The 57671-nt window shown below is 63.6% G+C and carries 49 protein-coding genes, 1 tRNA gene and 3 pseudogenes (2 of these 53 cut by a window edge); 14 read left to right on the forward strand and 39 right to left on the reverse strand.

Annotation, left to right across the window (positions count from 1 at the left end):
- From nuoL to VUG52_RS09915, 14 genes and pseudogenes are all read right to left on the reverse strand, one after another.
- A protein-coding gene (gene nuoL, locus VUG52_RS09850; protein ID WP_050706495.1) for an NADH-quinone oxidoreductase subunit L crosses the window boundary here: on the reverse strand, positions 1-7 show its start. Its footprint begins 1847 nt before the window's first position; only the first 7 of its 1854 coding nucleotides appear in the window; it begins with the start codon at positions 5-7; its stop codon lies beyond the left edge, outside the window.
- Complete coding sequence (gene nuoK, locus VUG52_RS09855; RefSeq protein WP_008096201.1) at positions 4-312, reverse strand: NADH-quinone oxidoreductase subunit NuoK; 309 nt, start codon at positions 310-312, stop codon at positions 4-6. Before nuoK ends, nuoL begins: the two co-directional genes overlap by 4 nt.
- Positions 313-315: 3 nt before the next feature.
- The gene (gene nuoJ, locus VUG52_RS09860; protein WP_023631348.1) at positions 316-816 is read right to left on the reverse strand and encodes an NADH-quinone oxidoreductase subunit J; all 501 of its coding nucleotides are present in this window, start codon (positions 814-816) and stop codon (positions 316-318) included.
- A gap of 10 nt (positions 817-826) precedes the next feature.
- Entirely contained in the window at positions 827-1375 is a 549-nt protein-coding gene (nuoI, locus tag VUG52_RS09865) for an NADH-quinone oxidoreductase subunit NuoI (RefSeq protein WP_003251442.1), read from the reverse strand.
- Between the two features lie 11 nt (positions 1376-1386).
- Positions 1387-2394, reverse strand: a complete 1008-nt coding sequence (gene nuoH / locus VUG52_RS09870; RefSeq protein WP_050706494.1) for an NADH-quinone oxidoreductase subunit NuoH — start codon at positions 2392-2394, stop codon at positions 1387-1389.
- Positions 2391-5103 (reverse strand): annotated as a pseudogene (gene nuoG, locus VUG52_RS09875) (NADH-quinone oxidoreductase subunit NuoG). The gene nuoH and the pseudogene nuoG overlap by 4 nt, the downstream one beginning before the upstream one ends.
- A 136-nt stretch (positions 5104-5239) precedes the next feature.
- Entirely contained in the window at positions 5240-6604 is a 1365-nt protein-coding gene (gene nuoF, locus VUG52_RS09880; protein WP_050706492.1) for an NADH-quinone oxidoreductase subunit NuoF, read from the reverse strand.
- Positions 6601-7098: an NADH-quinone oxidoreductase subunit NuoE gene (nuoE, locus tag VUG52_RS09885; RefSeq protein WP_012313767.1), complete on the reverse strand. Its 498-nt coding sequence runs from the start codon at positions 7096-7098 to the stop codon at positions 6601-6603. Before nuoE ends, nuoF begins: the two co-directional genes overlap by 4 nt.
- 2 nt (positions 7099-7100) lie before the next feature.
- Positions 7101-8882 carry an NADH-quinone oxidoreductase subunit C/D gene (nuoC, locus tag VUG52_RS09890; protein ID WP_050706490.1) on the reverse strand — a complete coding sequence of 594 codons (1782 nt, stop codon included), beginning with the start codon at positions 8880-8882 and terminating at the stop codon, positions 7101-7103.
- 79 nt (positions 8883-8961) lie between these two features.
- Positions 8962-9639, reverse strand: coding sequence for a NuoB/complex I 20 kDa subunit family protein (locus tag VUG52_RS09895; RefSeq protein ID WP_008096180.1), 678 nt, complete (start codon positions 9637-9639; stop codon positions 8962-8964).
- Between the two features lie 9 nt (positions 9640-9648).
- Positions 9649-10062 (reverse strand): NADH-quinone oxidoreductase subunit A, encoded by a 414-nt coding sequence (locus tag VUG52_RS09900; protein WP_028692461.1) that lies wholly within the window; start codon positions 10060-10062, stop codon positions 9649-9651.
- 382 nt (positions 10063-10444) lie between these two features.
- The gene (locus VUG52_RS09905) at positions 10445-11107 is read right to left on the reverse strand and encodes a lysoplasmalogenase (protein WP_050706489.1); all 663 of its coding nucleotides are present in this window, start codon (positions 11105-11107) and stop codon (positions 10445-10447) included.
- A 207-nt stretch (positions 11108-11314) separates the two neighbouring features.
- Positions 11315-12640, reverse strand: coding sequence for an isocitrate lyase (gene aceA, locus VUG52_RS09910; protein WP_050706488.1), 1326 nt, complete (start codon positions 12638-12640; stop codon positions 11315-11317).
- Positions 12641-13134: 494 nt separating this feature from the next.
- Positions 13135-13899 (reverse strand): secretin N-terminal domain-containing protein, encoded by a 765-nt coding sequence (locus tag VUG52_RS09915; protein ID WP_262974551.1) that lies wholly within the window; start codon positions 13897-13899, stop codon positions 13135-13137.
- A 199-nt stretch (positions 13900-14098) separates the two neighbouring features.
- Between VUG52_RS09915 and VUG52_RS09920 the strand changes: the two genes are divergently transcribed.
- Entirely contained in the window at positions 14099-15541 is a 1443-nt protein-coding gene (locus VUG52_RS09920; protein ID WP_050706486.1) for a SulP family inorganic anion transporter, read from the forward strand.
- Between the two features lie 141 nt (positions 15542-15682).
- Here the strand turns inward: VUG52_RS09920 and fusA are convergent, their stop codons facing one another.
- On the reverse strand, positions 15683-17797 hold the full coding sequence (gene fusA / locus VUG52_RS09925) for an elongation factor G (protein ID WP_050706485.1): 2115 nt from the start codon (positions 17795-17797) through the stop codon (positions 15683-15685).
- 68 nt (positions 17798-17865) lie between these two features.
- A complete protein-coding gene (locus tag VUG52_RS09930) occupies positions 17866-18294 on the reverse strand; it encodes a hypothetical protein (protein ID WP_050706484.1) in 429 nt (142 codons plus the stop codon).
- Positions 18295-18480: 186 nt separating this feature from the next.
- Here VUG52_RS09930 and VUG52_RS09935 point away from each other — a divergent pair, with 186 nt between their 5' ends.
- On the forward strand, positions 18481-18783 hold the full coding sequence (locus tag VUG52_RS09935; protein WP_262952684.1) for a hypothetical protein: 303 nt from the start codon (positions 18481-18483) through the stop codon (positions 18781-18783).
- Positions 18784-18786: 3 nt separating this feature from the next.
- On the opposite strand, the gene VUG52_RS09940 is transcribed toward VUG52_RS09935, so the two are convergent.
- Positions 18787-20037 (reverse strand): 2-aminoadipate transaminase, encoded by a 1251-nt coding sequence (locus VUG52_RS09940; RefSeq protein WP_262974552.1) that lies wholly within the window; start codon positions 20035-20037, stop codon positions 18787-18789.
- Between the two features lie 213 nt (positions 20038-20250).
- On the opposite strand from VUG52_RS09940, the gene VUG52_RS09945 reads away from it, so the two are divergent.
- The 3 genes from VUG52_RS09945 to VUG52_RS09955 all read left to right on the forward strand — a co-directional run bounded on the left by VUG52_RS09945 (position 20251) and on the right by VUG52_RS09955 (position 22056).
- The gene (locus VUG52_RS09945; RefSeq protein WP_050704732.1) at positions 20251-20748 is read left to right on the forward strand and encodes a PaaI family thioesterase; all 498 of its coding nucleotides are present in this window, start codon (positions 20251-20253) and stop codon (positions 20746-20748) included.
- A 66-nt stretch (positions 20749-20814) separates the two neighbouring features.
- Positions 20815-21330: a GNAT family N-acetyltransferase gene (locus VUG52_RS09950; protein WP_050704733.1), complete on the forward strand. Its 516-nt coding sequence runs from the start codon at positions 20815-20817 to the stop codon at positions 21328-21330.
- Positions 21331-21360: 30 nt separating this feature from the next.
- Positions 21361-22056, forward strand: coding sequence for a glutathione S-transferase N-terminal domain-containing protein (locus VUG52_RS09955; RefSeq protein ID WP_262974553.1), 696 nt, complete (start codon positions 21361-21363; stop codon positions 22054-22056).
- 104 nt (positions 22057-22160) lie between these two features.
- Here the strand turns inward: VUG52_RS09955 and VUG52_RS09960 are convergent, their stop codons facing one another.
- Positions 22161-23777, reverse strand: a complete 1617-nt coding sequence (locus VUG52_RS09960; protein WP_262952678.1) for an inorganic phosphate transporter — start codon at positions 23775-23777, stop codon at positions 22161-22163.
- Positions 23778-23905: 128 nt separating this feature from the next.
- On the opposite strand from VUG52_RS09960, the gene VUG52_RS09965 reads away from it, so the two are divergent.
- Entirely contained in the window at positions 23906-24292 is a 387-nt protein-coding gene (locus VUG52_RS09965) for a DUF488 domain-containing protein (protein WP_262974554.1), read from the forward strand.
- Positions 24282-24713, forward strand: coding sequence for a GNAT family N-acetyltransferase (locus VUG52_RS09970; protein ID WP_050704737.1), 432 nt, complete (start codon positions 24282-24284; stop codon positions 24711-24713). The genes VUG52_RS09965 and VUG52_RS09970 overlap by 11 nt, the downstream gene beginning before the upstream one ends.
- A 141-nt stretch (positions 24714-24854) precedes the next feature.
- Here the strand turns inward: VUG52_RS09970 and VUG52_RS09975 are convergent, their stop codons facing one another.
- The 11 genes from VUG52_RS09975 to VUG52_RS10025 form a co-directional block, all read right to left on the reverse strand.
- Positions 24855-26288, reverse strand: coding sequence for a right-handed parallel beta-helix repeat-containing protein (locus VUG52_RS09975; RefSeq protein WP_262974555.1), 1434 nt, complete (start codon positions 26286-26288; stop codon positions 24855-24857).
- Between the two features lie 14 nt (positions 26289-26302).
- A complete protein-coding gene (locus VUG52_RS09980) occupies positions 26303-27388 on the reverse strand; it encodes a polysaccharide lyase (RefSeq protein ID WP_256205970.1) in 1086 nt (361 codons plus the stop codon).
- 14 nt (positions 27389-27402) lie between these two features.
- The gene (locus tag VUG52_RS09985) at positions 27403-28797 is read right to left on the reverse strand and encodes an alginate O-acetyltransferase AlgX-related protein (RefSeq protein ID WP_050704739.1); all 1395 of its coding nucleotides are present in this window, start codon (positions 28795-28797) and stop codon (positions 27403-27405) included.
- 30 nt (positions 28798-28827) lie between these two features.
- Positions 28828-29457: an alginate O-acetyltransferase AlgF gene (locus VUG52_RS09990; RefSeq protein WP_050704740.1), complete on the reverse strand. Its 630-nt coding sequence runs from the start codon at positions 29455-29457 to the stop codon at positions 28828-28830.
- Between the two features lie 18 nt (positions 29458-29475).
- Entirely contained in the window at positions 29476-30570 is a 1095-nt protein-coding gene (locus VUG52_RS09995) for an alginate O-acetyltransferase (protein WP_050704741.1), read from the reverse strand.
- Positions 30571-30579: 9 nt separating this feature from the next.
- Positions 30580-32007 carry an MBOAT family O-acyltransferase gene (locus VUG52_RS10000; protein WP_050704742.1) on the reverse strand — a complete coding sequence of 476 codons (1428 nt, stop codon included), beginning with the start codon at positions 32005-32007 and terminating at the stop codon, positions 30580-30582.
- 12 nt (positions 32008-32019) lie between these two features.
- Complete coding sequence (locus tag VUG52_RS10005; RefSeq protein ID WP_050704743.1) at positions 32020-33465, reverse strand: alginate export family protein; 1446 nt, start codon at positions 33463-33465, stop codon at positions 32020-32022.
- Positions 33462-34910 (reverse strand): SEL1-like repeat protein, encoded by a 1449-nt coding sequence (locus VUG52_RS10010; RefSeq protein WP_050704744.1) that lies wholly within the window; start codon positions 34908-34910, stop codon positions 33462-33464. Before VUG52_RS10010 ends, VUG52_RS10005 begins: the two co-directional genes overlap by 4 nt.
- A 9-nt stretch (positions 34911-34919) precedes the next feature.
- Positions 34920-36083 carry a PilZ domain-containing protein gene (locus tag VUG52_RS10015; RefSeq protein ID WP_331832800.1) on the reverse strand — a complete coding sequence of 388 codons (1164 nt, stop codon included), beginning with the start codon at positions 36081-36083 and terminating at the stop codon, positions 34920-34922.
- A gap of 16 nt (positions 36084-36099) precedes the next feature.
- On the reverse strand, positions 36100-37590 hold the full coding sequence (locus VUG52_RS10020; RefSeq protein ID WP_050704749.1) for a glycosyltransferase: 1491 nt from the start codon (positions 37588-37590) through the stop codon (positions 36100-36102).
- A gap of 96 nt (positions 37591-37686) precedes the next feature.
- On the reverse strand, positions 37687-38994 hold the full coding sequence (locus VUG52_RS10025; protein ID WP_050704746.1) for a nucleotide sugar dehydrogenase: 1308 nt from the start codon (positions 38992-38994) through the stop codon (positions 37687-37689).
- A 568-nt stretch (positions 38995-39562) separates the two neighbouring features.
- Between VUG52_RS10025 and VUG52_RS10030 the strand changes: the two genes are divergently transcribed.
- The 7 genes and pseudogenes from VUG52_RS10030 to VUG52_RS10060 form a co-directional block, all read left to right on the forward strand.
- Positions 39563-39952 carry a helix-turn-helix domain-containing protein gene (locus VUG52_RS10030; RefSeq protein ID WP_028692527.1) on the forward strand — a complete coding sequence of 130 codons (390 nt, stop codon included), beginning with the start codon at positions 39563-39565 and terminating at the stop codon, positions 39950-39952.
- 63 nt (positions 39953-40015) lie between these two features.
- Complete coding sequence (gene gacA / locus VUG52_RS10035) at positions 40016-40654, forward strand: response regulator transcription factor GacA (protein ID WP_028692526.1); 639 nt, start codon at positions 40016-40018, stop codon at positions 40652-40654.
- A 9-nt stretch (positions 40655-40663) separates the two neighbouring features.
- Complete coding sequence (gene uvrC / locus VUG52_RS10040) at positions 40664-42487, forward strand: excinuclease ABC subunit UvrC (RefSeq protein WP_050704747.1); 1824 nt, start codon at positions 40664-40666, stop codon at positions 42485-42487.
- Between the two features lie 33 nt (positions 42488-42520).
- Positions 42521-43081, forward strand: coding sequence for a CDP-diacylglycerol--glycerol-3-phosphate 3-phosphatidyltransferase (gene pgsA, locus VUG52_RS10045; protein WP_028692524.1), 561 nt, complete (start codon positions 42521-42523; stop codon positions 43079-43081).
- 64 nt (positions 43082-43145) lie between these two features.
- Positions 43146-43221 (forward strand) — tRNA-Gly (locus VUG52_RS10050).
- Between the two features lie 132 nt (positions 43222-43353).
- Positions 43354-43648, forward strand: a pseudogene (locus VUG52_RS10055) (Arm DNA-binding domain-containing protein); the annotation flags it as partial.
- Positions 43633-43813: pseudogene (locus tag VUG52_RS10060) on the forward strand (integrase core domain-containing protein); the annotation flags it as partial. The pseudogenes VUG52_RS10055 and VUG52_RS10060, both read left to right, overlap by 16 nt.
- A gap of 80 nt (positions 43814-43893) precedes the next feature.
- On the opposite strand, the gene VUG52_RS10065 reads toward VUG52_RS10060, so the two are convergent.
- The 10 genes from VUG52_RS10065 to tssK all read right to left on the reverse strand — a co-directional run.
- Positions 43894-44151 (reverse strand): PAAR domain-containing protein, encoded by a 258-nt coding sequence (locus tag VUG52_RS10065; protein ID WP_082337683.1) that lies wholly within the window; start codon positions 44149-44151, stop codon positions 43894-43896.
- Positions 44148-45041 (reverse strand): DUF6708 domain-containing protein, encoded by an 894-nt coding sequence (locus VUG52_RS10070; protein WP_082337684.1) that lies wholly within the window; start codon positions 45039-45041, stop codon positions 44148-44150. Before VUG52_RS10070 ends, VUG52_RS10065 begins: the two co-directional genes overlap by 4 nt.
- Before the next feature lie 2 nt (positions 45042-45043).
- Complete coding sequence (locus VUG52_RS10075) at positions 45044-48034, reverse strand: T6SS effector BTH_I2691 family protein (protein ID WP_220690007.1); 2991 nt, start codon at positions 48032-48034, stop codon at positions 45044-45046.
- Positions 48031-48924 (reverse strand): DUF6708 domain-containing protein, encoded by an 894-nt coding sequence (locus VUG52_RS10080; RefSeq protein WP_082337836.1) that lies wholly within the window; start codon positions 48922-48924, stop codon positions 48031-48033. Before VUG52_RS10080 ends, VUG52_RS10075 begins: the two co-directional genes overlap by 4 nt.
- A gap of 2 nt (positions 48925-48926) precedes the next feature.
- On the reverse strand, positions 48927-51917 hold the full coding sequence (locus tag VUG52_RS10085; protein WP_220690008.1) for a T6SS effector BTH_I2691 family protein: 2991 nt from the start codon (positions 51915-51917) through the stop codon (positions 48927-48929).
- Complete coding sequence (locus tag VUG52_RS10090) at positions 51910-52830, reverse strand: DUF4123 domain-containing protein (protein ID WP_050705288.1); 921 nt, start codon at positions 52828-52830, stop codon at positions 51910-51912. Before VUG52_RS10090 ends, VUG52_RS10085 begins: the two co-directional genes overlap by 8 nt.
- Positions 52827-54989, reverse strand: a complete 2163-nt coding sequence (locus VUG52_RS10095; RefSeq protein ID WP_050705289.1) for a type VI secretion system Vgr family protein — start codon at positions 54987-54989, stop codon at positions 52827-52829. The genes VUG52_RS10090 and VUG52_RS10095 overlap by 4 nt, the downstream gene beginning before the upstream one ends.
- 72 nt (positions 54990-55061) lie before the next feature.
- Positions 55062-55577: an Hcp family type VI secretion system effector gene (locus VUG52_RS10100; RefSeq protein ID WP_050705290.1), complete on the reverse strand. Its 516-nt coding sequence runs from the start codon at positions 55575-55577 to the stop codon at positions 55062-55064.
- Between the two features lie 133 nt (positions 55578-55710).
- The gene (icmH, locus tag VUG52_RS10105) at positions 55711-56502 is read right to left on the reverse strand and encodes a type IVB secretion system protein IcmH/DotU (protein ID WP_371263138.1); all 792 of its coding nucleotides are present in this window, start codon (positions 56500-56502) and stop codon (positions 55711-55713) included.
- Positions 56503-56566: 64 nt separating this feature from the next.
- A protein-coding gene (gene tssK, locus VUG52_RS10110) for a type VI secretion system baseplate subunit TssK (protein WP_050705292.1) crosses the window boundary here: on the reverse strand, positions 56567-57671 show its 3' portion. 233 nt of this gene lie beyond the right edge of the window; only the last 1105 of its 1338 coding nucleotides appear in the window; its start codon lies off the right edge, out of view — the gene reads right to left on this strand; its stop codon occupies positions 56567-56569.

The raw sequence follows: 57671 nt of genomic DNA on the forward strand, positions 1-57671 counted from the left end.
GGTTCATCCGCGCATCTCACTGGCAGCATCGATGTCGAGAGTGTGGAAGCGGCGATACAGCTGCAGCAGGATCGCCAGGCCAATGCTGGCCTCGGCGGCTGCCAGGCTGATCACCAGAATGAACATCACCTGGCCGTCGGGCTGGACCCAACGGGCGCCGGCGACGATGAACGCCAGGGCGGAGGCGTTCATCATGACTTCCAGGCTCATGAGCACGAAGAGGATGTTGCGGCGGACCATCAGGCCAACCAGACCTAAGCAGAACAGGATGCCGGCGACCGCCAGACCATGCTCGAGAGGGATAGCACCCATGATTTACTCCTTCGCCTCGTTGCGGCCCAGGTGGAAGGCGGTGACGGCTGCCGCGAGCAGCAGCATCGAGGCCAGTTCGACCACCAGCAGGTACGGCCCGAACAGGCTGATGCCGACTTCCTTGGCGCTGACGGTGGTACCGCTGATGGCGGCGCCCGATGGGGTGACGAACAGCACGTACAGCAGCTCCAGCAGCAGCAGGGCGGCGAGGATCACCGGCCCCGCCCAGATGCCGGGCTTGAGCCAGCCGCGCTCCTGGGCGACCGAGGCCGGCCCGAGGTTGAGCATCATCACCACGAACACGAACAGCACCATGATGGCGCCGGCGTAGGCGATCACTTCCAGGGCGCCGGCGAACGGCGCACCGAGGGAGAAGAAGATCATCGCCACGGAGATCAGCGAAATGATCAGGTAGAGCAGGGCGTGCACCGGGTTGGTGCCAGTCACCACGCGCAGCGTGGAGACGACGGCGACACCGGATGCGAAGTAGAAAGCGAATTCCATCTTTCTGTCCTTATGGGAGCAAGCTCTTCACGTTGATCGGCTCGGCTTCGTTCTGCGCGGAGCCTTTCGGCTTGCCAGCGATCGCCATGCCCGCAACACGGTAGAAGTTGTAGTCAGGGTTCTTGCCGGGGCCGGAGATCAGCAGATCTTCTTTCTCGTACACCAGGTCCTGACGCTTGAACTCGGCCATTTCGAAATCCGGAGTCAGCTGGATCGCGGTGGTCGGGCACGCCTCTTCGCACAGGCCGCAGAAGATGCAGCGCGAGAAGTTGATGCGGAAGAACTCGGGGTACCAACGGCCGTCCTCGGTCTCGGCCTTCTGCAGGGAGATGCAGCCGACCGGGCAGGCCACCGCGCAGAGGTTGCACGCCACGCAGCGCTCCTCGCCGTCGGGGTCGCGGGTGAGGACGATGCGGCCGCGGTAGCGCGGCGGCAGGTACACGGGTTCTTCGGGGTACTGCAGGGTGTCGCGCTTGCGGAACCCGTGGGAGAACACCATGGCCAGGCTGCGCAGCTGTGTGCCGGTGCCCTTAACGATGTCGCCGATATACTTGAACATGGGTCAAATCCTCACTGGGCCGCGACGGCTGGCGTGTTGTAGAGCACGATCGCAGCGGTCACCAGCAAATTGATCAGGGTCAGCGGCAGGCAGAACTTCCAGCTGAAGTCCATCACCTGGTCATAGCGTGGGCGCGGGATCGAGGCGCGCAGCAGGATGAACAGCATGATGAAGAACGCGGTCTTCAGGGCGAACCACAGGAACGGTACCTGCGGCAGGATGCCGAACGGACCGTGCCAGCCACCGAAGAACAGGGTTACCAGCAGCGCCGAGATCAGGATGATGCCGATGTACTCACCGACGAAGAACATGCCCCATTTCATGCCGGCATATTCGATGTGGTAGCCGTCGGCCAGTTCCTGTTCCGCTTCCGGCTGGTCGAACGGGTGACGGTGAGTCACGGCGACGCCAGCGATGAAGAAGGTGCAGAAGCCGAAGAACTGCGGAATGATGAACCACAGGTTGTTGGCCTGGTATTCAACGATGTCGCGCATGTTGAACGAGCCCACCTGCACCACCACGCCCATCAGCGCCAGGCCCAGGAACACTTCGTACGACACGGTCTGCGCCGAGGCCCGCAGGCTGCCCAGCAGGGCGTACTTGTTGTTCGACGACCAGCCGGCGAACAGCACGGCATACACCGACAGACCGGCCATGGCGAAGAAGAACAGCAGGCCGATGTTCAGGTCGGCGACGCCCCAGCCCGGGGTGATCGGGATGATCGAGAAGCCGATCAGCAGGGCGCTCATGGCCACGACCGGCGCCAGGGTGAAGATCATCTTGTCGACGAAGGGCGGGTTCCAGTCTTCCTTGAAGAACATCTTCAGCATGTCGGCGGCGATCTGGAACATGCCGAACGGGCCGACACGGTTCGGACCGTAGCGGTCCTGCCACCAGCCCAGCAGGCGACGCTCGACGAAGCTGAGCAGCGCGCCGCAGACCACCACGGCCAGCAGCACCACGATGGCCTTGACGACCTGAATGATCACATCGATCACTTCGGGGGTGAACCAGCTCATTGTGCTGCCTCCTGCAGGCCTTCGACGGCTGCACCGAAGATGGCGGGCGGAATGCCGGCCAGGCCTTTGGGCAACGCAACCAGGCCAGCGCCCAGTTCTTCATTGATACGCAGCGGCAGACGCAGCGACACGCCGGCCACGTTCAGGCTCAGCATTGCGCCGTCGTTGACGCCCAGGCGGTCGGCTTCGGACTTGGCCAGGCCGACGTAGGCGGCCGGGATGCGCTCCTGCACCGGGGCTGCGCGGGAGGAGGACTCCTCACTGCCGAACAGGTGGAAGAACGGTACAGCGGTCCAGGTGCCGCGAGCCGGGTTGAACGCGCCCGGAATGGCGGTGAACCAGTCGAGCTTGTCGCCTTGCGATTCGATCAGGCGCACGCCCGGGTCACCGGCACGCAGGTGGCCACCCACTTCGTCCTGGAACTTGTTCCAGGCCTGCGGCGAGTTCCAGCCCGGCGACCAGGCGAACGGCACTTGCTGACGCGGTTCGGCCGAGCCCGAGTAGCCTTCCATGGAGAAGGCGAACGCAGTGTCCTTGTCCTGCGGGGTACGCGGCTCGTGCACGCTGATGTTGGCGCGCATGGCGGTACGGCCCGAGTAGCGCAGCGGCTCGCGGGCCAGCTTCATGCCCTTGATGCGGAAGGCGGCGCTTGGTGCGGCATTGACGATGCCGGCCAGTTGCGGGGCGGCTTCGGCGCAGGCGCTGGTGACGTGGTCCAGCTGGGTCCAGTCCACCGGCTTGTTGAGCAGGGTGGCACGCAGGGCGTGCATCCAGCGCCAGCCTTCGTGGATCTGGATGCTGCTGTCCAGGTACTGCGGGTCGAACACCTGGAAGAAGCGCTGGGCACGGCCTTCCTGGCTGACCAGGGTGCCGTCGCCTTCGGCGAAGGAGGCGGCCGGCAGCACCAGGTGGGCGCGGTCGAGGGTGGCGGTCTTGGAGTGGTCGGCGACGATCACCACCTTGGCCGCGGCCAGGGCAGCGTCGACCTTGGCGGCCGGTACGCGGGCGTACAGGTCGTTCTCCAGCACGACGATGGCGTCGGCCTTGCCGCTGATCACGGCGTCCAGGGCCGCGTCGACGGACTCACCGCCCATCATCGCCATGCCGAGGCTGTTGGCCTCTGGCACGACCAGGCTCAGCGAACCGTTCTTCTCGCGCAGCTTGAGGGCCTTGGCGATGTTGGCGGCGGCTTCGATCAGCGCAGGGTCAGCCAGGGACGTGCCGGAGACCACCAGTGGGCGCTTGGCGGCGACCAGGGCGTCGGCGATGCGCTGGGCCAGGGCCTTGGCTTCGTCGCAGGCCGGCGACGGCAGGCGCGCTCGGGTCGATGGCGTGGGCCACGGCGAAACCGATGCGGGCCAGGTCGGCGGGAGCGGCGTGCACGCACTCTTCGGCGACATCGTCCAGCTTGGTTTCAGCCAAGGATGCGATGAACAGCGGGTACAGCGCGTGCTGGCCGATGTTCTTCACCGCGGCGTCCAGCCAAGGCTGTACGCGCATGGCGTCGGCCATGGCCTCGGCCTTGCCCTTGGTGGCCTGGCGCACGGCCAGGGCGACGCGGGCAGCGGTCTGGGTCAGGTCTTCGCCGAGCACGAACACGGCGTCGTGGTCTTCGATGTCGCGCAGGGTCGGGACCGGCAGCGGGCTGTCGTTCAGCACGTTCAGCGCCAGGCGCACGCGGGCCAGTTCGCCAGCTTCCATGCCCGAGTAGAAGTACTCGGCGCCGACCAGCTCACGCAGGCCGTAGTTGCTCTCGAGGCTGGCGCGTGGCGAGCCGATGCCGACGATGGTGCGGCCGCGCAGCAGGTCGGCGGCCTTGTCCAGGGCGGCGTCCAGGCTCAGCTTGCTGCCATCGGCGAGGAACGGCTGACGTGGACGGTCCTTGCGGTTGACGTAGCCATAGCCGAAGCGGCCACGGTCGCACAGGAAGTACTGGTTCACCGAGCCGTTGAAGCGGTTCTCGATGCGGCGCAGTTCGCCGTAGCGCTCGCCGGGGCTGATGTTGCAGCCGCTGGAGCAGCCATGGCAGATGCTCGGGGCGAACTGCATGTCCCACTTGCGGTTGTAGCGCTCGGAGTGAGTCTTGTCGGTGAACACACCGGTCGGGCAGACCTCGGTGAGGTTGCCGGAGAACTCGCTTTCCAGCACGCCGTCTTCGACGCGACCGAAGTAAACGTTGTCGTGGGCGCCGTATACGCCCAGGTCGGTGCCGCCGGCGTAGTCCTTGTAGTAGCGCACGCAGCGGTAGCAGGCGATGCAGCGGTTCATCTCATGGGCGATGAACGGGCCGAGGTCCTGGTTCTGGTGGGTACGCTTGGTGAAACGGTAGCGGCGCTCGTTGTGGCCGGTCATTACCGTCATGTCCTGCAGGTGGCAGTGACCGCCTTCCTCGCACACCGGGCAGTCGTGCGGGTGGTTGGTCATCAGCCATTCGACGACGCTGGCGCGGAACGCCTTGGACTCGTCATCGTCGATGGAGATCCAGGTGCCGTCGGAGGCGGGGGTCATGCAGGACATGACGATACGACCACGGGTGTCGTTCTCGTCGGTGTACTGCTTGACCGCGCACTGCCGGCAGGCGCCGACGCTACCGAGCGCCGGGTGCCAGCAGAAATAGGGGATGTCGAGGCCGAGCGACAGACAGGCCTGTAACAGGTTGTCCGCACCGTTGACTTCGAGCGCTTTGCCGTCTACGTGGATAGTGGCCATTGTTCAAAGTTCTTCGTTGGCCCGCGTGGGCGGGCGTGGCTAATGGAAATCGGTGAGCCCGCGGCCGGCCACGAATCGTTCGGGCCGGCCGGCCGGCGGGCTGGCGGATGGCACGGACCATCCGCTGTTCATCTTGTTATGCGCCGACCACGATCGGCTTGGCCAGGTTCGGGCGCAGGGTGTCGGCCGCGCTAGCGGGAGCGACACCGGCCTCGAACTCGGACCGGAAGTATTTGATGGCACTGCCCAATGGCTCGACGGCACCCGGTGCGTGAGCACAGAAGGTACGGCCTGGGCCGAGGAAGTTGACCAGACCCAGCAGGGTCTCGATGTCTTCGGCGCGGCCCTGGCCTTTCTCCAGGGCGCGCAGCATCTTCACGCTCCATGGCAGGCCGTCACGGCACGGGGTGCACCAGCCGCAGGATTCGCGGGCGAAGAACTCTTCCATGTTGCGCAGCAGCGAAACCATGTTGATGCTGTCGTCGACCGCCATGGCCAGGCCGGTACCCATGCGGGTGCCGACCTTGGCGATGCCACCGGCGTACATCTGCGCGTCGAGGTGCTCGGGCAGCAGGAAGCCGGTGCCGGCGCCGCCTGGCTGCCAGCACTTGAGCTTGAAGCCGTCGCGCATGCCGCCGGCGTAGTCTTCGAACAGCTCGCGGGCGGTGACGCCGAACGGCAGTTCCCACAGGCCGGGGTTCTTCACCTTGCCGGAGAAGCCCATCAGCTTGGTGCCGTGGTCCTCGCTGCCTTCGCGGGCCAGCGATTTGTACCAGTCGTTGCCGTTGGCGACGATGGCCGGCACGTTGCACAGGGTCTCGACGTTGTTCACGCAAGTCGGCTTGCCCCACACGCCGACGGCGGCAGGGAAGGGCGGCTTGGAGCGCGGGTTGGCGCGGCGGCCTTCCAGCGAGTTGATCAGCGCGGTCTCTTCACCGCAGATGTATCGGCCGGCGCCGGTGTGGACGAACAGCTCGAAGTCGAAGCCCGAACCGAGGATGTTCTTGCCCAGCAGGCCTGCGGCCTTGGCTTCGTCGATGGCGCGGTTGAGGTTCTTCGCCGCGGTGGTGTATTCGCCGCGCAGGAAGATGTAGCCGCGGTAGGCCTTCAGGGCGCGGGCGCTGATCAGCATGCCCTCGACCAGCAGATGGGGCTGTTGCTCCATCAGCATGCGGTCCTTCCAGGTGTTCGGCTCCATTTCGTCCGCGTTGCACAGCAGGTAGCGGATGTTCATGGATTCGTCTTTGGGCATCAGGCCCCACTTCACACCAGTGGGGAAGCCTGCGCCACCACGGCCCTTGAGGCCGGAGTCCTTGACGCTCTGGACGATGTCGTCGGCGGACATCTCGGCCAGTGCCTTGCGGGCAGCGGCGTAGCCGTTCTTCGACTCGTACTCGGTCAGCCAGACCGGCTCGCCGTCGTCGCGCAGGCGCCAGGTCAGCGGGTGGGTTTCGGCCGAGCGCGCGATGCGGTTGGCCGGGCCGAAGGAAGTGATGGTCATACGTAACCCTCCAGCAGCTTGGAGACGCCGGCAGGCTGCACGTCGCCAAAGGTGTCGTCGTCGATCATCAGCGCCGGGGCCTTGTCGCAGTTGCCCAGGCAGCACACTGGCAGCAGGGTGAAACGCCCGTCCGCGGTGGTCTGGCCGAGGCCGATGCCCAGCTCGCTCTGGATCTGGCTGACTACCGACTCATGGCCGCCGATGTAGCAGACCATGCTGTCGCACACGCGGATGATGTGGCGGCCGACCGGCTGGCGGAAGATCTGGCTGTAGAAGGTGGCCACGCCCTCGACGTCGCTGGCGGGAATGCCCAGCACTTCGCCGATGGCGTAGATGGCGCCGTCCGGCACCCAGCCGCGCTCTTTCTGGACGATCTTCAGGGCTTCGATGGACGCCGCGCGCGGGTCCTCGTAGTGGTGCATCTCGTGCTCGATGGCCGAGCGCTCGGTTTCGCTCAGGGCGAAACGGTCGGTTTGGATAAGCGTGCTGTTCATGCTTAGCGGTCCACGTCAGCCATAACGAAGTCGATACTGCCCAGGTACGCGATCAAGTCCGCGACCATGCTGCCTTTGATCACCGAAGGGATCTGCTGCAGGTGCGGGTAGCTCGGGGTACGGATCCGGGTGCGGTAGCTCATGGTGCCGCCGTCGCTCGTCAGGTAGTAACTGTTGATGCCCTTGGTCGCCTCGATCATCTGGAACGACTCGTTGGCCGGCATGACCGGGCCCCACGAGACTTGCAGGAAGTGGGTGATCAGGGTCTCGATGTGCTGCAGGGTGCGCTCTTTCGGCGGCGGCGTGGTCAGCGGGTGATCCGCCTTGTACGGGCCTTCCGGCATGTTGCGCAGGCACTGGTCGATGATGCGGATACTCTGGCGCATCTCCTCGACGCGGACCATGCAGCGATCGTAGGCATCGCCGTTGTGGGCCAGCGGTACTTCGAACTCGAAGTTCTCGTAGCCGGAGTAGGGGCGCGCCTTACGCAGGTCGAAGTCGCAGCCGGTGGCACGCAGGCCGGCACCGGTGGTACCCCATTCCAGGGCTTCCTTGGTGTTGTACGCGGCGACGCCGATGGTACGACCCTTGAGGATGCTGTTCTTGAGCGCGGCCTTCTCGTACTCGTCGAGGCGCTTGGGCAGCCATTCGACGAAGTCCTTGACCAGCTTGTCCCAGCCACGCGGCAGGTCGTGGGCGACGCCACCGATGCGGTACCAGGCCGGGTGCAGGCGGAAACCGGTGATCGCTTCGATCACGGTGTAGGCGCGCTGGCGGTCGGTGAAGGTGAAGAACACCGGGGTCATGGCGCCGACGTCCTGGATGTAGGTACCCAGGAACAGCAGGTGGCTGGTGATGCGGAAGAACTCGGCGAGCATGATGCGAATCACGTCGACTTTCTGCGGCACCTTGATGCCGGCAAGCTTTTCCACCGCCAGGACGTACGGCAGGTTGTTCATCACCCCGCCGAGGTAGTCGATACGGTCGGTGTACGGAATGAAGCTGTGCCAGGACTGACGCTCGGCCATCTTCTCGGCACCACGGTGGTGGTAGCCGATGTCCGGTACGCAGTCGACGATCTCTTCGCCGTCCAGCTGCAGGACGATACGGAAGGCACCGTGGGCCGAAGGGTGGTTCGGGCCGAGGTTGAGGAACATGTAGTCCTCGTTGGCGCCGTGGCGCTTCATGCCCCAGGCTTCCGGGTTGAAACGCGCCGATTCCTCTTCAAGCTGCTGCTTGGCCAGGGTCAGGCTGTAGGGGTCGAACTCGGTGGCGCGGGCCGGGTAGTCCTTGCGCAGCGGGTGACCTTCCCAGGTCGGCGGCATCATGATGCGGCTCAGGTGCGGGTGGCCGGCAAAGTCGATGCCGAACATGTCCCAGACTTCGCGCTCGTACCAGTTGGCGTTCGGCCAGATGCCGGTCACGGTCGGCAGGTTCAGGTCGCCTTCGCTGAGCGACACCTTGATCATCACGTCGCTGTTACGCTCGACCGACAGCAGGTGGTAGAACACGCTGAAATCGGCGGCAGGCAGGCCACGGCGCTGGGTGCGCAGGCGCTCGTCGACGCCGTGCAGGTCGTACAGCATGCTGTACGGCTTGGCGACGCCGCGCAGGAAGCTCAGCACTTCCTTGAGCTGGGCACGTTTTACCCACAGGACCGGCATGCCGGTGCGGGTTTCCTGGGCGACGAATGCGTCGGCGCCAAAACGGTTGTGCAGTTCGACGACCACATCCTGGTCGTCAGCCTTGTAGGGCGGAATATAAATAGCGTTGTCCGCTGTCATGGTCTCGGTCGCTTTGGGTCAGCGTTAAGAATGAAGCCAGGCCGCCGGCTCCTTCGGGAGCGGGCGGCAGGTCGCTGGATCAGACTTCGTCGGGGCTGCGCAGGTTGGTTACCGCAATGCGCTGTTCACGACGCAGGTCTTTCTGGGCGGGCATCTCGGCACGGTAGATGCCTTGATCACCAACCACCCAGGAAAGCGGGCGTCGTTCTTGGCCGATCGACTCCTGCAGTAGCATCAAACCTTGCAGGAATGCCTCGGGGCGCGGCGGGCAGCCAGGCACATAGACGTCCACGGGGAGGAACTTGTCGACCCCCTGAACGACCGAGTAGATGTCGTACATGCCGCCGGAGTTGGCGCACGAACCCATGGAGATGACCCACTTGGGCTCGAGCATCTGCTCGTACAGGCGCTGGATGATCGGCGCCATTTTGACGAAGCAGGTACCGGCGATGACCATGAAGTCGGCCTGACGCGGCGAGGCCCGGATGACTTCGGCGCCGAAGCGGGCGATGTCGTGGGGTGCCGTGAAGGCCGTGGTCATTTCCACGTAGCAGCAGGAAAGGCCGAAGTTGTACGGCCAGAGGGAGTTCTTGCGACCCCAGTTGACCGCGCCACGCAGCACATCTTCGAGTTTCCCCATGTAGATGTTCTTGTGGACCTGGTCTTCCAGCAGTTGATCGGTGACGGTTTCCCGCTCACCGACCGGATACTGCTCGTTGGGTGCGTCCGGATCGATTCTGGTGAGATTGTATTGCATGCCAAAGCCTCATTGTTTCAGCTTCGCTTGCCGCTTGCGGCGACCTTCGGGAGCCCAATCGAGCGCCCCGACGCGCCATAGGTAGACAAGACCTGCCAACAGAATTGCTATGAAAATGAGAGCTTCGACGAATCCGGTCCAGCCGCTTTCGCGGACGGACACAGACCATGCATACAGGAAGAGGGCTTCGATATCGAAGATCACGAACAGCATCGCGACCAGATAGAATTTGGCGGACAGGCGCAGGCGGGCGCTGCCGACGGGCAGCATGCCGGATTCGAAGGGTTCGTTCTTGGCGCGACCCCAGGCCTTGCTACCGAGCAGGCTGGACAGGCCGAGCATGAAGGCACACAGGCCGACGACACCCAGGAGGAAGATGGCAAAGCCCCAGTTGTGGGCGATGAGTCCTGCCGAATCGGACATGCTAGAAATCCTTATACAGAGACCCAGCTCTGCAGTCTGAAATAAAGTAGAGCGGCGACGTGGTGTCGCAGACGCAGTGACCAAATGTCGCAGCTGAATCAATCGCGCTGATTTTATGGGTAAACCCAGTGCAAGTAAAATTTCCGTTGCAAATTTATTCGTAGGTTTAAGAACAAAAATCTTTCGTAACTGGCTGAAACCCTTGAGTTTCGGGCATTGCGCGCGGATTTGTTAATTATGTTTCTTACCCCGCGTAATGACGGGCTAGTTGCGTAATGATAATTAATATCATTTAACCTGAGCTGTAATGTTTTGGCTGTTCTGGCCCTTGCAAAGTTCATCTGCCGAGCGTCCCCTCTTGCAAATGCGAAAAACTCTCGTTCTAGCAGCTTCCGGCACTGTGCGTACCGCTCTGGATCAATACTTTGTCGCTTGCATCGCGGCTGACCGACGCGGCGATCAGCCCCTGGCCGAGCCAGTAGAAGAGGATGATCAGGTACTCGGCGGCGGCGAACGGGCTGACGAAGCGGTCGATGCCGATCAGGCTGTCGGAGAATACGAATGCACAGGCGCCCAGCGCGGCCAGGCCACCACAGGCCAGGGCGCGCCAGAGCATGGCGCCGATGGTCAGGGCGTACAGGGCCACGGGGATCAGCAGTGGGCCCAGGCCATGGTCGGCGAGCACGCCGAACAGCGAACCGCCTATCAGCACGGCGAAGGCCAGGGCCGGGTAGGCCGGGCGTCGCGTGAGGCTGCAATAGCCGCGCAGGTAGGCCAGGTGTGCGCAGAGAAATGCCGCCAGGCCGAACACAAAGAGGTCCCGAGGGATCGCCAGAAGGATGTCGCCGAGCACCGAGAAGGCTAGGCCGAGGATGATCCAGTGGCGATAGGGTGTGGCGGGGAGGGTGCTCAGCCAGGCAATCAGGGCGAGCACCGGAATGGGTTTGACCAGCAGGCCGAGCAGGGCATTGTCGCTGGCCAGCGCATATAGATAGAAGGCGGCGGCTGCGACGGCGACGATGAGTAGGTGGCCAGGGCGGGGCATGGGCAGTCCTTGCTGTGGGGTAGCCACAAGCTTAGACCTGATCCCTGATTTTGCTCTGGCCTGTGCCGGCCCTTTCGCGGGTAAACCCGCTCCCACCGGTTTCGCGCAATGCCTGTGGGAGCGGGTTTACCCGCGAAGAGGTCGGTGCAGGCAAAAGAAAGCCCAGGAACCTTGCGGAACCTGGGCTTGCTGTTCAGCTCACCGAACTCAGTGGAACTGCTCTTCCTCGGTCGAGCCGGTCAGTGCGGTCACCGACGAAGCGCCACCCTGGATCACGGTGGTCATGTCGTCGAAGTAGCCAGTACCGACTTCCTGCTGGTGCGCCACGAAGGTGTAGCCTTTGCTCGCGTCGGCGAATTCCTGCTCCTGCAGCTTCACGTAGGCGGTCATGTCGTTGCGGGCGTAGTCGTGCGCCAGGTTGAACATGCCGTGCCACATGTTGTGGATGCCGGCCAGGGTGATGAACTGGTGCTTGTAGCCCATGGCCGACAGCTCGCGTTGGAACTTGGCGATGGTGGCGTCGTCCAGGTTCTTCTTCCAGTTGAAGGAAGGCGAGCAGTTGTACGACAGGATCTGGTCCGGGTATTCCTTCTTGATCGCCTCGGCGAAGCGACGGGCTTCTTCCAGGTCCGGCTTGGCGGTTTCGCACCAGATCAGGTCGGCGTACGGGGCGTAGGCCAGGCCGCGGGCGATGGCCTGGTCGAGGCCGGCGCGTACCTTGTAGAAGCCTTCACGGGTACGCTCGCCGATCACGAACGGTTGGTCGTACGGGTCGCAGTCGCTGGTCAGCAGGTCGGCGGCGTTGGCGTCGGTACGGGCCAGGATGATGGTCGGCACGCCCGAGACGTCGGCGGCCAGACGCGCGGCCACCAGCTTCTGTACGGCTTCCTGGGTCGGGACCAGGACCTTGCCGCCCATGTGGCCGCATTTCTTCACCGAGGCCAGCTGGTCTTCGAAGTGCACGCCGGCGGCGCCCGCTTCGATCATGTTCTTCATCAGCTCGTAGGCGTTCAGCACGCCGCCGAAACCGGCTTCGGCGTCAGCCACGATCGGTGCGAAGTAGTCGATGTAGCCATCGTCGCCCGGGTTCTTGCCGGCTTTCCACTGGATCTGGTCGGCGCGGCGGAAGGCGTTGTTGATGCGCTTGACTACGGTCGGTACCGAGTCGACCGGGTACAGCGACTGGTCGGGGTACATCGACTCGGCCGAGTTGTTGTCGGCGGCAACCTGCCAGCCGGACAGGTAGATGGCCTGGATGCCGGCTTTTACCTGCTGCACTGCCTGGCCACCGGTCAGGGCGCCCATGCAGTTGACGAAATCTTTTTCTGGGCGGAAGGACGGGTGGGCACCTTCGGTGACCAGCTTCCACAGTTTTTCTGCGCCTTGGCGAGCAAAGGTGTGCTCTGGCTGCAGCGAGCCACGCAGGCGAACGACATCAGCGGCGGTGTAGGTACGGGTCACGCCTTTCCAGCGCGGGTTTTCGGCCCAGTCTTTCTCGAGGGCTGCAATTTGCTGTTCGCGTGTCAGTGCCATGGAAATAAACCTCGTCGCATCGATCTTGAGTGTAATTGTGCTGATGCTCGGATACGCGGATCAGAAGCCAGGCGGCTGTCCTGTCCGGGGGAGTGCGGCGGCGAACGCAGGAGGCTCGAAGGGGAAGGGTTGTGCAGGCCAGGCGAAGGTGTGCCCTGCAGGTCGGCTCGTGGTTGCCTTGCTGCGGTGCGACGCGATTGCCAGAACTGCGGTGATGCGCTTCCGTCCCTCGGGACAACTTCTTCGTTGCAGTCGCAATCCCGTCGAACCGCCTTGTGGGCCGTATGGACACGAGGTGCCTCCACGGTGGGAGGAGCGCACCTCGAAGACCCTTGCCAGGGCCTCTGATTAGCGGGAGCGAGGCCATCATGCCCTTGCCGAAAAGAGCCTGTCAAATGTTTTGTAGTGCTTTTTCCAGCTTACTACATCTTTGGTCTAATGCGACTTGGTGGTCAGTTTCAAGGCCTTTGGTCGAGGCCTTGAATTGCCTGGGTTCAGTCGAGAAGGTCGACTTTCACCCGCAAAGTCATGTTTTCACCGCGCTGGGTGCTGTAACTGAGGCTTGACGCGCTGCGTTCGGATTGGCTCTGCTGGTTGAACCCGGCCAGGGTGATCCACTCGCCGAGCTTGCCGGTGACGGTCGTGTCGGTGCTTTGCACTTTCACTACATCGGCACGTTCCTGGCTCATTCGATCATTATTGGTGCTGATTTGCAGACGAACCGTGTCGCCGCTCAGGCGTGGCGTGACGTAGAAGCCCTGGGTCACATTGCGGTATTCGGTGTTGCTCTGGATGCGCCCGTAACCGTCGGTGGCGGTGCTGGTGACGGGGATGCTCTGGCCCACCTGGATCAGTGCTGGCTGACCGTCGTTGGCCTGCACCTGCTGCATGCCGCCTTCGCGGTTGGCGGTGCCGTAGCGGATCACGCGTGCGTTGCCGCGGTTGTCCTGGAAGTTGCTGTCGTTGTTGTCGACGCTGATCAGCAGGCGTTTGGGCGCGGTGTCGAGCTGTTGCAGCAAGGCGCGCAGGTCGTCGATGCGTTCCTGGCTGGCGTTGACGATCAGCTTGTCCTCGAAGGTGCTGACGCTGCCGTCCTTGCCCAGGAACGACTGGGCGGCAGGCAGCAGTTCGGCGCTGCTGCGGTGTTGCAGGGGGATGACCTCGGTGGCGGCCTGGGCGGTGAGGCTGGCGGCCAGCAGCAGGGAGGCGAGCAGGGGGCGTAGCGGCATGTCCATGATCTCCGCGGGTGGAATGGACATGATGGCAAATTTGCGTGCAACTTGCCGTGCGGATTGACGGTGGCTGCTGTCAGACAAATTCCGTACCATCGCGCCCTCGATTTTCAGGCTTATTACCCATTGTCTCGACAGCGTGGGAGCGGGCATGCCCCGCGATGGCGCCATCGCGGGGCAAGCCCGCTCCCACGCTATAGACCTCGAGGCTGTTTACAGGACCTCCATGAAACCCGCCCGACTTCGCGCCGACCTGCTCGCCGGCCTCACCACTTCCTTCGCCCTGGTGCCGGAATGCATCGCCTTCGCCCTGGTGGCGCACCTCAATCCGTTGATGGGGCTGTACGGCGCCTTCATCATCTGCACCCTGACTGCCTTGTTCGGCGGCCGTCCCGGCATGATTTCCGGCGCCGCCGGCTCCATGGCGGTGGTGATCGTCGCCCTGGTGGTGCAGCACGGCGCCCAGTACCTGCTGGCCACGGTGCTGCTCGGCGGGGTGGTGATGATCCTGTTCGGCGCGTTGCGCCTGGGCAAGCTGGTGCGCCTGGTGCCTTACCCGGTGATGCTCGGCTTCGTCAACGGCCTGGCCATCGTCATCGCCCTGGCCCAGCTGGAGCACTTCAAGGATGGCGAGCACTGGCTCAGCGGGACGCCCCTGTACCTGATGATCGGCCTGGTGGCGCTGACCATGCTGGTGGTCTACGTCCTGCCGAAGCTGACCCGGGCCGTGCCGCCGGCGCTGGTGGCGATCCTCGGTGTCGGCCTGCTGGTCTACCTGCTCGGCCTGCCGACCCGCACCCTCGGCGACATGGCCCATATCGCCGGTGGCTTGCCGCACCTGGCCCTGCCGGAGATACCCTGGAACCTCGAGACCCTGAAGATCATCGCGCCTTATGCATTCCTGATGGCCATGGTCGGTCTGCTGGAAACCCTGCTGACCCTCAACCTCACCGACGAGATCACCGAGAGCCGAGGTTATCCGGACCGCGAGTGCGTGGCCCTGGGCGCGGCCAATATGGTCTCGGGGCTGTGCGGCGGCATGGGCGGCTGCGCGATGATCGGCCAGACCGTGATCAACCTCAGCTCCAATGGCCGTGGGCGCCTGTCGGGCGTGGTGGCCGGGGTGATGATCCTGCTGTTCATCCTGTTCCTGTCGCCGCTGATCGAGCGTATTCCGCTGGCCGCGCTGGTGGGGGTGATGTTCGTGGTGGCACAGCAGACCTTCGCCTGGGCCTCGCTACGGGTGTTGCACAAGGTGCCGGTGAGCGATGTGCTGGCGATCATCGCGGTGACCGTGGTCACGGTGTTCACCGACCTGGCCATGGCGGTAATGTTCGGTATCGTCATCGCGGCGATCAACTTCGCCTGGCAGCATGCGCGGGAGCTGTACGCCGACAGTCATGTGGACGCCGAGGGGACCAAGCATTACCAGGTGCATGGCACCCTGTTCTTTGCCTCGACCACGCCGTTTCTCAACCAGTTCGATCCGGCCAATGATCCGGCCAGGGTGACCTTGGACTGCCAGCATTTGAGCTTTGTCGATTATTCGGCGATAGCTGCGTTGCAGACCTTGCGCGAGCGGTATGCCAAGGCCGGCAAGCAGTTGCGGGTGGTGCACCTGTCGGAGCGCTGCAAGAAGCTGCTTAAGCGGGCGGGTGAGCAACACTGAAGGCACGATACCTGTAGGAGCGGCCTTGCGCCGCGAAAGGGCCGCAAGGCGGCCCCGGCGATCTTTGCCCAACACTGAAATCCTGGGGCCGCTTCGCGACCCTTTCGCGGCGCAAGGCCGCTCCTACAGAGGGCGTGCTCCCTACGACTCCCCGCGATTCTTCTTCACGATGGCATCGGCGATGCTCGCAGGTGCTTCGGCATAGCGGGTGAACTCCATCGAGAAACTGGCCCGACCCTGGGTCATCGAGCGCATCGAGGTGGCGTAGCCGAACATCTCGCCCAGCGGCACCTCGGCACGGATCACCTTGCCGGCCGGAGTCTCGTCGCCGTCCTGGATCATCCCCCGGCGCCGGCTCAGGTCGCCGAGGATATCGCCCTGGTACTCCTCGGGCGTCACCACCTCGACCTTCATCACCGGCTCCAGCAGCACCGCGCCGCCTTTCTGCGACAACTGCTTGGTGGCCATCGAAGCGGCGATCTTATAGGCCATCTCGTTGGAGTCGACGTCGTGGTACGAGCCGTCATACACCGCCGCCTTGAGGTTGATCAGCGGATAGCCGGCGAGCACGCCGTTCTTCATCTGCTCCTCGATGCCTTTCTGGATCGCAGGGATGTACTCGCGTGGCACCACGCCGCCGACGACTTCGTTGATGAACTCGAGGCCTTCCTTGCCTTCGTCGCCCGGGGCGAAGCGGATCCAGCAATGCCCGTACTGGCCACGCCCGCCGGACTGGCGGACGAAGCGGCCTTCGATCTCGCAGGTGTTGCGGATCTTCTCGCGGTAGGCCACCTGCGGCTTGCCGATGTTGGCCTCGACGTTGAACTCGCGGCGCATGCGGTCGACGATGATGTCCAGGTGCAGCTCGCCCATGCCGGAGATGATGGTCTGGCCGGTCTCCTCGTCGGTCTTGACCCGGAACGACGGGTCTTCCTGGGCCAGCTTGCCCAGGGCGATGCCCATCTTCTCCTGGTCGCCCTTGGTCTTGGGCTCCACCGCCACCGAGATCACCGGGTCGGGGAAGTCCATGCGTTCGAGGATGATCGGCTTGTCCATGTCGCACAGGGTGTCGCCGGTGGTGACGTCCTTCATGCCGATCAGCGCGGCGATGTCGCCGGCGCACACGTCCTTGATCTCGGCGCGCTGGTTGGCGTGCATCTGCACCATGCGGCCGATGCGTTCCTTCTTGCCCTTGACCGAATTGAGCACGGCGTTGCCGGAGCTGAGCACGCCAGAATACACCCGGGCGAAGGTCAGGGTGCCGACGAACGGGTCGGTGGCGATCTTGAACGCTAGGGCTGAGAACGGCTCGTTGTCGTCGGCGTGACGCTCCAGGTGTTTTTCCTCGTCGTCCGGGTCGGTGCCCTTGATCGCCGGGATCTCGCTGGGGGCGGGCAGGTAGTCGATCACCGCGTCGAGCATCAGCGGCACGCCCTTGTTCTTGAACGACGAGCCGAGGATGGTCGGCACGATCTCGTTGGCGATGGTGCGCTGGCGCAGGGCGGCCTTGATTTCCTCGGTGGTGAATTCCTCGCCTTCGAGGAACTTCAGGGTCAGCTCTTCGTTGGCATCCGCCGCCGCCTCGATCATGTGGGCACGCCATTCGTCGGCCAGGGCCTGCAGCTCGGCGGGGATCGCTTCTTCGCGGTAGCTGGTGCCCTGGTCAGCGTCGTTCCAGTAGATGGCCTTCATTTTCACCAGGTCGATCTGGCCGATGAAGTTTTCCTCGCTGCCGATGGCCAGCTGGATCGGCACCGGATGGTGGCCCAGGCGCTGGTCGATCTGCTTCACCACCCGCAGGAAGTCGGCGCCCTGGCGGTCCATCTTGTTGATGTAGGCCAGGCGCGGCACATGGTACTTGTTGGCCTGGCGCCATACGGTCTCGGACTGCGGCTCGACGCCGTCGGCGCCGCTGAACACCACCACCGCGCCATCGAGCACGCGCAACGAGCGTTCGACCTCGATGGTGAAGTCGACGTGGCCGGGGGTGTCGATGATGTTGAAGCGGTACTTGTGCTCGAACTGCTTGGTCGAGCCTTGCCAGAAGGCCGTGGTGGCCGCCGAGGTGATGGTGATGCCACGCTCCTGCTCCTGGGCCATCCAGTCCATGGTCGCGGCGCCGTCGTGCACCTCGCCCATCTTGTGGTTGACCCCGGTGTAGAACAGGATTCGCTCGGTGGTGGTGGTCTTGCCGGCATCCACGTGGGCAACGATACCGATGTTGCGGTACAGCTCGATAGGGGTCGTGCGGGCCATGGTCGGATCACCTGTGGGTGAGGATTCTCCCAAGGTAGCAGAGCGGGAGAATCCTGCCGGGGCGACCGTCAGTCGGCGAGCACCTGCAGCTGCCACTGGCCTTCGCTTTCGCGGGCCAGGCCGCTGGCCGGCAGCAGGGCCAGCAGGCGTTCGTGCAGGGCGGTATCGGTGAACGACTTGAGGGTGGCCATGTCCAGGGCGCCGACGGTGATCAGCTCGGCCTTGGTGTAGGACAGCCAGGCCTTCTTCAGCGCCATCAGCACATCGCTGCCGGCGGTGCTGGCGAAGCGCCGGTGCAGGGTGCGGCCTTCCAGCTCGAAGCTGTGACGGTGCTCGTAGCCGTTCTCGTCGCCATTGCCCTCGACGCAGCGGTGGCAGCGGCAGGGGCCGTCGCCGAAAGCGTTGCGCAGGTAGGCGTTGAAGTCCACGACGGGCTTGAGGGTCAGGCGTTTGTCGACCTCGAACAGGTCGGCGATCAGGGGTTGTTCGGCGCTCACTCGGTATCCTCGCGTGGTGTGGCGTGCATCGCCGGGCACCCTAACAGATCAGGGCAGGGGAGGCCATGCTCGATGGCGGGCGTGGGAGCGGGCTTGCCCCGCGATGAGGTCGGTAGAGACAACCGGGAACGCCTGCCGTACTCTACGCGCCAGCAATCCAACCCTTCAAAACCGAGGTAACCCCGCTTGAGCAACAAGTACCCCTACACCGCCACCGTGACCATCAGCGCCGAAGACCGTGGGGGCGACACCGAGGCCTCGGAGAACACCAACATGCGCGTGGGCCTTGAGGCGGTGACCGAGGTGCTGAAGAAGGTGCATTTCGTCGGTACGCTCGGGGCGCCGGAAAAAGGCGCCACGCACATCTGCGTCACCTTGGAGAACGGCCTGAGCTACTACGGCCCGATCGTCAACGGCCACGCCGAGCTCGAAGGCGGCTGGATCGCCTTCGAATGTGACATGCCTATCCCGGAAGAACTGGGCCTGTAACCCTCAGCCCAGCTCCATGAGGCACTGCTCGAGGATATCCAGGCCTTCCTCGAGCACCTCGGGTTCAATGGTCAGCGGTGCCAGCAGGCGGATGATATGCCGCGCCTTGCCGCTGGGCATCAGCAACAGACCTCTGCCGCGCGCCGCCTCCAGCACCTTGGCCAGTTGCGCCGGTGCAGGGCTACCGTCCGGGTTGACCAGCTCCAGCCCGCGCATGGCCCCGGTGCCGGTCAGGCGACCGAGCGCGGCGCACCTTCCCGACGCTTTCCAGCGCGCATGGCGCGCCACGATGGCCTGTTCCTGCCGTTCGCCCCAGGTGGTTATATTGGCGTCGGTCATCTGCTCCAGGCTCGCCAGTGCCGCCGCGCAGGCGATCGGATTGCCCGAGTAGGTCCCGCCCAGCCCGCCCTTGGGCAGCGCGTCCATGATCGCCTGCCGCCCGACCACCGCGCCCAGCGGCATGCCGCCGGCGATGCTCTTGGCCAACAGCAACAGGTCCGGCTCGATACCCAGCCGGGGGAAGGCGAAGCGCTGGCCGGTTCGGCCGAAGCCGGACTGGATCTCGTCGATGATGATCAGGATCCCGTGCTCGTCGCAGAACCGGCGCAGGACCCGGGCGAAGGCCGGGTCGAGGGCGAGGAAGCCGCCTTCGCCCTGCACCGGCTCGAAGATGAACGCGGCCACGTCCTCCACCGCCAGTTCCACGCTGAACAGGCGCTCCATGGCCGTGAGCGCCTGCTCGCAGCTCACCCCGGTGTCCGCGCTGGGGTAGGGCAGGTGAAAGACCGGGCCGGGCAGTTCGCCCACGCGCTGCTTGTACGGGGCGACCTTGCCGTTCAGGTTGAGGGTGGCCAGGGTACGGCCGTGGAAACCACCGTCGAAGGCGACGATGGCCCGTTTGCCGGTGGCGCCGCGGGCGACCTTGAGGGCGTTCTCCGCCGCTTCCGCGCCGCTGTTGGTCAGCATGCCCGCCAGCGGGTAGCTGAGCGGGACGAACTGGCGCAGGCGTTCCATCAGTTCCAGGTAGGGGCCGTGGGGCGCGGCGTTGAAGGCGTAGTGGGTCAGGCGCGCGGCCTGCCGCTGGATGGCCTCGACCACCGCCGGGTTGCAATGGCCCAGGTTGAGCACGCCGATACCGCCGACGAAGTCGATGTAGCGCTTGCCGGCGGAGTCCCAGACTTCGGCGTTGCGGCCGTGGGAAAGGGTGATCGGGTGAACGATGGCGATGGACTGGCTGATACTTTCCTGATTCATCTGCACGCGGCCTGTTGTTCGAGTCAGGTCGTATCCAAGCGTGGCGGGGATATATCCGGCAAACGAATTATTCGATTGCCGTCATTCGTTTTCTTCCTGAACTTGATGCGTAGCCTGTGCCGCCCTCGGGGCCGCACTCATTGGCGTGGAGTGGGCAGGGCGCTACCATCGGCAGTCAGCCTCCTTCCCAACTCCAACAAGCCAAGGACGCGTATGACCGAGCAAACCCTCTCCCTGCAACAACTCGCCGCCCCTGATGGCACCTGCTATGGCTGTGGGTGCTCCCACCCCAGCGGCCTGCATGTGCAGAGTCACTGGGATGACGACGGCGTCCACCTGCTGTGCCGTCATTCCCCCGACCCGACCTTCATCGGCTGGCCCGGCCTGGTCTACGGCGGCCTGCTGGCCATGCTGGTCGATTGCCACTCCAACTGGACCGCCATGGCCCATCACTACCGCGCCGAAGGCCGCGAGCCCGGTAGTCTGCCGCGTATCGACTGCGTTACCGGCCAACTCAGCCTGACCTACCTCAAGCCCACCCCGATGGGCGTCGAGCTGCTGCTCAAGGCGCGGGTCGAGGGCGAAGTGGGGCGCAAGAGCCGGGTGATCTGCGAAGTCTGGGCTGGGGATGTGCTGACCGTTACCGCCGATTCAGTGTTCGTACGGGTCGATACCGAGAAGCTCAAGCGCCAGGCCCACGGCGACGCCTGAACCTTGCACCGGTTGGGAGGGGCTGGCATTGTCGAGGGTGATCCGGATGCCCGACAGGATGTTGCCATGCCCTACCAGATCCGCCCGGCCCGCAGCGACGATTGTGCAGTCCTGAGCCACATCGGCCAGGCCACCTTCGCCCTGGCCAGCCCGCCCGACAGCACTCCGGCGGCGCAGCAGCACTACATCGCCCACAACCTGCAGCCCGAGCATTTCCAGGCGCACCTGTGCCACCCGCACAAGCGTCTATTGGTGGTCGAGCAGGATGGCCAGGTCCTGGGCTATAGCATGCTCGACCTGGCGCCCGGTGAGCTGGGGATCGCCGCAGCCGATCATCTGGTGGAGATTTCCCGCTGCTATGTACTGCCCGCCGCCCACGGCACAGGTGCCGCGCAGTCGCTGCTCGAGGCTACCCTGGCCCACACTGGTGGCTCGGTCCGCCTGACTGTCAATGAACTCAACGCCAGGGCCATCCGGTTCTACGGGCGCAATGGCTTTCGCAAGGTGGGCGAGGCGATCTTTCCCTGCGGTGACGAGCGGCACCGAGACTGGGTGATGGTCAGGACGCCCGGCAGTCTTTAAATTGAGTCCCTCAACCTTCAGGGCGCGAACATGACCGATCTTTCCGTATTCCCCATCACCCGCAAATGGCCGGCCCGGCATCCCGAGCGCCTGCAACTGTATTCGCTGGCCACGCCCAACGGCGTCAAGGTCTCGATCATGCTCGAGGAGATCGGCCTGCCCTACGAGGTGCACAAGGTCAGCTTCGACAACGACGACCAGCTGAGCCCCGAGTTCATCTCCCTGAGCGCCAACAACAAGATTCCGGCAATCCTCGATCCCGATGGCCCTGGTGGTCAGCCGCTGCCGTTGTTCGAGTCGGGGGCGATCCTGCAGTACCTGGCCGAGAAGAGCGGGCAGTTGCTCAGCCAGGATCCTGCCCAGCGCTACCAGACGCTACAGTGGCTGATGTTCCAGATGGGTGGCATCGGGCCGATGTTCGGCCAGGTGGGGTTCTTCCACTTCTTTGCCGGCAAGGAATACGAGGACAAGCGGCCGCGGGATCGCTACGTCAATGAGTCCAAGCGCTTGCTGGGCGTGCTCGACCGCCATCTGCAGGGGCGCGAGTGGATGGTCGATGCATACAGCATCGCCGATATCGCCATCTTCCCCTGGGTGCGCAACCTGGTGGAGCGTTACAACGCGCGCGAGTTGGTGGGGTTCGATGAGTTCAAGGAAGTTCAGCGGGTGCTGGCGAAGTTCGTCGAGCGCCCGGCGGTCCAGCGCGGGCTGAAAGTGCCGAGTTAAGCAGCTATCCGCGATCCTGTGGGAGCGGGTTTACCCGCGAATGCGGCGGTGAAGCCAGCATCGCATTCGCGGGTAAACCCGCTCCCACAGGCGATGCGCATGGCTCAAAACAACTGGTTCAGCAGCCAGTACAAGCACCCGGCCAGCAACATCGCCGCCGGCAAGGTCAGCACCCAGGCCATCAGCAGGTTGACCAGCGTCTTGCGTTGGATCCCCGACCCATTGGCCACCATGGTCCCGGCCACGCCCGAACTCAGCACGTGGGTGGTCGACACCGGCAGGCCGAACATGTCCGCCGCGCCGATGGTGCACATCGCCACCACCTCGGCCGAAGCGCCCTGGGCGTAGCTCAGGTGGGTCTTGCCGATCTTCTCGCCCACCGTCACCACGATGCGCCGCCAGCCGACCATGGTGCCCAGGCCCAGGGCGATGGCCACCGCCACCTTGACCCACAGCGGGATATAGCGGGTGGCGTCGTCCAGTTGGCGCTTGAACAGTTGCACATGGCGGCTGGTGTCGGCGTCGTAGCGGGCCAGTTGGTGCTTGTCGATCAGGCGGATGGCCTCGCTGGTCAGGTACATGTCGTTGCGCACGTTGGCCATGGCCTCGGCCGGCACGCGCTTGAGCGAGCCGTAGCCTTTGACTTCCTCGCCGATCATGCCGGTCAGCGCGGCCAGCGCCGGGAGCAGCTCGGCGCTGGCCCTGGGCTCGGAGATGAACGCGGTCAGCACCTGGCGCGGATCGGCCGGCGCGGGGGCTGGCGCGGCGCGCACCAGGGCCTGGCGGGTGACCTCGGCGACCGCCGAGAACTGCAGGGCCTGCTCGTTGGGCATGGTCTTGTTCAGCGCATAGGCCATCGGCAGGGTGCCGACCAGGATCAGCATGATCAGGCCCATGCCTTTCTGGCCATCGTTGGAGCCGTGGGCGAACGACACGCCGGTGCAGGTGAGGATCAGCACGCCACGGATCCACCAGGGGGGCGGTGTCTGGCCTTCTGGCGCCTGGTACAGCTCGCGGCGCTTGACCAGCGCGCGCAGGGCGAGCAGCAGCAGGGCGGCGCAGGCGAAGCCGATCAGGGGCGAGAACAGCAGGGCATAGCCGACCTTGCTGGCCTGGGTCCAGTCCACGCCGCTGGTGCCGTCGCGCCCGTGCATCAGCGCGTTGGCCACGCCGACGCCGATGATCGAACCGATCAGGGTGTGCGAGGACGACGCCGGCAGGCCCAGCCACCAGGTGCCGAGGTTCCAGATGATCGCCGCCAGCAGCAGGGCGAAGACCATGGCGAAGCCGGTCGACGAGCCGACCTGCAGGATCAGCTCCACCGGCAGCAGGGCGATGATGCCGAAGGCCACCGCGCCGCTGGAGAGCAGCACCCCGAGGAAATTGCACAACCCCGACCAGACCACCGCCACCGGCGCCGGCAGCGAATGGGTGTAGATTACCGTGGCCACGGCGTTGGCGGTGTCGTGGAAGCCGTTGACGAACTCGAAGCCCAGGGCGATCAGCAGGGCCAGGCCCAGCAGCAGGAAGGGGGTGACGGTGGTGACCACGGTGCCGCTGGCGCTGACATCCTGCTTGAGGCTCCAGAAGGTGTAGGCCAGGCCGGCCAGCAGCAGGCCGAAGAACAGGGTGAGGGTGGCGCGTCCGGGTTTGTGGGCAAGGTGAGGGCGCGGGCTGGGCAGGGTCAGGTCGGACTGGCTGGCCAGGGACGGGGTTGCCATGAGGGCTCCGGTTGGCGTCGGGCGGTGGTGCCGAAGGTATTCAGCATAGAAACAATTCGTTACCAGGGCGTGACCTCGATCAATGAAGGCCCTAGGCTGTCTGGGGAACGATGTCGCAGGAGTGCCGCATGATTCGCTGTAAACGCGTCTACGAGGCGGCCGGGGACGAGGATGGCCAGCGCGTGCTGGTCGATCGTCTGTGGCCGCGCAACACGCGCAAGGAAGACCTGAACGGGCAGTGGCTGCGCGAAGCGGCGCCGTCCGACGCGCTGCGCAAGGCGTTTCACGCCGGCGAACTCGACTTCGCCGGGTTCACCCGGCGCTACCAGCAGGAACTGGCCGCCCACCCCGAGCACTGGTACCCGCTGCTGGATCTGGCCGGCAAAGGCGACCTGACCTTGCTGTACGCCGGCAAGGACACCGAACACAACAACGCCCAGGTCCTGGCCCGGTGGCTCGAGGACGAACTGGAGCGCCGTGGCCCGGCCAGTTCGCCGGTGTGCTATGCCCCTTGAACTGATTCCCGCCAGCGACGAACACCTCACGTTCGCCCGTGACCTCACGCGCCGCGCCATGCTGCCGTATTACCGCGAATTCGATCTGTTGTGGATCGAAGAAGCCTTCGACGAAGCCTGGGGCTGGCGCGAACAGTGGCTGGTGGTCGAGGACGACCGGGTGCTGGGCTTTTGCAGCCTCAGCCAGGACCGCCAGGCGCTGTATATCCGCGAGTTGCACCTGTTGCCCGAGCAGCGCGGCCGGGGAGTGGGAGGCTGGGTGCTGGAACAGTTGGCCGGCTGGACCGCGCAGCGTGGGTTGCCGTGGCTGCGGTTGATGGTGTTCAGCAGCAATCCGGCGCGGCGCCTGTACCAGCGCCGAGGGTTCGTCGAGGTCGGGATGGACGAGTGTTTCGTGCGGATGCAGCGCCCGGTGCCCTGACGCGATCCTGTGTAGGAGCGGCCTTGCGCCGCGAAAGGGGCGCAACGCGGCCCCGGCGATCTTTGCTTTAACGCTGAACTCCTGGGGCCGCTCCGCGCCCCTTTCGCGGCACAAGGCCGCTCCTACAGGGGGCGGTGTATTTCAGTCCTGGCGCACCCTGACCATCCGCCCCTGAACCAGCATCGCCTCCAGCGCCGGCCCCTGCAACGCCAGCAGGTCGCCGGCCAGCAGGTTCTGCAACAGCGCCTTGCCATCGAAGCGATTGCCCCCCAACTCGACCTCGCGCACCCCCTCCACCCGTACCACGGCCTTGCCCACCTGTCCCAGGCGGTTGTCGCTGATCACCAGCGGCCCGGGCTGTGGCGTCGTGTTGCGCAGGCTGATGGCGTACTCCGGCGTATTGCCGATCCGGTTGCCCACCAGCGTCAGGCCCGAGACCTCGCTGGCGTCCACCGCGCTGCCCTGGCTGCTGGCCAGCAGGTTGCCGTCGATCAGCAGCGGGGATTGGGCCGTCGGCGCGAGGTTGCGCAGCTGGATGCCATGACCACGGCTGTCACCGATACGGTTGCCGGCCAGCAGCACGGCGCCGTGCTGGTCGCTGATCTCGATGGCGGCCTTGGCGGCGGCGAGGATCAGGTTGTTTTCGACCAATGCCCGGGTCTGGCCACGCAGGCGCACGCCGCTGTTGTTGTCGACGCCGCGCAGTTGGTTGCCACGCAGGCTCAGCTGGCTGTCGCGGGCGTCGATGGCGTACTGCTGCGAGCCTTCGAAGCGGTTGTCGATGATGGTCGCCTGGCTGTGCTGCAGCTCCACCGCGCTGGACAGCTCGCTGAAATGGCTGGCCTCCACCAGCAGCGTGGCGGGGCGCGCACTGGCCGGCTGCTGGGTGCTGAGCGCGGTGCTCAGGCCGCGGGACAGGTTGGCGTTGTAGCCCAGACGTTTGAGCGTCGAGCCGATCACCTCGGTATGGCTGCCAGCCCAGGCCACCACGAAGGGCCGCCAGGCGCGGTCGGTGTTGCCGGGCTTGTCGCCGGCCAGGCTCTCCAGTGTCGACTGATTCAGGCCCAGCCAGCCCTGGTTGATCAGCGCGGTGCCGGAGAAGCTGTACAGGTAGAGGCTCGTGTCCTCCAGCCGCAGGCCGGCATCGGCGCCGATCATCAACGGGTAGCTGAGCAGGTAGCCGTCCTTGTAGCGCTTGAGGACCCGTGGGTCGTGCAGCGCATCGTGCAGCTGCGCCAGGGTGATGCTGCCACCGCGCAGCACCACGGCCTGGGGGTGATGCGCCTGGTAGCCTGCGATGGCGCGGAACAGGCCGTTGTTGACGAACGGCTCGAACGGCCAGCTGCCGGCCTGGGACGAGAACATCGGTTGCAGGCTGACACTGGCGCGGCCTGAGGGTGGCGGACGGCGCGCCTGCTCGAAGGTCACCGCCTGGCGGGCCTGGTGGCGCAGTTGCTCCAGCTGCTGCTGATACTGCGCCTGGGGCAATGTGTCCAGCACCGGCGCGGCCTGGGCGGTCGCCGCCAGCAGCAGGGCGGCCAGGCAGGTGAGGGAAATGCGGCTGAACGGTACCATGGGAGCGTCCTTGATCAAGGCAGGTTGGGGTAGGCCGGCTTGAGCGGGCCGCCGATCTGGCTGTAGTTGTCCACTTCGCCGTCCTCGCTGTCGTAGAGCTGGCGGGCGAGGGCATGATCGGGGCGGCGGGCCAGGAACGGGATCAGCCAGGCCAGCTTGTAGGGCGCGACGTCGGCCTGGCGCTGGCCCTTGAGCTGGGGCAGGGAGTCCGGGGCGAGCACGCTGCGGGCGGCGAAGGTGGCCAACTGGTCGAGGGTGAGCTGGTCGTCCTCGCTCCAGGCCAGGCCGTTGGCCCGGGCCGATTCGCCGAGCAGCACCAGCGGCACCAGGGCGTACTGGCTGTAGTTGGCGGCCAGCTTGCTGCGTGCCACCTCCAGCGGCAGGTAGGCCTGGTCGCCATGGCGCACGGCCTGGGCCAGGCCCCGGCGCAGATTGCCGTCGGCCCAGCGGATGAAGTCGTCGCGGTCCACCAGCATGCCGGCGGCGGCCACCGCCCAGGCGGCCCAGTAGTCGTGGTTGTTGAAGTAGACCGTGGTGGACTGGCGGCGCGGGTCGTATTCGCGGATCACCTGCTCGCCGAGCTGGGTGAACCAGCGTCGTTGCGCGGGGCTGAACGGCGCCTTGCCGTCGGCCGCCGCCTGGGTCAGCAGTACCGCGCCGGCCATGGCCGCCAGGGCCCACTTGCGCGCGGCCATGCCGGTGTTGCTGGCATCCGGGTCGAGCAGGGCACCCGCTTGCGCCCAGTGCTCCAGCCACTGGTCCTGGCAGGCCAGGGCCATGTTGGCCTGCTGCGGCTTGCTGGCGCTCTGGAAGCGCTTGCCGGCCTGGATCAGGCCGCCGACGAACTGCTTGAGCTGCCGGGCGACCCGCTCGCTGTCGGCGTCGGGGCTGGCGCGCAGGGTGGACTTGCTGGCGTCGCGCGGGTCGTACTTGCTTTGCAGGCGCAGACTGCCGGTATAGGGCGGTGGCGGCGCCTTGCTGCAGGTCAGGGTGCGGTAGTCGGCGATCATGGCCGATTGCGCGGTGGCGCGGGCGGGCCAGATCGATTGAGCCGCGTGGGTGGGGAGGGGTAGCAGGGCGATTGCAAGTAGCAGGAGCACCCCAGGGGCCGGTTTCACAGGCACAGGCGGGTCTCCACATCGGTGGCGGCGGTGCCGGCCTTGGTCGGTTCGAGGAATACCGAGAGCAGGTTGGCTCCGGCGAACTCGGGGGCCTTGCTCAGTTCCAGGTAGTACTGGCCGCCGCTTACGGCCGCCTCGCGGCGGAACCACACCTTGTCGCGGGCGCCATTGTCGTAATAGACGATGATGTAGAAGTCCTTGACGCTCCTGTCGCTCAGGCGGATATCGAGAAAGCCCTTGGACACGGCCTGCCGGGCGCCACCGGCATTGCTCAGCAGTTCGATGCGCTCGCCGACCTTGAGTGGCGGACGCTGCAGTTTCGTGCCAAGGATTTCCCTGGACGCCTTGCAGCCGCCGTGTATCGCCGGTACCAACTGGCGGTACATCAACGGCGAATCCAGACGGTAGTTGGCCGGCAGCTCCCAGACGATCAGCTTGGGCGGCGCCTCGGGCTTGTAGTCGGCGGACAGCAGGTACTCCAGCAGCGAGCCGTCCTCGCCCACGCCGGGCAGGGCGTAGTTGAGGACATCCGCCTCCAGGTACTGTTTCAGGTAGCCGTCGAAGTTGAACTGCTTGCTCTCGTCCTCTCGGGCCGCGGCGTTGCTGTCGCCAACCAGGATCACCTCGGGGTCGGGCGCCTCGTCGAACAGCGCGTCGCTGCTGTCGGCCACCGGCACGGTCTGGTAGCCGCGAACGTACTGGAAACCGTAGTTGTTGCCGCAAATGTAGCTCAGGGCCAGGTTCAGGGTGCCGTCCTTGGGCACCATCACGCCGGGCTCGGTGCTGTAGCGCTTCCTGGTCAGGCCTTCGTAGAACGGCTGGCGGCGGATCTCCTCGGCCATGAGCCTGGCCGTCGCCTCGGCGCCGCTCGGGGTCCAGTGGTGGTCGCGGCGGAAGAAGTATTCGCCCTGGGGCGGCTGGCGCACCAGCTGCATCATCGGTGCCACCACCGCGCCGGCCTGGCGCAGCTGCCCCAGGTAGCTGTCGAGGTTGCGGCTGGCGCGCTCGTAGTCGAACCCGTGCAGTTGATCGGCATAGAGCTTGTCGCGGTGCATCAGGCCGCGGGTCGGCTGGATCGCCATGGCCACCTGGATGCCCTGGCGGTGGAACGCGTCCATCAGTCGGGCGAACTCCGGACGCATGGGCGCGGGAATGCCGAAGTCATTGGTCAGGTCGACCCTCGAGCGGAACAGCCAGCGCTCCTTGCCGGGGACGATCTGGCGCATCAGCTTCATGCGCCCTTCGGCATAGTGCTGCGGTTCGGCCAGGGCCGGGCAGACCATGCACTGCAGGTTTTCGCAGCCGGGCCGGGCGGGTTCGGCGGCCTTTGCCTGCACGCCGAGCAGAGCCAGGGTGGCCGCGAGGCCGAGGGGGAGGAGGGTGTTCATGGGCCAGTCATCCTTGCGTGCGGCACGGCGTCACTCGGTCGGGTCGATGCTGTTGGCCAGGCTCAGGCTGCGGTTGCCTGGCAGCAGCACATAGCTGTACGAGCGGCCCTTCTTGAGGAACAGCTCGTCGAAGCTGGCCACTTCCTGGCCACCGACATAGGCGGCGAAGTCGATCTTGATCTCGTTGACCATGCGCGCGCCGGTCTGGCCGCTGGCCAGGGCCTTGACCACCTCGTGCTTGCCGTCGGCGGTGCGCAGCGTGGCCTGGGCCGGGGTCAGGTTGTAGAAGGCCACCTGGGCCTTCTTCGGCTCGTTGACGTACTGGTCGGCGATCAACTGCAGCTGCTTGCCGTCGTAGACCACGGTGCTGGCGGCGTTGGCCGCCAGGGTCGGTTCGATGGCCTTGGCGCCGATGCCGATCCTGTGCACGCCGGCCGGCACGAAGCGGTAGCCGCTGAGCTGACCGGGGGCGACCTTCTGCGGGTTGAGCTTGCCGCTGAGGGCCACATCAACGTTGTTGTCGGACAGATTGAGCACACGCACGAACGCAGAATCCGCCGGGGCCACGGCGTCGTACAGGTCGGCATTGCCTTCGGCGGCCAGGGCGGCGTGGCTGGTGGCAGCCAGGGCCAGGGCGGTGAACAGGGGCGAAAGCTTCATCAGGTTCTCCTAGGGACGTCAGAAATGCCCGGGCTGGGCGCTGCGGGCCAGCGCGCCGGGACGGTGGGCCAACAGGGTGCGCAGGGGGAACTCCCAGACCACGGTGTCGATCTGCGGGTTCTGCAATTGGTCGCCGGCGAGGAACTGGTTCATTGCCTCGAACGGCCCGCGGGCCTCCACGGCGATGGACAGCAGGTCGCGGTTGAGCGCCTCCTTGAGGAACCCGACGAAGTTCCAGTCGTCGATCTTGCTGTAGCTGGTGCCCACCAGCAGCAGGCTTTGCGTCTGCTCGGCGAACAGCGCGTCGCTGTCCTGTTCGGCCTGGAGGGTCTCGTACAGCTCGATCGGGTTGGGGCCGAACTGCGGCGCCAGGCGCGCATGGTCGAACTGCAGGTAGTTCATCAGGTCGCCCTTGACCGTCTTGTCGCCGGCCTTGCGTGACACGTACACCTGGTCGCCGAGCAACTGCGGGCGCTGACGGGCCAGCTCATAGGCCGACAGGCGCGCGCCGTCCGGGCTCCAGTGGGTGTCGGACTTGAGGAACAGCCGTGGGCCGGCCAGATTGCGCAGGTAGGCGTCGCGCAGCGGCACCACGTCCAGCCGGCGTAGCTGCAGGTCGGCGACGAAGCGGTCGTAGAGGCTGTGCACCCGCGGGTCGAAGGCGTGCGCGGCGTGACTGGCGTAGATATCCAGCTTCATCGGCAGCGGCAGGAGCACCAGGTGCTTGCCGTGCTCGGCCAGTTGCCTCTGGACCTTGACGATCTGCTCCAGCTGGCTCGCCAGGCTGGCGTCCAGGTCGTTGGGCACGCGGTATTCCTGGTTGGTGTAGAGCCAGCCGTCCTTGCCCAGCACCACGCCCTTGGTGCCCTCGCCGAACAGCTGGAACTGGGCGTCGGCCCACAGCCGCTGCGAAGGCTCGCGCAGGAACAGGCGCTGGTCGTAGACCTGTTCGAACTTGCGCAGCAGCTTGCCGTCGACGAACAGGTTCCAGCTGTCGGTCTGGGCGCGGGCGAAGCTCAGCACCGGCGGCAGCGAGTAGATGAACATCGCCGCCAGCGCCAGGGCGAAGACCACACCGTTGGCCTTGCCGGCCGAATTCATCACCGGGTACATGGCACTCTCCTAAAACTGGAAATACAGGAACGGCGAGAACGAACTGGCCGCCAGGCTGCTCAGCGCCAGCAGAAAGCCCCCCCACAGCAGCAGGCTGTGCAGCACGCCGACGTGACGCATGAAGTAGCCTTCCTTGTTGCCGGCGTAGAAGCGCACGTTGTTGATCCCGGCCAGGATCAGCCAGGCGACCGCCACCAGGGCGAAGGCCATGGCCATCTTCGAGGCGCCGAGCACGTAGAGTTCCAGCGAACCGAAACCATTGAAGCCCAGCAGCGCCTGGTAGATCTGCAGGCTGTGGCGCAGGTCCATGGTGAAGAACAGCGGCATGCTGAGGATGATCAGCAGCGCGGTGCGCAGGTTGCGGCCCAGGTGGTAGGGCGTGGTGACCTTGGTCGCGAGGTTGAACCTGCGCTCCAGCACCATGCCGATACCGAAGAACAGCCCCCAGCAGATGAAGGCGAAACTGGCGCCGTGCCACAGGCCCGACAGCAGCATGGTCCACACCAGCGCCGGCAGGGCGCCGGCCACGCGCTTGCGCACCAGCGGCAGGTACACGTAGTCGCGCAGGAAATGCGCCAGGGTCATGTGCCAGCGCGACCAGAACTCGGTGATGCTCTGCGACACATAGGGCTGGTTGAAGTTTTCCGGGAAGCGCAAACCCATCATCAGCGCCAGGCCCAGGGCCATGTGGCTGTAGCCGGCGAAGTCGAAGTACAGCTGCAGGGTCGAGACCACCAGGCCGAACCAGGCATCGCTGAACTGCAGGGTGCCTTCGCCGACGAACAGCACGTTGATCGGCGCCAGGCGGTCGGCGATCAGCACCTTCATGATGAAACCGAGCATGAAGCGGCACACGCCCAGCGAGAACAGCTCCAGCGAGTGGCTGCGCTGGCGCAGCTGCGGCGCGAGCTGGCTGTAGCGCAGGATCGGCCCCGCCACCAGGTGCGGGAACAGCGCGACGAAGGCGGCAAAGTCGATGAAGCTGCGGGTGGGCGTGGCGTCCTTGCGGTAGATGTCGACGATGTAGCTCAGCGCATGGAACACGTAGAACGAGATGCCCAGCGGCAGGAAGATGTTCTCCAGGGTCCAGGTATTGATGCCCAGCGGCGCCAGCAGCAGGGCCAGCACCTCGGCGCCGAAGTTGGCGTACTTGAAGTAGCCCAGTGTTGCCAGGTTGCCGGCCACGCCGAGCCACAGCAGGCGCAGGGCGCGGCGTTTGTCGCCGGCGTCCAGGCGCGCCTTGATGAACAGGCCGAAGCCGTAGTTCCAGGCGGTGATGGCGACGAACAGCAGCAAAAAGTCCGGGCGCCACCAGGCGTAGAACACATAGCTGGCGGCGACGATCACCAGCGAGCGCCACTGCGGCCGGGCCAGGTAGTAGATGGCCAGGAACAGCGGCAGGTAGAGGAACAGGAAGACGTTGGAGGCGAAGATCATGCTGGCCGGTCCTTAGTAGCTGATCACCACGCCGACACTCAGCTGGTAGTCGTCGCCGCTGTCCAGCGCGCTGCCTGCGTTGAGGTAGCTGGCGCTGACCAGGGTGTTGACGTCCAAGTGCTTGCCGTCGAGGGCTACCGGGAACATCTTCCAGTAGTAGTTGAGGTCGATCATCTGGCCGACGTTGTCGCCCTTGCCGTGCCGGCCGGCGTTCAGTTCGCTCTGGCGCCGGGCGCGGACATCGGCGGCCATGCGGATCGGCAGGGCGCCGCCTTCATCGCGCAGGTTGAGCTGGGTCACCCGCAGGTCCAGGGCGCTGCGCGCCGTGGGCCGGGTCTCCAGGGCCAAGCCGTAGTAGCTCAGGTTGCGCAGGTCGAGGGCGACGAACGAGCTGGTCAGGCGCGTGCTGTACGAGCCCTGGCGGGTGATGCGGTCGGACTGGATCGGGTTGAGCCGGAAGCCGTCGTTGTCGTCGTCCGGCTTGTCGGTCAGGCCGCCGCGCAGGGCCACGCGCGGGGTCCAGGGCAAGGTCTCGAAACGCTTGCCGACCTCACCCAGCACCGCCCAGCCGCGGCTGCCGTGGCCGGTGCTGGTGACGCCGTTGCCGGCGGTGTTGTCCATCGTGCCGTCCAGCGCCGCCAGTTCCAGGTGGTAGTCGCTGGCCAGCGGCAGGTTGTCGCCCTTGAAGAACAACCCGTAGCGCCAACCCTTGAAGTCGTAGCGGTCGTCGACATCGTGGCCGCTGCGGTCGTTCTCCTGCATCAGACGCACGCCGACCTGGTTGTTCGGGCTCCAGCGATAGGCGTACTGGCCCATCAGGTACAGCGTGCGCGCTTCGCTTGCGGCCAGCGAATTGACGTCAGTGTTGTAATTGCGAAATTTCTGCCCGACCGCGACGAAGGCGTCGCTGAAGGTGTCCTGGTAGTTGAAGCGCAGCGACTCCAGGCTGTCGTCCCACCAGATACCGTAGTCGTCGTAGAACCGTTGGCGACCGAACGACAGCGAGAAGCGCGGGTCGTCGCCGATCAGGTTGCGCTTGACGTACAGCTCGCGCAGCTCGGCGTACCAGCCCTCGGGTTGCTCGCGTTCATTGTTGTTGGTCGACTCGTTGGCCAGGTTGCTCGACTGACTGGAGTCGTAGTTCAGCCACAGGCGGCCGTAGACCATCCATCTGGCCCAGCGTTTTTCCGGCGAGTACCAGGCGAACGACGGCTCGTAGCGCAGGCTGTAGAAGCTTTCGCGGTCGCGGCCGACCTGGGAGTCTGCCGGCCCGTAGCCGGTCTGCACGGTGAGCTTGTTGAAGAACTCCGAGGTGATCACCGGCTCGCTGCCGTCAACGGCCGTGACGCGCACCGGCGCGCTGCTGTCGGCCTCGGGGCCGGTGACTTCCTCGCCCGCCAGCGCCGCCAGGGGCGCCAGGGCGAGCAGGGCGCCGAGCAGGGATGGATGGGCTTTCACAGGGTGGCCTCCTTCAACAGATCGTTGCGCGCGGCCAGGGCGCGCTCGATGTCATCCTTGGGCAAGGTCTTGTCCAGCCGTTTGATCAGGCCGCGGGCGCGGGTCTCGCCCAGGTCGAGGGCGATGCGGGCATAGGTGTAGGCCTTGACCGGGTCGTGGCAGATGGCGCGGCCGCGCAGGTGCACGGTGGCCATGCGGTACCAGGCCGCGGTCGAACCCTGCTCGGCCTGTCGCTGCCAGATGGCCAGGGCGCGTTCCTGGTCGGGCTGGTCGAGGCCGCCCTTGCTGTACAGGTCGCCCAGCAGTAGCTGCGCGTCGGGATAATGGGCGGCGATCAGTTCGTCGATCAGCGCCTGGGACTTTTGCGGATCCAGGGTCAGCCAGTTGTTGACCATGTAGAACGCCGCGTCCAGCGCCTTGGCCCGGGTCGGGTCCTTGGCCCGCACCTGGGCGATCAGCGCCTGGGTCTGCTCGGCGTTGTGCTCGGTGGGGTTGGAAATCATGAAGTTGGCCTTGGACACCTGTGCCGGCAGGTAGCCACGGGCGACGGCGTTGTCCAGCCAGCGCTGGGCCTCGGCGATGCCGTCGGCGCGCAGCTGGTCGTTGGCCTTGTCGCGGGCCAGTTGCTCGGGCGTCGGCTCGACCTTGGGGCCCATGGCGCGGCTCTGGCGCTGCTCGCGCTCGGCGTCCAGCTCGGCGCGGGTGGTGCCATGGATGCTGTCCAGCAGCGCGCCGATGCGCTGCACCACCTCCACCGGCAGGCTGGCCATCTCCGGCTCCAGGCTGCGGGCGAAGGCGAGGAAGGCCGGGTCCTGGCGCTCGCCAAGAAAGCGGTAGTAGCGCTCGATGCCGCGCGGGTCGATGCGTGCCGCCTGCCGGTACCAGCGCTCGGCGGCGGCGCGGTCGCCCTGGCGCTCGGCGACCACGGCGCGGTACAGCTCAGGACGGCAGTTGAGCAGGCAGCTCTGTTCGTAAAGCGTCAGCAGTTCGCCGGCGCGCTCGCCGGGGAACAGCTGCGGATAGACCAGGAACACCTCCAGGCTAGTGCTGGTGCTGCGCGGATCACGGTCGTTGGGGTAACGGGCCAGGGCCTGGCGCACCCACGCTTCGTGACTGCGCTGCAGGCGCGGGGTGCGGTCGAGCAGGCGCGCCAGCGAGGCCAGCGCCGGGATCTGGCCGTGGCCGTCGGCGAAGGCCTCCTGGTACAGGCTCACGATGTCCTGGCGGTTGGCACTGTCGCTGTTGGCCAGCACATCGCCGAGCAGCTGCTTGGAGGCCAGGTCGCCGCGCTCGGCGAGGGCGCGCAGGTCGCTCGTGACGTCGGCGCTCGGGTCCTTGTACAGCGCGTAGCGGATCTGCTCCAGGCTCTGCCCGGCCCAGCCGCTGCCGGCCCAGGCCAGGCTTAGGCCGACCAGCAACAGGCGCGGGGCGTTCTTGGCGTTCATGAGCGGCCCTCAGTTGCCGCTGCCGAACGGCAGGCCCAGGTACAGGTCGACCGCCACGGCCTTCTGGTAGGCCGCCGCCGGCAGTGGGCTGTCCGGCTGGATGGTCAGCGCCAGGTTGTGGTTCAGCTCGTCGGAGCGGGCGTCGACCACCGTGCCGCTGAAGTGCTGGTCGAGGCCGAACACCTGCATGTCCACCGAGCGCACGCGGCCGACATCGGCGAGCTTGTCGAACGGCACGTTGGCGCGCACGAACAAGCCCTGGTTCTTCGGCAGCAGGTGCATCATCGGCGCGGCCTTGTAGCCATAGCCGTCCAGCGGCGGCGACGGGTACCAGACCTGGCAGTCGCACGGGCTGTTGATCACCGTCTCGACGCTGGCGCGGCCCAGCAGCGCCTGCAGGTCGCCCGGGGCGAGGTCGGCCAGGGCCTTCATGTCCGCCGGGCTGGTGAAGCTGGTGGCCAGCTGGGTGGAGATGTTCGCCAGCGGCTGGCCGGCCTGCACCTCGCTGGCGCCGGCCGGAAGCAGGTACTTCACGTAGCCGTTGTCCGGCATGCTGATGACCTGGGCATTGCCGGCCACCGTGGCCTGCAGCGCCGGAACACGGAAGAACAGCAGGTAGCCCTTGTAGCCGACGAAGCCCAGGGCGGCGAGGCCGGCGGCGGCGTACAGCGCGGTGCCGGCCACGGCCTTGAGGCGCTCGGCCGGGGTGCGGGCGCTGGCCTGCTGGTGCTTGCGCGCCTTGATGTAGTTCTCGCGCTGCATCACGTTGAACAGGCCGTTGATGTCGGCGACTTCGCCCGACAGGTAGGCGCTGATCAGGTAGCGCAGGATGTCGCGCTTCTGCGCGTCGAGGTCGACGAACTGCGCGCCGACCTCCTTGCCGCGCTGGGAGACGATGCGCACCTTGCCGTCGATCGACAGGTCCACCTGGTTCAGGCGCAGCTGGATCGAGGCGTCGTACAGCGCGCCGACGGTCAGCGGCGCCTCGTGCAGCAGGCCGATGCCACCCAGCGAGATATCGGCAAGGTCGGCCTCGAACGGTTCGCGTCCGGCGCCGGACAGGCGCACCCGGGCGTGCATGCGGGTGCGCACGTACTGACGCTCGTCGATGGCTTCGTGGACGATGTTGGCGGCGGTCTTGCCCGGGGCCGCCGGGGTATTCGAAGTACTCATGTGCAGGCGCCTTTCCTTAACGTTGCGTGAGTTCCAGGAGAACGGTGATGACCCCGAAGAAGATGGCGATCGAGGAGCACAGCATCGCCTTCGAGGACCAGCGGTTGAGGCTGGCGTCGAAGTCGACGCTGCCGGTGGCCAGGGTGGTCTTCTGCCGCGTCCAGCGTTGCTGGTCCATGTGGAACATCGCGTAGACCTTCATCAGCGAACCGACGATCTGGTTGTAATAGAGAACGAACGGGTACATCGGGCTGACCGGGTGCCCGGCGAAGACGAACAGCACCGTCACCAGGCTGCGCGAGACCAGCACCCAGAACAGGTACACCAGCAGGTACTGGATGCCGAACACCAGGCCGGCCACCACCGAAGCGGTCAGGCCCATCAGGCAGGTCCACATCGACACCCGCTGGTCGAGCAGCACGTACAGGGTGAACAGCCCCAGGCGCGCGCGGCCGAGCAGGGCGGTGGCGCGGAAGTTCTGCCGCAGCGAGTTGCCGTACCAGCGGAACATCAGCTGGCGGGTGGCCACCCAGAAACTGTCGCTGGGTGGGTGCTCGACGGTCAGGGTGTGGCTGTCGGGCACGTAGAAGGTGTCCCAGCCGGCACGCATCAGGCTCAGCCAGCTCGACTTGTCGTCGCCGGTGAGGAACTGGAAGCGGCCCAGGCGCCAGTGCTCGAGAAAATCCGCCTCGACGTCACGGATGAAGTCCGGGTCGGTCATCACCCCGGCGCGGAAGAACGACAACCGACCGGTGAGGGTCAGCACCCGGTGCGACAGGGCCATCGAGCACATGTTGATGTGCCGCTGGACGAAACGCATCGAGTGCCACTGGCGCATCCAGCGGCTGCCCTCGACCTCGCAGAACTCGTTGGTGGTCAGGCCGCCGACGTCGGGCAGCACGGCAAACAGCTTGACCGCCCGCTCGACGCAGCCGGGCAGCATCATGGTGTCGCCGTCGACCACGCCGACCACCGCGTCGTCCAGCGGCATCTGCCGCGACAGCGCGCGGAAGGCGTGGGCCAGGCCATCGCGCTTGCCGGTGCCGCGGGCGCGGACGATTACCAGGCCGATATCGTCGCGGCCCTGCACCTCGTCGCGCATGATGTCCTTGATGAACTGCTCGTCGCCTTTCTCGACGATCGAGGCGATCACCGTGCACGGCACCTTCAGCCGTTGCACCTCCTGGAACACCGACTGGTACACCTTGAAGGTGGTGTGGGTGGGGATGCGAAAGCTGGTCACCACCATGAACATGTGCGACGGCAAGGCCGCGTCACCCAGGCGCTCGACCCGGCGGCGCAGGCGCGGGAAGCGCCAGTGGAGGAAGTACATGCCACGCAGGTAGTGGACGATGGCATTACCGTAGCGCCACAAGCCCAGGGTGCCGATGATGAAGATGAACTGGTGGTGGCTCGGGTCCAGGTACTGTGGCGCGACCATCTGCGCGGCCAGGGCGATCAGCCCGGCGAGCAGCGCCCAGGCGCAGAAGCCGGCCGCCGCGCGCATGTACGCCGGGGCCGCGAAAGGCCGCTGTTGCTGTCGTTCCATGGCGTTGTAGCTCCTTGGGTCGGGGCCCGCCGTGACGGCGGGCGGCGGCGTGCCTTACCAGCAGATGCCGTGGCGTTGGGCGTCGCTGCTGCCGGCCATGAAGCCGACCAGGTCGATCACCTGCTTGCCGTTGCCGACGTCCAGGGCCTGGACGAAGCGCTCGTCGTTGTTGCCCAGCACGATCACCTCGGCCTCGTCGATCACCTGCTGCAGGTCGCTGCGCAGCAGGGCGCTGACATGGGGGATCTGCTGCTCGATGTACTGGCGGTTGGCGCCGAACTGACGGGCGTGGTCGACGTTGGCATCGAAGATGCGCAGGTCGTAGCCCTTGCCGATCAGTTGTTCGGCCAGGGTCACCAGCGGGCTTTCGCGCAGGTCGTCGCTGTTGGCCTTGAAGGCCAGCCCGAGCAGGGCGATGCGGCGCTTGCCGGCCCGGGTCACCAGGTCGAAGGCGTTGCGCACCTGGTTGCGGTTGCTGTCCATGATCGAGGCCAGCAGCGGGTGCGCCACGTCCAGCTGGCTGGCGCGGTAGGTGAGGGCGCGCACGTCCTTGGGCAGGCACGAGCCGCCGAAGGCGAAGCCCGGGCGCAGGTAGTAGCGCGACAGGTTGAGCTTGTAGTCCTGGCAGACCACGTCCATCACCTCGCGGCCGTCGACCCCCGAGGCCTTGGCGATGTTGCCGATCTCGTTGGCGAAGCTGACCTTGGTGGCGTGCCAGACGTTGCAGGTGTACTTGATCAGCTCGGCGACCTCGATCGACTTGCGGATCACCGGGGCGTCGAGGCCTTCGTACAGCGCGGCGAGCAGGTCGCCCGAGCGGCTGTCGAGTTCGCCGATCACGGTCATGGCCGGGAAGTCGTAGTCCTGGATCGCCGTGCTTTCACGCAGGAATTCCGGGTTGACCGCCACGCCGAAATCGCGCCCGGCCTGCTTGCCCGAAGCCTGCTCGAGGAGCGGGATGACCACGTTCTTCACCGTGCCCGGCAGCACCGTGCTGCGCACCACCACGGTATGGCGGCTGGCCTTGTCGCGCAGGGCCGCGCCGATCTCCCGGCACACCGCTTCCATGTACACCAGGTCGAGGTCGCCGTTGGCCTTGCTCGGCGTGCCGACGCACAGCAACGACAGTTCAGTGGCCAGGATCGCCGCCTGGACATCGGTGGTGCCGCGCAGGCGACCCTGGCGCACGCCGTCGAGCAGCAGCTGCTCCAGGCCCGGCTCGACGATGGGCGAGCGGCCCTGGTTGATCATGTCGATCTTCGCCTGGGCGACGTCCACCCCCAGTACCTGGTGTCCGCGTGCCGACAGGCAGCCGGCGCAGACCGCTCCCACATAGCCAAGTCCGAAGATACTGATGTTCATAGATCCCTCTCCCCAGGCGCGGCGCAAGGCCGGCCGAGATACTCAGTTCAGAAGTTTTGAAAATGCCAGACGCGCAGGATCAGGCCGCGCTAGATATATAGCGATGCAGGCTGTTTCTTGGTGGTCTTTTTACATCCTAAGGAGTTTTCTGATAGTTCGGCAAGCTTTGTTGTGTTGTTGTTTTGATAAATTCTAAATGCGCTGTGAGAAAGTTAAAAATTACTTATAAAACAATGAGTTAAAGTTAGATAAAAGTTAGGCGTCAAAAAATCGATATGCTTGTTTGTGCCGATAAAATGACGCCAAAATGGCGCTTTTCGCCATGTTTTCCGCCGTTTCAGTGGTGCTTCGATGTACGCTTTTTTACTGGCTTGGGTGATTTTTCTGATTCTTGGAAGTGCTATTTTCGTCTGTCGTCGGGCGCTTCCATGTCCCCCAGCCGTCCGACTGTGGCGCAATGATGGCTTGCAAGGATTGGATCCAATTGGCATAGTGCCGGACGACTGCGCAGGCATTCACTCGGGTGCGGGATGCACCCTTCTTCCATTCATGCAAAGGAGGCAAGCAGATGAACGGATTCGGTCCGCGACTCAGAGAAGAGCGCGAACGCCTGGGGCTGACCCAGCGTATCTTTGGCGACATCGGTGGGGTCGAGCCCAACGCCCAGGGCAAATACGAAAGCGGCGAACGCACGCCGCGCATGGACTACCTCGCGGCGGTCGCCAGCAAGGGCGTCGATGCGCTCTACGTACTGAGCGGCGTGCACACCCCCGCGCCGCTGGACAGCCTCACGTCCGACGAGAACCGTCTGCTCGACGCGTTCCGCCGCCTGCCCTCGGCCGACCAGGCCGCGGTCTGGCACCTGCTCAACCGCCTGGCGGGCGAGGAGGGCGGGGCGCAAGTGCTGCGTATTCGGCGGCCTGACCGGCAGGCATATTTCCATGACGCTTTGCGCTAGGTTCGTTGTGAAAAATTTTGTTAAGGTGGCGGGATCCAATCGCCCCACTGACGAGGTGTCTGCTTGATTAGGGTCCTGGTGGTCGACGATCACGATCTGGTGCGTACCGGCATCACACGCATGCTGGCCGACATCGACGGGCTGCAGGTGGTGGGGGAGGCGGACTCTGGCGAGTCCGCCCTCAAGCTGGCCCGCGAGCTCAAGCCGGACGTGGTCCTGATGGACGTGAAGATGCCAGGGATCGGTGGTCTGGAAGCCACGCGCAAGTTGTTGCGCAGCCATCCGGACATCAAGGTGGTCGCGGTGACCGTGTGCGAGGAAGACCCGTTCCCCACCCGCCTGTTGCAGGCGGGTGCCGCGGGCTACCTCACCAAGGGCGCCGGGCTCGACGAAATGGTCCAGGCAATCCGCCTGGCCTTCGCCGGCCAGCGCTACATCAGCCCGCAGATCGCCCAGCAGCTGGCGCTCAAGTCGTTCCAGCCCCAGGGCTCGCCGTTCGACGCGCTGTCCGAGCGGGAAATCCAGATTGCGCTGATGATCGTCGGCTGCCAGAAGGTGCAGATCATCTCTGACAAGTTGTGTCTGTCCCCCAAGACCGTCAATACTTACCGTTATCGAATCTTCGAAAAACTCTCGGTCACCAGCGACGTCGAACTGACCTTGCTGGCTGTCCGCCACGGTATGGTCGACGCAAGTCTGTAAGCACACCTCATGTCACAACCTTTTGATGCAAGCGCGTTCCTGGCGACCTGCAGCGGTCGCCCGGGCGTGTACCGGATGTTCGACGCCGAGGCCCGGCTGCTGTACGTGGGCAAGGCCAAGAACCTCAAGAAGCGCCTGGCCAGCTATTTTCGCAAGACCGGGCTGGCGCCGAAGACGGCTGCCCTGGTGGGGCGCATCGCCCAGGTCGAAACCACCATCACCGCCAACGAGACCGAGGCGCTGCTGCTCGAGCAGACGCTGATCAAGGAATGGCGGCCGCCCTACAACATCCTGCTGCGCGACGATAAGTCCTACCCGTACGTGTTCCTGTCCGACGGTGAGTTCCCGCGCCTGGGCATCCACCGCGGCGCGAAGAAGGCCAAGGGCCGCTATTTCGGCCCGTACCCCAGCGCCGGTGCCATCCGCGAGAGCCTGAGCCTGTTGCAGAAGGCGTTCTCGGTGCGCCAGTGCGAGGACAGCTACTACGCCAACCGCACCCGCCCGTGCCTGCAGTACCAGATCAAGCGCTGCAAGGGGCCGTGCGTGGGGCTGGTCGCCGCCGAGGAATACGCCGAGGACGTGCGCCACTCGGTGATGTTCCTCGAAGGCCGCAGCCAGCAGTTGGGCAACGAGCTCAGCGCCGAGATGGAAAAGGCCGCCATGGCCCTGAACTTCGAGAAGGCCGCCGAGCTGCGCGACCAGATCGCCCTGCTGCGCCGGGTCCAGGACCAGCAGTACATGGAGGGCGGCTCCGGCGATGTCGACGTGGTGGCGGCTTTCGTCAACCCGGGCGGTGCCTGCGTGCACCTGATCAGCGTGCGTGGCGGCCGGGTGCTGGGCAGCAAGAACTTCTTCCCCCAGGTGGGCATCGAGGAGGAGGTGGCCGAGGTCATGGCCGCGTTCCTGTCCCAGTACTACCTGGGCAACGCCGAGCGCGAGCTGCCGGGCGAGCTGATCGTCAACGTGGTGCACGACGACTTCGCCGCCATCAGCGAGGCGCTGCAGACCCTGCGCGGCCGCGAAATCAGCATCAGCCACCGGGTGCGCGGCACCCGCGCGCGCTGGCAGCAGCTGGCGGTGACCAACGCCGAGCAGGCCCTCAACGCCCGCCTGGCCAACCGCCAGCACATGGCCGCGCGCTTCGAGGCGCTGGCCCAGGTGCTCGACCTGGACGAGGTGCCGCAGCGCCTGGAGTGCTACGACATCAGCCACTCCAGCGGCGAAGCCACCGTGGCCAGCTGCGTGGTGTTCGGCCCCGAAGGCCCGCTCAAGTCCGACTACCGCCGCTTCAATATCGAGGGCGTCACCGCTGGCGACGACTACGCGGCCATGCACCAGGCCTTGCAGCGCCGCTATGGGCGGATCAAGGACGGCGAAGGCAAGCTACCTGACGTGCTGCTCGTGGACGGCGGCAAGGGCCAGCTGAACATGGCCCGCGACGTGATGCAGGAACTGGGCTTTGCTGACCTGACGCTGCTGGGCGTGGCCAAGGGCGTGACCCGCAAGGCCGGTTTCGAGACCCTGTACCTGAACGACGTGGCCCACGAGTTCACCCTCAAGGGCGACTCGCCGGCCTTGCACCTGATCCAGCAGATCCGCGACGAAGCCCACCGCTTCGCCATCACCGGCCACCGCGCCCGGCGCGGCAAGGCCCGGCGCACCTCGAGCCTGGAGGACGTCGCCGGGGTCGGGCCCAAGCGCCGTCGCGACCTGCTGAAACATTTCGGCGGCCTGCAGGAGCTCAACCGCGCCAGTGTCGACGAGATCGCCAAAGCCCCCGGCATCAGTAAAAAGCTTGCCGAGTCGATTTATGCCAGCCTGCATAGCGAGTAGAATGCCGGGTTCAACTCGCAGCCAGTCGTACCGATGAATATTCCAAACCTGCTCACCGTTCTACGCGTCCTGCTCATCCCGATCTTCATCCTGCTGTTCTATGTGCCCTATCACTGGAGCTACATGGCCGCCAGCACGGTGTTCGCCATCGCCGCCGCCACCGACTGGCTCGACGGCTACCTGGCGCGTCGGTTGCAGCAGAGCACCCCGTTCGGCGCCTTCCTCGACCCGGTGGCCGACAAGCTGATGGTCGCCGTGGCCCTGGTCCTGCTGGTGCAGGTGCACGCCAACTTCTGGCTGACGCTGCCGGCGGCGGTGATCATCGGCCGCGAGATCGTCGTCTCGGCGCTGCGCGAGTGGATGGCCGAGCTCGGCGCCCGCGCCCACGTGGCGGTGTCGAACCTGGGCAAGTGGAAGACCGCCGCGCAGATGCTGGCGCTGGTGATCCTGCTGGCCAACCCGCCGCTGCTGACCTTCTGGGTGGTGCTGGGCTACGGGCTGCTGCTGGTGGCGGCGGGCCTGACCTTGATCTCGATGGTGCACTACCTGCTGGCCGCCTGGCCGCACCTGCGCGAAGGTTCGGAGCAGAAGTAAAAGTTTTTTTGAATCAAGGGGTTGACGCCGTTCTGGAAATCGCTAGAATGGCACCCATCACGACGCGGGAATAGCTCAGTTGGTAGAGCACGACCTTGCCAAGGTCGGGGTCGCGAGTTCGAGTCTCGTTTCCCGCTCCAAATATCGATCTACAGAATTCCATGGAAATCTTTAGATCATTGAAAAAAGACGCTTCGGCGTCTTTTTTCGTTCCAGTCAAAACCACTTTGATCCATGGGCATCCGGACTTTTTCGTGTTCGGGAGCTCGTACATGGCACTCTCAAATGCAACCGTTCGCCAGGCCAAGGCCACCGGCAAGAACTACACCCTCGGCGATAGCGACGGCCTTTCACTCGGCGTGAGCGGGGCTGGCGGAAAATCTTGGCATTTCCGCTACTTATGGGCCAGCAAGCAAAATCGCATCCCTTGGCACCTACCCCGAAGTCGGCCTGTGTCAGGCGCGCTCACTGCGCGATGAAGCGCGGCGGCTGATCGCCCAAGGCACCAACCCTTGCACGCATCGTCGGCATCAGCGCCGCACCCATAACCTTGCAGAGCAGAACACCTAGCTGAGCGCATCAATGGAATTCTCAAAACAGAGCTGCTGCTAAGTAGCCCTGAAAATCTGGAACAGGCAAGGAAGATGGTTGCTGAAGCCGTGCAGATCTACAACACAGAGCGGCTTCAATGGCCCTGAAAAACAAAACACCCGATGCGTGCATCGGGCGTTTTATGGCCTATCGGCCTACCTGAGCAGGTGTAAACCTATTTCAGGGCTAGAGATTGTCAAAGCCATCTGCCGGTTTTGCTGTCAATCAATCAGCCAACCCGGATCACCCTCGACCAAGGTTCCGCCATGGCTGGTGGTGTCTCCCTCCCTTGCCGCCGGTTGGCCCTCGATGATCGTGCTGCCAGCACCGGTTTCGATGACAGCGCCACAACTGATTCGGTCGCCGACGCGTGCTATTGCCCTGCCAGCCACGAATGCTGCGCTTGCGCCTGTTTCTACGGTGCCTTCGCCATGGATAGGGCAACTATGACGATGGCCTACGAGTACGATGGGTTTCATTTGCGCTTTCCTTTTTTTAGTTGAACAGGGGCTTCGTCGAAGGCCTCTGGCGGAGGCGGTGCTGCCCGGACATTGAAGAGTCGGCAGACGCCATACCAGCAGAGGGCGAGGCCGAAGTTGTAAGGGAACAACACGGCCCAGAACGGCAGTTGCCAGTTTTTCTTGCCCTGCATTTCTCCGGGCTCGCCGGTTCGCCAGGGGGCGTAGTGGCGCCAGGCTTCCGCCGGGGTCAGGCAGATGGCATGAAGCGGTCGGTACCACCAGTTGGATTCGCCGGGAGGTGGGAGTTTGGCCGGGCCGTGGTTCATGAACTGGCGAAGGTATTCCCAGACTTCGGCGACATGTTTGATGTCGGATTCAGTGGGTTCGTTGCTGTCGACCCATAAGCAATCTTTCTGGTGCAGGCTGCCATCCTCTCTAGGTGGGGCGAAGGCAAGTGCATAACTGGTGCTAAAGGATGAGCCTCCAAATTCGGTGCGTTTGAATACGCCTCCATGGGTCTTGTTCCAGTCAAAAGTGATAAGTTTTTTGCCGCGCTGGTACAGGATTTTTTTGGTTGAGCGGCTGAAATAGAAGTTTGAAAGTTTTTTTATAAAATAGATTCTATAGGCGAGGAATGGTGTGAATATGAATGGTATGACTATGTACTGAGCTATTGAGTGCGTGCTTGCTAATAACATGTCTCTGTATTCAGGGTTTGCAATTCTTGGGTAAAAATAAATGGCTAGTAGTAGTGTCATGGCAGTGTATAGTTTCCCCATGAATACAGAGTCGGATACCCACGGGTTTCGCAAGATTAATGTGTCTGCGGACAAATTTTCTAGCTGTCCAGTGATTGCTGGTTTGTGTCCGGAGTTTGAGTTTTTATTGAATATCCATATGACTGCCATGATTAGCGCTCGAGACGAAAAATTGAAGTAACCTCGTTATCTTCACTCAAGCCTTGGTTGGAAATATAGGCTAGATGCAGTGAGGCATGGTTTTGGTTGTTGATCGTATTTTTAAAGTTCAGAATTAAGCCGGCGCCTACGACGTAGCAAATAGCGGTAAGTGGAAAGACGATCATTTCTCCGTCTTCACGAAGACTGCTCAAGCTACCTGACCATTCGCTTGTGCCTACGATGAATCCCGGTAGGAATACTGTGAATTCCACGGTGGGTTGTGTAGTGGTGACTTCGTTATGGGTGATGGCAGTCCAGTTTGCTGGTGCCCAATAATTGTTTTCATGCCAACAGCTGTCGACCCCGGTTATACCAAAGGATCGTGCTTCTTCTGCGGATATTAACCTTGGCCTGTAATGCTCATCGTGCCAGGCTTTAAGGTCGTCTTGCAGAGACGGGAATGTAGGAAGTTTTTTTTCATGATCCAGAACGACTTCGGGATGCACCTCTCCATCGTTTTTACGATTGCCGAATATGCTCCTTGCTGCCCACAGTTCGATAGGGGTATGGAGGTGTTCATGCGACTTGGCGTGAAGGTATAAGCCTCCAGCGATGATCACTGCTCCCAGGAGTACAAGCGCTGCTGCTCCCCACCCGGCAAAGGGTACAACTGATGTTACTCCCGCAACCGCGAGTCCGCCCTCCAGTACTAAAACGGAGCCTGCCGCGACAGCGCTTCCGCCATAAAGTGTCAAGTTAGATGCTTCAGGGTTACCATGTAGTTTCTGTCTGTCGGATTTTTCAACGTCTGAAGCGAGTCCTAGAAAAATTGCTGGGTAACCGGATAATCGTGCAAACAGATTGCTCCCCAAGAACTTGATTACGCCGTTACCAAACGCCATCCCCGGCGCCGTCGAACTCAATCTCAGCATCACCGCCTTCTGCGTTGCGCGTACGCTAACCAATGTCGCCGCAGCCGCACCGATCACCCCGAAAATCGATGCCGCAAACCCCAAGGTGTATTCCGGCGCATTGCTTTTCTGCAGGCTGTTATAAGCCGTCTTCAGCGAGATCACGTTGAACCACAGCATTCCGGCGTTCAGACCACCGCCTCCGCCCGACGTAAGCAACCCGAGCAAGTTGGGTTTAACCCGCGCAGTGGTGGTCAACTCAACCGCCACCGTCCGATTGCCCGAAATACGCAGCCGCTTCATTTCCTCAACCTGCGCCATGCCGCTCTTCAAATACCGCTCCACCTCCTGGCTGAACGGGTTTTCCCGGATGGCCTGGTCGGTGATCTGGTAACGCGCCGCCAACAGCCCCAGCGCTTTCTCGGCATTGGCCTCACGCGCCGCCAGCAGTACTTGCTGACGCAGGGTATGGCTGGCATCCCAGCGGGTCTGGCCACGCAGGCGTTTGAGCACCACGGCGTTGACGGACTGGGCCGTGAGATCGGTGATGTCGGCAATGGCCGGAAAACGCCCGGCCAGCCCTTCGATGACATTGTCGCTGCCACCCAGCACACTGCCGGCCGCATCGGCTTTGTCCTTGAAGGGGTTGAACGGCGCCAGGGCGGTGTAGAGCGGGCTGTCGTGCTGGTCCAGCCACTGTTCCAGGCGTTTGAAGCGCCGATCTTGGTCTTCGGTACCGGGTGCCGGCTGGCCCATCGGGTAAATCAGCAGGGCCAGGGCGATTTCCAGGCCACGGGCCGAGATGCGTTCGTTGCGGTCATAGCACGCCAGTGCGGCGGCCAGGCTGTAGGGGTCATCGATATGCGCAGCTTCGGCCGTGGCCAGCCACGCGTCGTGATCATGACTGGCTTGCAGGGCAAGGTTGCGCAGGCCTGCAATGCGCTGCTCCAGCTCATCGCGTTCGGCGAGGAACCGCAGGTATTTGTCGGTATCGATGCGCAGCGCCAAACGCGCACCGTTCGGGGAATAGTCCTCGTGAGTGAGGGCCCGGTAACGTGCCTCGGCCGGGGGGAGAGGACGTCCGGTGCGGGTGGACTGCAGTCTTATTTCGACCACTTCGGTAGCGGGCATATCCGCCGGGTACATCGTCTCCAGGGTTTTGTTCAGCAACAGGGCGACCAGGTTGCGATGGTGAAAATCACGGCTCTGCTGGCTGAGCCGTTCGGCATCGAGCTGGTAGCACGCCGGTACGCCTGCCTGCTCGGAGCCTTGTGCAGGTTTGGTGTGTTCCAGTTGCTCGGCGGGCATCAGGTCGTGCAGTTGGTGCTGGTAGGCCGAGACCGACAGGCTCAGGTCCAGGGCCACGCCTTCAGCATCCGCCAGCGCCACCACCACCGGTACTTTCGGCTGGGTGCTGGGATAGTCCCGGGCAATGGCGTTGAGCCTACCGACGGACAAGGTGGTTGTGGACGCGTGGCTGCTCCAGGTCAGGGACATACGCCGGCTTGTCGGTTTGTAGTCTTCGACCCAGTTTTGCAACGCACTGAGCGGCAGCACATGGGGCTGGGTGGAGGGGGCTGGGTTGCCGGCAATCAGCTCGACCATGTCCAGCTGGCGCATATGCCGTTTGCGCAGGGCTGCTGAAGCAGTGATGCGGGCAGTCGTGGCGTTGGTCCACAGGTGCGGGCTGTAGCCGATCCACACTTCCTTGGCGGTGTCCGGGCTGGTGTCGGCCCATACCCAGCCCATGCTCTGGTTGGACAGGTAGCGTTCGCGCAAGTGGTAGCCTTCCAGGCCCTGGTAGCGCAGCTCCTGGTAGCGTCCTTCGCCGTCGTACTCATGAATGACCAGTTTTTCGCCCTGAGGACCTTTCATGAACACGTAGATGTAGCCTGGGCGCAGCGCGCGCAGGGTGTAGGACGAGTGCTGCAGCGGGGCGAAGCCTTGTTCCAGGTTGAAGCCTGCGCCTGCGTAGCGACAGGCCGGGGCATCGCCTGTACGCGGCACGATGGCATAGCGCACCGGCAGGATGGGCACGCGTGGGCTGCAGGCAGGGCCGGAGGTGGCGCTGTTGGCAGAAACGTCGGTCATTTACGCTGCCTTTTGGTTGAGCGCACTGGGGGTTGCTCGAAGGCCTCAGGCGGAGGCGGTGCTGCCCGGACATTGAAGAGTCGGCAGACGCCATACCAGCAGAGGGCGAGGCCGAGGTTGTAAGGGAACAACACGGCCCAGAACGGCAGTTGCCAGTTCTTCTTGCCCTGCAGTTCTCCGGGCTCGCCGGTTCGCCAGGGGGCGTAGTGGCGCCAGGCTTCTGCCGGGGTCAGGCAGATGGCATGAAGTGGCCGGTGCCACCAGTTGGGTTCGCCGGGAGGAGGGAGTTTGGCCGGGCCGTGGTTCATGAACTGGCGAAGGTATTCCCAGACTTCGGCGACGTGTTTGCTGTCGGATTCAGTGGGTTCGTTGCTGTCGACCCATAAGCAATCTTTCTGGTGCAGGCTGCCATCCTCTCTAGGTGGGGCGAAGGCAAGTGCATAACTGGTGCTAAAGGATGAGCCTCCAAATTCAGTGCGTTTGAATACGCCACCATAGGTCTTGTTCCAGTCAAAAGTGATAAGTTTTTTACCGCGCTGGTATAGGATTTTTTGGGTTGAGCGGCTGAAATGGAAGTTTGAAAGGTTTTTTATGAAATAGATTCTATAGGCGAGGAATGGTGTGAATATTAGTGGTGCAAAAATATACTGCATTACGGACTCGACGCGTTCTAGTAGTATGGGTCTGTATTCGGGGTCTGCAATGTCGGGATAGAAGAAAAGAGCCAGGGCTAGTGTCATGGCAGTGTATAGTTTTGCCATAAATACAGAGTCGGATACCCACGGGTTTCGCAAGGTTAATGTGTCTGCGGACAAATTTTCTAGCTGTCCGGTAATTGCTGGTTTGTATCCGGAGTTTGAGTTTTTATTGAATATCCATATGACTGCCATGATTAGCGCTCGAGACGAAAAATTGAAGTAACCTCGTTGTCTCCACTCAAGCCTTGGTTGGAAATATAGGCTAGATGCAGTGAGGCATGGTTTTGGTTGTTGACCGTATTTTTAAAGTTCAGAATTAAGCCGGCGCCTACGACGTAGCAAATAGCGGTAAGTGGAAAGACGATCATTTCTCCGTCTTCACGAAGACTGCTCAAGCTACCTGACCATTCGCTTGTGCCTACGATGAAGCCCGGTAGGAATACTGTGAATTCCACGGTGGGTTGTGTAGTGGTGACTTCGTTATGGGTGATGGCAGTCCAGTTTGCTGGTGCCCAATATTTATTTTCATGCCAACCACTGTCGACCCTGGTTATACCAAAGGATCGCGCTTCTTCTGCGGTTATTAACCTTGGTCCGTAATGCTCATCGTGCCAGGCTTTAAGTTCGTCTTGCAGAGACGGGAATGTAGGAAGTTTTTTTTCATGATCCAGAACGACTTCGGGATGAACCTCTCCATCGTTTTTACGATTGCCGAATATGCTCCTTGCTGCCCACAGTTCGATAGGGGTATGGAGGTGTTCATACGACTTGGCGTGAAGGTATAAGCCTCCAGCGATGATCACTGCTCCCAAGAGTACAAGTGCTGCTGCGCCCCATCCGGCAAAGGGTACAACTGATGTTACTCCCGCAATCGCGAGTCCGCCCTCCAATACTAAAACGGAGCCTGCCGCGACAGCGCTTCCGCCATAAAGTGTCAAATCAGATGCTTCAGTGTTGCCGTGTCGTTTTTGTCTTTTTGATTTTTGAAAGTCTGAAGCGAATCCTAGAAAAATTGCTGGGTAACCGGATAATCGTGCAAACAGATTGCTCCCCAAAAACTTGATTACGCCGTTACCAAACGCCATCCCCGGCGCCGTCGAACTCAATCTCAGCATCACCGCCTTCTGCGTTGCGCGTACGCTAACCAATGTCGCCGCAGCCGCACCGATCACCCCGAAAATCGATGCCGCAAACCCCAAGGTGTATTCCGGCGCATTGCTTTTCTGCAGGCTGTTATAAGCCGTCTTCAGCGAGATCACGTTGAACCACAGCATTCCGGCGTTCAGACCACCGCCTCCGCCCGACGTAAGCAACCCGAGCAAGTTGGGTTTAACCCTCGCAGTGGTGGTCAGCTCAACCGCCACCGTCCGATTGCCCGAAATACGCAGCCGCTTCATTTCCTCAACCTGCGCCATGCCGCTCTTCAAATACCGCTCCACCTCCTGGCTGAACGGGTTTTCCCGGATGGCCTGGTCGGTGATCTGGTAACGCGCCGCCAACAGCCCCAGCGCTTTCTCGGCATTGGCCTCACGCGCCGCCAGCAGTACTTGCTGACGCAGGGTATGGCTGGCATCCCAGCGGGTCTGGCCACGCAGGCGTTTGAGCACCACGGCGTTGACGGACTGGGCCGTGAGATCGGTGATGTCGGCAATGGCCGGAAAACGCCCGGCCAGCCCTTCGATGACATTGTCGCTGCCACCCAGCACACTGCCGGCCGCATCGGCTTTGTCCTTGAAGGGGTTGAACGGCGCCAGGGCGGTGTAGAGCGGGCTGTCGTGCTGGTCCAGCCACTGTTCCAGGCGTTTGAAGCGCCGATCTTGGTCTTCGGTACCGGGTGCCGGCTGGCCCATCGGGTAAATCAGCAGGGCCAGGGCGATTTCCAGGCCACGGGCCGAGATGCGTTCGTTGCGGTCATAGCACGCCAGTGCGGCGGCCAGGCTGTAGGGGTCATCGATATGCGCAGCTTCGGCCGTGGCCAGCCACGCGTCGTGATCATGACTGGCTTGCAGGGCAAGGTTGCGCAGGCCTGCAATACGCTGTTCCAGCTCATCACGTTCGGCGAGGAACTGCAGGTATTTGTCGGTATCGATGCGCAGCGCCAAACGCGCACCGTTCGGGGAATAGTCCTCGTGAGTGAGGGCCCGATAACGTGCCTCGGCCGGGGGGAGAGGGCGTCCTGTGCGGGTGGACTGCAGCCTTGTCTCGACCACTTCGGTAGTGGGCATATCCGCTGGATACATCGTCTCCAGGGTTTTGTTCAGCAACAGGGCGACCAGGTTGCGATGGTGAAAATCACGGCTCTGCTGGCTGAGCCGTTCGGCATCGAGCTGGTAGCACGCCGGTACGCCTGCCTGCTCGGAGCCTTGTGCAGGTTTGGTGTGTTCCAGTTGCTCGGCGGGCATCAGGTCGTGCAGTTGGTGCTGGTAGGCCGAGACCGACAGGCTCAGGTCCAGGGCCACGCCTTCAGCATCCGCCAGCGCCACCACCACCGGTACTTTCGGCTGGGTGCTGGGATAGTCCCGGGCAATGGCGTTGAGCCTACCGACGGACAAGGTGGTTGTGGACGCGTGGCTGCTCCAGGTCAGGGACATACGCCGGCTTGTCGGTTTGTAGTCTTCGACCCAGTTTTGCAGCGCACTGAGCGGCAGTACATGGGGCTGGGTGGAGGGGGCTGGGTTGCCGGCAATCAGCTCGGCCATGTCCAGCTGGCGCATATGCCGTTTGCGCAGGGCTGCTGAAGCGGTGATGCGGGCAGTCGTGGCGTTGGTCCACAGGTGCGGGCTGTAGCCAATCCACACTTCCTTGGCGGTGTCCGGGCGGGTGTCGGCCCATACCCAGCCCATGCTCTGGCTGGACAGGTAGCGTTCGCGCAAGTGGTAGCCTTCCAGGCCCTGGTAGCGCAGCTCCTGGTAGCGTCCTTCGCCGTCGTACTCATGAATGACCAGTTTTTCGCCCTGAGAACCTTTCATGAACACGTAGATGTAGCCTGGGCGCAGTGCGCGCAGGGTGTAGGACGAGTGCTGCAGCGGGGCGAAGCCTTGTTCCAGGTTGAAGCCTGCGCCTGCGTAGCGACAGGCAGGGGCATCGCCCGTACGCGGCACGATTGCATAGCGCACTGGCAGGATGGGCACGCGTGGGCTGCAGGCGGGCCCGGAGGTGGCGCTGCCGACGGCGGGGCTAGTCATGGGGGGATTCCTTGATTTGGACCAGTGCGTGCAGCTCGCGAAGACGGGCCTGGGGCGACTCGTTGAGGTTGGTGTAGATCTTCGTAGCCTGGTCACTGCTCATCAGCCACATGTGCCCGGCCATCAGCCGAATGAACTGACCTGCGGTTTCCTCGTCGCGAAAGTTGAGTGACTTCAGCTGCGGCAACAGGGCTTCAATCCATTTCCTAATGGCGGCTAACGTTTGGGCGGCATGGGGTGGCATGGCCAAGACTTCGTGCGCCAGCGTGAGGATGAAGTGCTCGCGTATACCTGCGTGCAGCCGGTCCAGTTCATGTACGCGAAGGCGCAGCGGTGCTTGCGATATCAGGCGGGCAGTAGTCGGGGTGCGTTCGTGTGTTTTCCATTCATGGGCCGGCCCCCAGTTGACTCGCCAGGCCAGTGACGACACAGGCCCAAGCCAGGTGGCGCGATGATCGCCGTCCAATGCATCGAGCCAGGCTGCAAGATGATCCGGCTTGAAGTAAAAATTGGCTGCTCCCTGATCCGGGAGCGTGACCTGAGTAAGGCTGGTGAAGTGGTCCGCTAGCACTGCGAGGCAAGCTTCGCTATCCAGTGCTATGGCCCCTCCAACGGGCATCCAGGTGGTGATTGCATGGGCAAGCAGTTCGGGCGCTTCTGAAACGTCGACCAGCAAAGGGCCAAATTCGTGGCGGTCGTCCAGCGCGCTGCGCTTCCATAGCCATGCATGTTGAGTATTTCGGCTGACGTTATGGATGAGGTCGAGTACTGATGGAGCATAGGCCGGCACCAATTCGCCTTCTTGCGGTATGGGCCGGTAGGCCCAGTACTCGAGCTCGCAAGTCATGAGCAGCAAAAAGCGATAAGGATGTCCGAGAGATTCGCCGGACAGATGCGAGGGTGTTGTATTCATTGGACTGGCCCTTTGATACAGCGGCAGTCGGGCAACGGGCAGGTGCCATCGGGGCGCCGCCCGCATAGGCGGTCCAGAGGTTTGCCAGTGATGGGTGCGCTGCTGATGGAAAAGGGGTTGGTGCTACCGCTTGGAGATTGGAGCAGGACGCCGTTGATGTGTAGGTTCGGGCTGTCCAGGGTGATGCCCGTGTCATCAATCCGGATGGAGCCTCCAGGCCCTTGGATGATCACAGCTTCCGCTGTTCGAAGGTCGTAGCGTCGGGTGCGCCTGCGGATTTCCAGTCCCGCCTCCAGCTCTGCATGGCCCTCGACCTGCTGCTCAAGATTGCCGCCGACGCTGATGTGGTGATTGGCTGTGATCTGGTCGTGGCGATGATTGCCGACGGCCTCTATGCGGTCTTTGGCGATGTTTATTTTCTGATTTCGGCCTATATCGACAAACGTATCCTGGCCAATCCGGACCCGCTCATCATTGCCCACCGTTTGGCTGCGGTCATGCCCAATACTGAGCGTCTCGTCATGATCGACCTGTTCACTGCGGTTGTTGCCGACAAAGGTGGTTTCGTTGTGCTTGACGACGTTGTTCTGGTCCTTCTCGGCATGGATGAACACCTCTTGCCGACCCAACTCATCCTCGAAACGCAACTCATTGAAACCATCCCCCTTATGAGTCTGACTTTTAATGGTCATACGGGTCTTGTGATCGGGCAGGTCATACGGCGGCAACTGGTTACCGCAATAGGTGCGCCCGGTGATCATCGGCTGGTCGGGGTCGCCGTTGACGTACTGGATGATCACGTCCTGGCCGATCCGCGGGATGGCCATCGAGCCCCAGCTGCCACCTGCCCAGCCTTGGGATACCCGGACCCAGCAGGAGCTGAACTCGTTGTTGTTGCTCTCCCGGTCCCAGGGAAAGCTGACCTTGACCCGGCCCCATTCGTCGCAATAGATCTCCTCACCGGACGGCCCGACCACGGTAGCCATGTGAGGACCGTCGACGCGGGGCTTTTTGAGCGGAGCAGGGCGCCACTCGGTTCTGCCGGGTACCAGCTGAGCGGTTTGCTCGTAGTGCGTGCTCTGGTCGAGGCCAGCGGCTTCTTCCTGCAGACTGGTGAACTGGCTGCCCTTGTGAACCACGCTGTTCACGCGCCAATGCGCATTCAGATCATCACGTGGGTGGCCTGTGAGCGTGAAGCTGAGCCCAGGCTGCAGCCTGACGTCATCGCCCTGAACTTCTGCAATGCGCACATCATGACGCAGGGCAGTGATCCGGTTTTCGGTAAACGGTTTGCCCACGACATCGCGTTTGTAGCGGCCGGGATAGTCGAAGCGCTCGTACTCGGTGGACTGGTGTTCCAGGAAAGGGCCGTAAGCACGGTGTTCCTGGCGATACGCCGGGTGAGTGAAGGTGTAGTCGCGCTGGACCTGTCGCGAGGTTCGGACCTGCTCGCTGTAGCGCAAGCGCCTTAGGCAAGGCCTGGCTTGATCGCCGCCACTGTTGGATTGATACAGGACGGTGTTGGGATCGATAACGTCCTCGCCATCGAAGAGGTCATCGTTGTCGGTCTTGAGCGCGTCATGGCTGATCAACCCAAGGGATTGCAGTTGATCCGTGATGATCAACTTATGCAGTTTTTCACTGTGCTCGAAGCGATAGACGAAGCCCTCTTCAGCCGCCAATCGGGCGATGAAGTCGAGGTCGGTCTCGCCCGCCTGCACGCAGAATTCGCGCACCTGGTGGTCCAGGCTTGCGCGAAGCTCGTATTGATCGATGCCCTGACGCTGAAGCATCAGTTCAATAATCTGCGGGACGGTCTTTTGCTGAAAGATGCGCCAGTTCGAGCGCAGTCCGGCGCGGGCCAGGATGGGCTCGACCAAGGCGTGGTAGTAGGTACGGTAAAAGCCGCTTTCACCCTGGCTGAATCGGCTGACCAGCCCATGCACGTGGCGCAGCGGACCATTGTCATCCCAGATCGTGAATACGATGGGTTTATCCAGCAGTTGGCCGAAATCGATGTCGGGCTCGAAGCTGATCAATTCCAGCTCAAGGGTGAAAGGCGCGCTGATTTCTTCCTTGAGTTCAAACGAGACCACTTCAAACTCGGCATTGCCAGCGAGTGACTCAAAGGTGTATCGCAAATCAGATTGGCTGGGCATGAAAAGTCCTTCCGCCGTCCGAGAGTTCAAACGCCCCCGGCAGGGCCTGCCTGCCAGGGATGTTCAGCCGGGTTAGACGACGGGTTTACGCCAGTCGTCGGAGCCTTCGGTGCCAGCGGTGACGTGTGTCCAGGTGATCTTGCGGTACGACATCGAGACCTCGATCAACTGGGTGAAGTCAGCGTTCTCCTTGTTCTGTGCATGAGGCAAGGTGGTGTTGATGTCGACGATGGTGGCGTCCTCCAGCTTGGTGGTGAAGAAGTGCTCCTGCTTGCCCTCTACCGAAGTGCGGTACCAGTTGACTTCAACGGTCGGCAGCATTTCGCCGCTGGACAGGGCCTGATACATCAGCGGTGTCGCCTTGTTCAGGGCGCTGGTGAAGATGAAGGGTTTGTGGACCCGTTGGCCTGCAGGTTGGCCACTTTGCGGGTCGGTAGGTACGGTCACCTGGTGCTTGATCTCTTGCACCAGAATCTCGTCTTCGTGGCCCTCGACAAACACGTTGCCGACCGAATCGGAGGTGAAGGCGCCCGCGGTGATGTTGCCTTGGGTCTGGCCTTCGATCTTGATGTAAGCGGGTGTTGGCATGGCAGTTTCTCCTGCGTCCATGTGGATAAGCACGCGCATGAGCGGCAGCGTGGCCATCGGAATCGATGGACTTTTTCAACGCGGCAAACGCCGCGTCAATTCGTTGAATACGGTTGTGCCGACTGCCGGCTGTTCATTGCTGCAAGATGCCGTTGAGCGACTGCAGCACCTCGCTGGTGATCAGGTGCAGGCGGTAGCTGTAGATGCCGTAGGCGGTGGCCATGGCGATGGCGGAAATCACCAATGGGCTCCACCAGGGCCACTGCCGATTCATGCGGAAGTTGCGCGGGGCAACGTTGGTGTAGGGGTCACAGACCGTTGTCGGCGTGGGCCCTCGTAGTTCACGGATGATTCCGTGGAGTTGGTGAATGAGGGTGTTCAGCGTTTCTTCGCCTTTGGGCGCGAGGGCGTACTTGCCTTTGAGTCCCAGGCACAGGGTGAAGTACATGAACTCCAGCACGTCCTTGTAGCGCTGGGGCTCTTGCATCAGGCGCGAGATAACGGTGAAGATCTTTTCGCCGCCGAACGTTTCGCTGTGGAAAATGCTGAGCAGGGGCTCTTGGCTCCAGTAACTGGTCTGCCCCCAGGGCCTCTCCATCACGGCTTCATCGATGAACAGGCAAAGGCCGTACGAATACGCCAGAAGTTGCGTGGTCTCGTAGCCATGCTGACGCATCTCTTGCTGGATGTTTTCAATCTGGTTGCGTACCTGTTGGTGCACTTCCTTGATGTTGGGCAGCGCATCGATTGTGCGTAGACGCATGACCAGGCCAAGCAGTGGTGTGGCTGCGTCCAGCATCAGGTTGTCGTAGCCGCCCCGTAGCTGAAAGTCGGGATCGGCGGGGTAGCCCTTGTAAACAGGGGTGGGCTTTGGTGTGGTTGCCTCGCAGGCCACGGCGTCAGTGGGTAAAGACTTTCCAAGCATCGATGGCAACTGCTCAGCTTGAGCTGATTCGGTTTCATTGCGTGCGAGGTGGTTCTCTTGCATCTCACTCACTCCTGATCGCCCAGAACTGCAACTCAAGCCCGGGGAACTCCCCCGCGATATGAATCCCGAAACCGTTGGCCGTTTTCATGCAGACCCAGGCCGGGTCGCGGCGGTCGAGCTCGAAGTAGCTGAACCCTGCATGGAAGGGCAGATCGCGAGGGACCACAGGCAGCGGATGTAGCGCAATGCCGGGCAACTGCTTATGCACCAGGTCATTCAAGGTCTCCAGGGATGTGACCTTGGCTTTCTGCAGGAACAGCCGGCGCAATGTTGGCGGCGGCAGGTCCGCGCGCACGGCAAGAATGAAGTCCGCGTCATCGATCAGGCGGCGGTCTTCGAGCGTTGTCGTCATCACACCGTAATCCAGCGCGTCCAGCGGCAGCGAGATGGCCCGCGGTTGCAGGACCGTACCCAGGGCGCGGCGTAAGGTGTCCTGCAGTGGCTTGAATGACGTGCGCAGAGCCGTGTGCTGATAGGCAGGGAATTCCGGAGGCAGCCGGCTTTCGTCGGTGAAGGTTACGAACTCGCCACAGGCCTGGCTCATATGCAGGTACAACTGCTCGGGGTGTGTCTGCCCCTGCCTGGCCAAGTGCTGGAAGCACGGCCACCAGCGGTTCATGGCCTGCAGCAGGTTGAAGTCGCGGATGTCGGCAATACCGGACTGGCCCGATGCGCCTATCCGGCTAGCCAGGTTGCGCGAGCGCTCGCGCAGGGTATTGGTGATCTCCTCGAGGTAACGCTGGAGTGCCGGCACCGCCCGTACCGAGACGCTGGTCGGGTAGAACCCTTCATCCAGTTGCAGGCTGCCATCGGGCCGGCGCTCCAGAATGCGTGCCATGGCAAGGCGGGTGTAGGCGCTGCTGTCATCGGCCTTGCGTTTGAGCTGAAGGTTGGGCACTGCCAGATCGACCTGCGCCAAGTCGCCGTCGGCGCTATGGGTGTCCTTGATTTCCTGAGCCTGTGCGCTGTAGCGGAAGTTGGCGGCATTGTCGGGCCAGCTCACCTCTCGGCCACCCTCGGTGCGCAGTGGCAGGCAGAGATAGATCTCGCTGTCTTTCGCGCCGTTGTCCTCGATTTCCAGCGGCGGCGGCGGTGGCAGATCTGCC

This window comes from Pseudomonas sp. LH21, from assembly GCF_036549575.1.
In the GTDB taxonomy this organism is placed as follows: domain Bacteria; phylum Pseudomonadota; class Gammaproteobacteria; order Pseudomonadales; family Pseudomonadaceae; genus Aquipseudomonas; species Aquipseudomonas peradeniyensis.

Coding starts and splice junctions, on each gene's coding strand:
- nuoK (WP_008096201.1), bottom strand. CDS start 312: ATGGGTGCTATCCCTCTCGAGCATGGTCTGGCGGTCGCCGGCATCCTG.
- nuoJ (WP_023631348.1), bottom strand. CDS start 816: ATGGAATTCGCTTTCTACTTCGCATCCGGTGTCGCCGTCGTCTCCACG.
- nuoI (WP_003251442.1), bottom strand. CDS start 1,375: ATGTTCAAGTATATCGGCGACATCGTTAAGGGCACCGGCACACAGCTG.
- nuoH (WP_050706494.1), bottom strand. CDS start 2,394: ATGAGCTGGTTCACCCCCGAAGTGATCGATGTGATCATTCAGGTCGTC.
- nuoF (WP_050706492.1), bottom strand. CDS start 6,604: ATGACCATCACTTCCTTCGGCCCGGCCAACCGCATCGCGCGCTCGGCC.
- nuoE (WP_012313767.1), bottom strand. CDS start 7,098: ATGAACAGCACGCTTATCCAAACCGACCGTTTCGCCCTGAGCGAAACC.
- nuoC (WP_050706490.1), bottom strand. CDS start 8,882: ATGACAGCGGACAACGCTATTTATATTCCGCCCTACAAGGCTGACGAC.
- VUG52_RS09895 (WP_008096180.1), bottom strand. CDS start 9,639: ATGCAATACAATCTCACCAGAATCGATCCGGACGCACCCAACGAGCAG.
- VUG52_RS09900 (WP_028692461.1), bottom strand. CDS start 10,062: ATGTCCGATTCGGCAGGACTCATCGCCCACAACTGGGGCTTTGCCATC.
- VUG52_RS09905 (WP_050706489.1), bottom strand. CDS start 11,107: ATGCCCCGCCCTGGCCACCTACTCATCGTCGCCGTCGCAGCCGCCGCC.
- aceA (WP_050706488.1), bottom strand. CDS start 12,640: ATGGCACTGACACGCGAACAGCAAATTGCAGCCCTCGAGAAAGACTGG.
- VUG52_RS09915 (WP_262974551.1), bottom strand. CDS start 13,899: ATGTCCATTCCACCCGCGGAGATCATGGACATGCCGCTACGCCCCCTG.
- VUG52_RS09920 (WP_050706486.1), top strand. CDS start 14,099: ATGAAACCCGCCCGACTTCGCGCCGACCTGCTCGCCGGCCTCACCACT.
- fusA (WP_050706485.1), bottom strand. CDS start 17,797: ATGGCCCGCACGACCCCTATCGAGCTGTACCGCAACATCGGTATCGTT.
- VUG52_RS09940 (WP_262974552.1), bottom strand. CDS start 20,037: ATGAATCAGGAAAGTATCAGCCAGTCCATCGCCATCGTTCACCCGATC.
- VUG52_RS09945 (WP_050704732.1), top strand. CDS start 20,251: ATGACCGAGCAAACCCTCTCCCTGCAACAACTCGCCGCCCCTGATGGC.
- VUG52_RS09950 (WP_050704733.1), top strand. CDS start 20,815: ATGCCCTACCAGATCCGCCCGGCCCGCAGCGACGATTGTGCAGTCCTG.
- VUG52_RS09955 (WP_262974553.1), top strand. CDS start 21,361: ATGACCGATCTTTCCGTATTCCCCATCACCCGCAAATGGCCGGCCCGG.
- VUG52_RS09960 (WP_262952678.1), bottom strand. CDS start 23,777: ATGGCAACCCCGTCCCTGGCCAGCCAGTCCGACCTGACCCTGCCCAGC.
- VUG52_RS09965 (WP_262974554.1), top strand. CDS start 23,906: ATGATTCGCTGTAAACGCGTCTACGAGGCGGCCGGGGACGAGGATGGC.
- VUG52_RS09970 (WP_050704737.1), top strand. CDS start 24,282: ATGCCCCTTGAACTGATTCCCGCCAGCGACGAACACCTCACGTTCGCC.
- VUG52_RS09975 (WP_262974555.1), bottom strand. CDS start 26,288: ATGGTACCGTTCAGCCGCATTTCCCTCACCTGCCTGGCCGCCCTGCTG.
- VUG52_RS09985 (WP_050704739.1), bottom strand. CDS start 28,797: ATGAACACCCTCCTCCCCCTCGGCCTCGCGGCCACCCTGGCTCTGCTC.
- VUG52_RS09990 (WP_050704740.1), bottom strand. CDS start 29,457: ATGAAGCTTTCGCCCCTGTTCACCGCCCTGGCCCTGGCTGCCACCAGC.
- VUG52_RS09995 (WP_050704741.1), bottom strand. CDS start 30,570: ATGTACCCGGTGATGAATTCGGCCGGCAAGGCCAACGGTGTGGTCTTC.
- VUG52_RS10000 (WP_050704742.1), bottom strand. CDS start 32,007: ATGATCTTCGCCTCCAACGTCTTCCTGTTCCTCTACCTGCCGCTGTTC.
- VUG52_RS10010 (WP_050704744.1), bottom strand. CDS start 34,910: ATGAACGCCAAGAACGCCCCGCGCCTGTTGCTGGTCGGCCTAAGCCTG.
- VUG52_RS10015 (WP_331832800.1), bottom strand. CDS start 36,083: ATGAGTACTTCGAATACCCCGGCGGCCCCGGGCAAGACCGCCGCCAAC.
- VUG52_RS10020 (WP_050704749.1), bottom strand. CDS start 37,590: ATGCGCGCGGCGGCCGGCTTCTGCGCCTGGGCGCTGCTCGCCGGGCTG.
- VUG52_RS10025 (WP_050704746.1), bottom strand. CDS start 38,994: ATGAACATCAGTATCTTCGGACTTGGCTATGTGGGAGCGGTCTGCGCC.
- VUG52_RS10030 (WP_028692527.1), top strand. CDS start 39,563: ATGAACGGATTCGGTCCGCGACTCAGAGAAGAGCGCGAACGCCTGGGG.
- uvrC (WP_050704747.1), top strand. CDS start 40,664: ATGTCACAACCTTTTGATGCAAGCGCGTTCCTGGCGACCTGCAGCGGT.
- pgsA (WP_028692524.1), top strand. CDS start 42,521: ATGAATATTCCAAACCTGCTCACCGTTCTACGCGTCCTGCTCATCCCG.
- VUG52_RS10065 (WP_082337683.1), bottom strand. CDS start 44,151: ATGAAACCCATCGTACTCGTAGGCCATCGTCATAGTTGCCCTATCCAT.
- VUG52_RS10070 (WP_082337684.1), bottom strand. CDS start 45,041: ATGGCAGTCATATGGATATTCAATAAAAACTCAAACTCCGGACACAAA.
- VUG52_RS10075 (WP_220690007.1), bottom strand. CDS start 48,034: ATGACCGACGTTTCTGCCAACAGCGCCACCTCCGGCCCTGCCTGCAGC.
- VUG52_RS10080 (WP_082337836.1), bottom strand. CDS start 48,924: ATGGCAGTCATATGGATATTCAATAAAAACTCAAACTCCGGATACAAA.
- VUG52_RS10085 (WP_220690008.1), bottom strand. CDS start 51,917: ATGACTAGCCCCGCCGTCGGCAGCGCCACCTCCGGGCCCGCCTGCAGC.
- VUG52_RS10090 (WP_050705288.1), bottom strand. CDS start 52,830: ATGAATACAACACCCTCGCATCTGTCCGGCGAATCTCTCGGACATCCT.
- VUG52_RS10095 (WP_050705289.1), bottom strand. CDS start 54,989: ATGCCCAGCCAATCTGATTTGCGATACACCTTTGAGTCACTCGCTGGC.
- VUG52_RS10100 (WP_050705290.1), bottom strand. CDS start 55,577: ATGCCAACACCCGCTTACATCAAGATCGAAGGCCAGACCCAAGGCAAC.
- icmH (WP_371263138.1), bottom strand. CDS start 56,502: ATGCTTGGAAAGTCTTTACCCACTGACGCCGTGGCCTGCGAGGCAACC.